The sequence below is a fragment of the Neobacillus muris genome, from assembly GCF_943193175.1.
GTDB classification, from domain to species: Bacteria; Bacillota; Bacilli; order Bacillales; family Cytobacillaceae; genus Neobacillus; species Neobacillus muris.
In genome coordinates this window covers 1-54,596 of the sequence record NZ_CALPDF010000030.1, presented here as the reverse complement: position 1 = coordinate 54,596, position 54,596 = coordinate 1, and the positions used below count along the sequence as shown (strand labels likewise).

51 protein-coding genes and 2 pseudogenes are annotated in these 54,596 nt (G+C 34.7%); 8 read left to right on the top strand and 45 right to left on the bottom strand.

Features of this window, described 5'->3' with window-relative positions:
• Positions 1-624 precede the first annotated feature (624 nt).
• The gene (locus NFS43_RS17360) at positions 625-1,617 is read right to left on the bottom strand and encodes a DUF5677 domain-containing protein (RefSeq protein ID WP_251554012.1); all 993 of its coding nucleotides are present in this window, start codon (positions 1,615-1,617) and stop codon (positions 625-627) included.
• Positions 1,618-1,717: 100 nt separating this feature from the next.
• Complete coding sequence (locus NFS43_RS17355) at positions 1,718-2,431, bottom strand: hypothetical protein (RefSeq protein ID WP_251554011.1); 714 nt, start codon at positions 2,429-2,431, stop codon at positions 1,718-1,720.
• Between the two features lie 239 nt (positions 2,432-2,670).
• Here NFS43_RS17355 and NFS43_RS17350 point away from each other — a divergent pair, with 239 nt between their 5' ends.
• The 3 genes from NFS43_RS17350 to NFS43_RS17340 are packed head-to-tail and all read left to right on the top strand — an operon-like array spanning position 2,671 to position 4,414.
• On the top strand, positions 2,671-3,141 hold the full coding sequence (locus tag NFS43_RS17350) for a hypothetical protein (protein WP_251554010.1): 471 nt from the start codon (positions 2,671-2,673) through the stop codon (positions 3,139-3,141).
• Between the two features lie 15 nt (positions 3,142-3,156).
• Positions 3,157-4,203, top strand: coding sequence for a serine/threonine-protein kinase (locus NFS43_RS17345; protein WP_251554009.1), 1,047 nt, complete (start codon positions 3,157-3,159; stop codon positions 4,201-4,203).
• Positions 4,204-4,225: 22 nt separating this feature from the next.
• Positions 4,226-4,414 (top strand): hypothetical protein, encoded by a 189-nt coding sequence (locus tag NFS43_RS17340; protein ID WP_251554008.1) that lies wholly within the window; start codon positions 4,226-4,228, stop codon positions 4,412-4,414.
• A gap of 142 nt (positions 4,415-4,556) precedes the next feature.
• Here NFS43_RS17340 and NFS43_RS17335 read toward each other — a convergent pair whose 3' ends face one another.
• The 4 genes from NFS43_RS17335 to NFS43_RS17320 all read right to left on the bottom strand — a co-directional run bounded on the left by NFS43_RS17335 (position 4,557) and on the right by NFS43_RS17320 (position 7,835).
• Positions 4,557-5,321, bottom strand: a complete 765-nt coding sequence (locus NFS43_RS17335) for a hypothetical protein (RefSeq protein ID WP_251554007.1) — start codon at positions 5,319-5,321, stop codon at positions 4,557-4,559.
• Between the two features lie 15 nt (positions 5,322-5,336).
• Positions 5,337-6,152, bottom strand: coding sequence for a hypothetical protein (locus NFS43_RS17330; protein ID WP_251554006.1), 816 nt, complete (start codon positions 6,150-6,152; stop codon positions 5,337-5,339).
• 307 nt (positions 6,153-6,459) lie between these two features.
• On the bottom strand, positions 6,460-7,059 hold the full coding sequence (locus tag NFS43_RS17325) for a hypothetical protein (RefSeq protein ID WP_251554005.1): 600 nt from the start codon (positions 7,057-7,059) through the stop codon (positions 6,460-6,462).
• A gap of 287 nt (positions 7,060-7,346) precedes the next feature.
• The gene (locus NFS43_RS17320) at positions 7,347-7,835 is read right to left on the bottom strand and encodes a hypothetical protein (RefSeq protein WP_420910340.1); all 489 of its coding nucleotides are present in this window, start codon (positions 7,833-7,835) and stop codon (positions 7,347-7,349) included.
• 261 nt (positions 7,836-8,096) lie between these two features.
• On the opposite strand from NFS43_RS17320, the gene NFS43_RS17315 reads away from it, so the two are divergent.
• Both NFS43_RS17315 and NFS43_RS17310 read left to right on the top strand, forming a co-directional pair.
• Entirely contained in the window at positions 8,097-8,609 is a 513-nt protein-coding gene (locus NFS43_RS17315; RefSeq protein ID WP_251554003.1) for a helix-turn-helix domain-containing protein, read from the top strand.
• A gap of 195 nt (positions 8,610-8,804) precedes the next feature.
• Positions 8,805-9,023, top strand: a complete 219-nt coding sequence (locus NFS43_RS17310; RefSeq protein WP_251554001.1) for a hypothetical protein — start codon at positions 8,805-8,807, stop codon at positions 9,021-9,023.
• A gap of 378 nt (positions 9,024-9,401) precedes the next feature.
• On the opposite strand, the gene NFS43_RS17305 is transcribed toward NFS43_RS17310, so the two are convergent.
• The 20 genes and pseudogenes from NFS43_RS17305 to NFS43_RS17210 form a co-directional block, all read right to left on the bottom strand.
• Positions 9,402-10,196 carry a hypothetical protein gene (locus NFS43_RS17305; protein WP_251554000.1) on the bottom strand — a complete coding sequence of 265 codons (795 nt, stop codon included), beginning with the start codon at positions 10,194-10,196 and terminating at the stop codon, positions 9,402-9,404.
• A gap of 13 nt (positions 10,197-10,209) precedes the next feature.
• On the bottom strand, positions 10,210-10,413 hold the full coding sequence (locus tag NFS43_RS17300; protein ID WP_251553999.1) for a hypothetical protein: 204 nt from the start codon (positions 10,411-10,413) through the stop codon (positions 10,210-10,212).
• A gap of 118 nt (positions 10,414-10,531) precedes the next feature.
• Positions 10,532-10,858 carry a DUF771 domain-containing protein gene (locus NFS43_RS17295; RefSeq protein WP_251553998.1) on the bottom strand — a complete coding sequence of 109 codons (327 nt, stop codon included), beginning with the start codon at positions 10,856-10,858 and terminating at the stop codon, positions 10,532-10,534.
• 46 nt (positions 10,859-10,904) lie between these two features.
• Positions 10,905-12,248 carry a TnsD family Tn7-like transposition protein gene (locus NFS43_RS17290; protein WP_251554015.1) on the bottom strand — a complete coding sequence of 448 codons (1,344 nt, stop codon included), beginning with the start codon at positions 12,246-12,248 and terminating at the stop codon, positions 10,905-10,907.
• Between the two features lie 30 nt (positions 12,249-12,278).
• Positions 12,279-12,740 (bottom strand): annotated as a pseudogene (locus tag NFS43_RS17285) (TniQ family protein); the annotation flags it as partial.
• Entirely contained in the window at positions 12,737-14,347 is a 1,611-nt protein-coding gene (locus NFS43_RS17280; RefSeq protein ID WP_251553997.1) for an ATP-binding protein, read from the bottom strand. The pseudogene NFS43_RS17285 and the gene NFS43_RS17280, both read right to left, overlap by 4 nt.
• Positions 14,334-16,463 (bottom strand): Mu transposase C-terminal domain-containing protein, encoded by a 2,130-nt coding sequence (locus NFS43_RS17275; protein WP_251553996.1) that lies wholly within the window; start codon positions 16,461-16,463, stop codon positions 14,334-14,336. Before NFS43_RS17275 ends, NFS43_RS17280 begins: the two co-directional genes overlap by 14 nt.
• Positions 16,447-17,292 (bottom strand): TnsA endonuclease C-terminal domain-containing protein, encoded by an 846-nt coding sequence (locus NFS43_RS17270; RefSeq protein WP_251553995.1) that lies wholly within the window; start codon positions 17,290-17,292, stop codon positions 16,447-16,449. Before NFS43_RS17270 ends, NFS43_RS17275 begins: the two co-directional genes overlap by 17 nt.
• A complete protein-coding gene (locus NFS43_RS17265; RefSeq protein WP_251553994.1) occupies positions 17,285-17,638 on the bottom strand; it encodes a hypothetical protein in 354 nt (117 codons plus the stop codon). Before NFS43_RS17265 ends, NFS43_RS17270 begins: the two co-directional genes overlap by 8 nt.
• A gap of 122 nt (positions 17,639-17,760) precedes the next feature.
• The gene (locus NFS43_RS17260; RefSeq protein WP_251553993.1) at positions 17,761-18,330 is read right to left on the bottom strand and encodes a tyrosine-type recombinase/integrase; all 570 of its coding nucleotides are present in this window, start codon (positions 18,328-18,330) and stop codon (positions 17,761-17,763) included.
• Positions 18,331-18,489: 159 nt separating this feature from the next.
• Positions 18,490-19,305, bottom strand: a complete 816-nt coding sequence (locus NFS43_RS17255; RefSeq protein WP_251553992.1) for an HNH endonuclease — start codon at positions 19,303-19,305, stop codon at positions 18,490-18,492.
• Positions 19,306-19,352: 47 nt separating this feature from the next.
• Positions 19,353-20,354, bottom strand: coding sequence for a hypothetical protein (locus NFS43_RS17250; RefSeq protein ID WP_251553991.1), 1,002 nt, complete (start codon positions 20,352-20,354; stop codon positions 19,353-19,355).
• Positions 20,355-20,696: 342 nt separating this feature from the next.
• A complete protein-coding gene (locus tag NFS43_RS17245) occupies positions 20,697-21,152 on the bottom strand; it encodes a hypothetical protein (protein WP_251553990.1) in 456 nt (151 codons plus the stop codon).
• 47 nt (positions 21,153-21,199) lie between these two features.
• On the bottom strand, positions 21,200-21,583 hold the full coding sequence (locus tag NFS43_RS17240) for a hypothetical protein (protein ID WP_251553989.1): 384 nt from the start codon (positions 21,581-21,583) through the stop codon (positions 21,200-21,202).
• Between the two features lie 234 nt (positions 21,584-21,817).
• Positions 21,818-22,768 carry a four helix bundle protein gene (locus tag NFS43_RS17235; protein ID WP_251553988.1) on the bottom strand — a complete coding sequence of 317 codons (951 nt, stop codon included), beginning with the start codon at positions 22,766-22,768 and terminating at the stop codon, positions 21,818-21,820.
• 262 nt (positions 22,769-23,030) lie between these two features.
• Positions 23,031-23,462 (bottom strand): hypothetical protein, encoded by a 432-nt coding sequence (locus NFS43_RS17230; RefSeq protein WP_251553987.1) that lies wholly within the window; start codon positions 23,460-23,462, stop codon positions 23,031-23,033.
• Between the two features lie 512 nt (positions 23,463-23,974).
• Positions 23,975-24,631, bottom strand: coding sequence for a hypothetical protein (locus tag NFS43_RS17225; protein ID WP_251553986.1), 657 nt, complete (start codon positions 24,629-24,631; stop codon positions 23,975-23,977).
• Positions 24,632-25,069: 438 nt separating this feature from the next.
• On the bottom strand, positions 25,070-25,222 hold the full coding sequence (locus tag NFS43_RS17220; protein WP_251553985.1) for a hypothetical protein: 153 nt from the start codon (positions 25,220-25,222) through the stop codon (positions 25,070-25,072).
• 220 nt (positions 25,223-25,442) lie between these two features.
• On the bottom strand, positions 25,443-26,057 hold the full coding sequence (locus NFS43_RS17215; protein WP_251553984.1) for a hypothetical protein: 615 nt from the start codon (positions 26,055-26,057) through the stop codon (positions 25,443-25,445).
• Between the two features lie 196 nt (positions 26,058-26,253).
• The gene (locus tag NFS43_RS17210) at positions 26,254-27,000 is read right to left on the bottom strand and encodes a helix-turn-helix domain-containing protein (protein ID WP_251553983.1); all 747 of its coding nucleotides are present in this window, start codon (positions 26,998-27,000) and stop codon (positions 26,254-26,256) included.
• A 442-nt stretch (positions 27,001-27,442) separates the two neighbouring features.
• Between NFS43_RS17210 and NFS43_RS24440 the strand changes: the two genes are divergently transcribed.
• A complete protein-coding gene (locus NFS43_RS24440) occupies positions 27,443-27,577 on the top strand; it encodes a hypothetical protein (protein WP_277613964.1) in 135 nt (44 codons plus the stop codon).
• A gap of 380 nt (positions 27,578-27,957) precedes the next feature.
• Here the strand turns inward: NFS43_RS24440 and NFS43_RS17205 are convergent, their stop codons facing one another.
• From NFS43_RS17205 to NFS43_RS17140, 13 genes are all read right to left on the bottom strand, one after another.
• On the bottom strand, positions 27,958-31,143 hold the full coding sequence (locus NFS43_RS17205) for a DEAD/DEAH box helicase family protein (protein ID WP_251553981.1): 3,186 nt from the start codon (positions 31,141-31,143) through the stop codon (positions 27,958-27,960).
• 12 nt (positions 31,144-31,155) lie between these two features.
• The gene (locus tag NFS43_RS17200) at positions 31,156-34,239 is read right to left on the bottom strand and encodes a site-specific DNA-methyltransferase (protein ID WP_251553980.1); all 3,084 of its coding nucleotides are present in this window, start codon (positions 34,237-34,239) and stop codon (positions 31,156-31,158) included.
• Positions 34,240-34,257: 18 nt separating this feature from the next.
• Entirely contained in the window at positions 34,258-37,128 is a 2,871-nt protein-coding gene (locus tag NFS43_RS17195; protein ID WP_251553979.1) for an SNF2-related protein, read from the bottom strand.
• A 102-nt stretch (positions 37,129-37,230) separates the two neighbouring features.
• Entirely contained in the window at positions 37,231-37,452 is a 222-nt protein-coding gene (locus NFS43_RS17190) for a UvrD-helicase domain-containing protein (protein WP_277613963.1), read from the bottom strand.
• A 300-nt stretch (positions 37,453-37,752) separates the two neighbouring features.
• Positions 37,753-40,224, bottom strand: coding sequence for a DEAD/DEAH box helicase family protein (locus NFS43_RS17185; protein ID WP_251553977.1), 2,472 nt, complete (start codon positions 40,222-40,224; stop codon positions 37,753-37,755).
• 1,275 nt (positions 40,225-41,499) lie between these two features.
• Complete coding sequence (locus tag NFS43_RS17180) at positions 41,500-41,778, bottom strand: helix-turn-helix domain-containing protein (protein ID WP_251553976.1); 279 nt, start codon at positions 41,776-41,778, stop codon at positions 41,500-41,502.
• A 279-nt stretch (positions 41,779-42,057) separates the two neighbouring features.
• Positions 42,058-42,765, bottom strand: a complete 708-nt coding sequence (locus NFS43_RS24550; RefSeq protein ID WP_338150618.1) for a cyclic-phosphate processing receiver domain-containing protein — start codon at positions 42,763-42,765, stop codon at positions 42,058-42,060.
• A gap of 16 nt (positions 42,766-42,781) precedes the next feature.
• Positions 42,782-43,153, bottom strand: coding sequence for a hypothetical protein (locus NFS43_RS17165; protein WP_251553975.1), 372 nt, complete (start codon positions 43,151-43,153; stop codon positions 42,782-42,784).
• Positions 43,154-43,660: 507 nt separating this feature from the next.
• Positions 43,661-43,981, bottom strand: coding sequence for a hypothetical protein (locus NFS43_RS17160; protein ID WP_251553974.1), 321 nt, complete (start codon positions 43,979-43,981; stop codon positions 43,661-43,663).
• Positions 43,982-44,027: 46 nt separating this feature from the next.
• Positions 44,028-44,327 (bottom strand): helix-turn-helix domain-containing protein, encoded by a 300-nt coding sequence (locus NFS43_RS17155; RefSeq protein WP_251553972.1) that lies wholly within the window; start codon positions 44,325-44,327, stop codon positions 44,028-44,030.
• Between the two features lie 576 nt (positions 44,328-44,903).
• Complete coding sequence (locus tag NFS43_RS17150) at positions 44,904-45,251, bottom strand: DUF6075 family protein (protein WP_251553970.1); 348 nt, start codon at positions 45,249-45,251, stop codon at positions 44,904-44,906.
• A gap of 437 nt (positions 45,252-45,688) precedes the next feature.
• The gene (locus NFS43_RS17145; RefSeq protein WP_251553968.1) at positions 45,689-45,856 is read right to left on the bottom strand and encodes a hypothetical protein; all 168 of its coding nucleotides are present in this window, start codon (positions 45,854-45,856) and stop codon (positions 45,689-45,691) included.
• 159 nt (positions 45,857-46,015) lie between these two features.
• Entirely contained in the window at positions 46,016-46,207 is a 192-nt protein-coding gene (locus NFS43_RS17140) for a hypothetical protein (RefSeq protein ID WP_251553966.1), read from the bottom strand.
• A gap of 718 nt (positions 46,208-46,925) precedes the next feature.
• Here NFS43_RS17140 and NFS43_RS17135 point away from each other — a divergent pair.
• Positions 46,926-47,450: a hypothetical protein gene (locus tag NFS43_RS17135; RefSeq protein ID WP_251553965.1), complete on the top strand. Its 525-nt coding sequence runs from the start codon at positions 46,926-46,928 to the stop codon at positions 47,448-47,450.
• Positions 47,451-47,753: 303 nt separating this feature from the next.
• Here NFS43_RS17135 and NFS43_RS17130 read toward each other — a convergent pair.
• The 5 genes and pseudogenes from NFS43_RS17130 to NFS43_RS17110 all read right to left on the bottom strand — a co-directional run.
• Positions 47,754-47,855 (bottom strand): annotated as a pseudogene (locus tag NFS43_RS17130) (DUF1835 domain-containing protein); the annotation flags it as partial.
• Between the two features lie 375 nt (positions 47,856-48,230).
• Complete coding sequence (locus NFS43_RS17125; RefSeq protein WP_251553964.1) at positions 48,231-48,479, bottom strand: hypothetical protein; 249 nt, start codon at positions 48,477-48,479, stop codon at positions 48,231-48,233.
• A 288-nt stretch (positions 48,480-48,767) separates the two neighbouring features.
• Positions 48,768-49,208, bottom strand: a complete 441-nt coding sequence (locus NFS43_RS17120; protein ID WP_251553963.1) for a hypothetical protein — start codon at positions 49,206-49,208, stop codon at positions 48,768-48,770.
• A gap of 550 nt (positions 49,209-49,758) precedes the next feature.
• The gene (locus NFS43_RS17115; protein ID WP_251553962.1) at positions 49,759-50,097 is read right to left on the bottom strand and encodes a YolD-like family protein; all 339 of its coding nucleotides are present in this window, start codon (positions 50,095-50,097) and stop codon (positions 49,759-49,761) included.
• Between the two features lie 907 nt (positions 50,098-51,004).
• The gene (locus tag NFS43_RS17110; RefSeq protein WP_251553961.1) at positions 51,005-51,415 is read right to left on the bottom strand and encodes a hypothetical protein; all 411 of its coding nucleotides are present in this window, start codon (positions 51,413-51,415) and stop codon (positions 51,005-51,007) included.
• Between the two features lie 1,389 nt (positions 51,416-52,804).
• Between NFS43_RS17110 and NFS43_RS17105 the strand changes: the two genes are divergently transcribed.
• Entirely contained in the window at positions 52,805-53,125 is a 321-nt protein-coding gene (locus NFS43_RS17105; RefSeq protein WP_251553960.1) for a hypothetical protein, read from the top strand.
• A gap of 196 nt (positions 53,126-53,321) precedes the next feature.
• Here the strand turns inward: NFS43_RS17105 and NFS43_RS17100 are convergent, their stop codons facing one another.
• Entirely contained in the window at positions 53,322-53,654 is a 333-nt protein-coding gene (locus NFS43_RS17100; protein WP_251553959.1) for a hypothetical protein, read from the bottom strand.
• Between the last annotated feature and the right edge of the window lie 942 nt (positions 53,655-54,596).

Genomic DNA, 54,596 nt, shown 5'->3' with positions numbered 1-54,596 from the left:
CTACCGGTCGGGTACCGACTATGTGGCAGTGGGGACCGACTTTGTAGCAGAGGGAAGAGGAAAGTTACAGCTATATATAATAGAAAAAAGAATAGAGAAATAAGAATGGCATCCTAATTCTAAGCTCTTATTCCATTAAGCCATCTTAGTACAATAATATTGTTCTATCTTGAGAATTGATTAATTCAATATTTTTTAGTTTAATAGAAATATGATGTATCCAAATGAGGATAGGGTCGGGCTTTTTGCAGGCGGGTGTTTGTGCCAAGGGATACATTTGTGCTTTATTTCTTTATCATTATTGTTGTTTCAGGAACGTCACTCTGCTTCTATGGGATGTCAAAAGGCGGTAATGTTGAATTGAAAGTAGGTAAGTGGTCATTCAAATATGAACCCTCTACTAGAAAGGATACTCCTGATACAACGGAAGACATCAAGAATTGACAACAGTAAAGAGCCTGAAAAGGCTCTTTCGGTTTTTCTAACGCAACAGACTATAAGGTTGATATAAGATGCGATGTTAGGAAAGCAACTAATACTCATTGATACACTAAATTGCTTAGTTATTTTTAATCATGAACCTGAACAAGTTTTTTATGATTATACATGTCTAAATATTATCATTTATCTATCTAAACCTTCTAGTTCCAATTCCTTTTCTCTAACATTCTTCTTTAAATCTGTCCATTCCCGTTTAAGAATATTTACATCATTCTCTACAAAAATGACCTCTTCTTTTAAATCCTCCTCCTCTTTGTTTATATCTTCTATACCAGTTAGGTTTTTCAAAATATTGTAAGCTATATCTACATTGGACCTAGATTGGCCTGTGACTAAATCAAACGAAGCAAACACAAAATAGTTCTTTTCAAATTCTTTTATTCTTTCCTTTCCAACATCAAGCTGGTGACAATATTTCTTTAGAATCAAGTAGTAACAATATATAGTATCGTTTAGAATAGATCTAATCATATCTATATGTAAATCTAACTCCTCTTCAGGTTTTATGTATTGCAATTTATCACCGATATTATATAAAAAGTAATTTTCAATGCTCATATTAATATGAACGAATTTAGAGTATGTTCCATAATGTTTTTTATATAAAGCAAGTAAATTTGATTTCTCTGCTATTTTCTCGACAGAAGGAGTTTCTTTGAATGTACCTTTTTTTTTATCTTCGTATAAACTTTCACAATCCTTAATGATTTCTTTACGCATTTTCCAAAGGGCAGTTTGTGATACATATTTAATAGAATGAGAATTAATAAGGGAATTTAAAATTTTCGCTTGCTCCTGACTCTTCTCCCGAAGATAATTTGAGAATGTATCAGTAATAATTAAATACTCTTGTCTTATGAGTATTTCAATAATCTTCCTTGAAAGTAAAATAGCATCAGGGTAATTCTTCTCGTTTGCTAACGTAATAAAGCTATTAAAGCTATTAAATGAACTTAGTAGGAATACCTTTAAAACCCTTTCTTTAGCCATGTCATTATAGTTAAGATCATTAATAATGCTTTCATATAATTCATTTAATTCTTTTATTATTTGTATTCGGTATTCAGCATTATTTAACAATTCACTAATAGTCTTTCCTATCGCTTTTTTATCCAAAAAACACACTTCCTTTTAGTGTTTGTCATTCCCTACTGGCTACAGCTTGCTCCATAGTTCCTAGAAATTGCATCCCTTAATAACTGGGATTTAAGCATAATCAAGGTTTTGATAGATGCTTAGAATTTCTATTTTTCTTTTCAAGCAAGGAAGCTAGGTTTTGAGCAGCCTGTTCCTTCAGGTATGGCCGATAAAACCATCTAGTCGGGTGTGACCATCTTCCGTTTTCAAGGGAGTAAACTATGTTAGTAAGTTTTTTATTAGAAATCCACTTTTGCAGTTCAGCAGTCTCCCTGGGGAAAGCTGTTTTTGCAAATCCTGCTATTATAAATGGGGAATCAAGGAACCATTCACTTCTGGCTTTTTCATCGTAAACATTAGAATCTAGTAATTTATTCTCTTCCTCAGATTTTTTAAGTTCTTTAAGGAGACGAATATGGACTCCTTCCGCTTTGTTGCTATCCGTTTCAACAAGGTTCGACTGGTTATAGATAGGAAGGTATCCATCCGGCATTGTTCCGTACACTCTATTGTAAGCTAATCGGACGACATCTATGATTATCTCCATTGTTTTATCCGGAACATCTTCCCCTTCCAAATAGTCATAATTCCCCCTTCCATTTTTAAAGTCTACCCAGTCTTTAAGGCTTTCCAATTCGTAACCGCCCGGATTAGTCATCATTGCAGATCCTATTTTTATATCTGAATTGCCAAAAATAATGACTGTTTTATCCCTGAATAAGTGAACCTCTTCTCCATCAAAATACCGACAGAACCTCGATTTTACGATTTCAGGGTACTTTTTTTTACCCATTGGCACACTCCTATGAGTTCAAAGGTTTTTACTGTATAATACCATCATTTTTGAAATCCAGCAGGCTTTAACAAACATGCAAATGAAATTTACCTAGATAAAGTCAATTGGTATTAATACAAAGGAGTCGGTAGGAGGAAATCTACCGTATTTTAAATTCTAGAAACATTTTTGAAGTTGAAGTTGGGAAATTTTATATTAATATATATGTATATACCTAAATTTGGGAGGATACTTCTTTGAGAACACTCGGAATACGTGTTGAGCCAAAATGCGTCCATTATAGCGTGGTTGAAAACAATGGCGATTCAATAACATTAAAAACAGTTGATTCTTTAACTGTTCCGTTAGCCCTAGATACACCTAGAAGCCTATCTTTTATAAGAACATCTTTAATTTCTTTGATAGAAGAATATGAAATAACAAAAGCTGGCATAAAAGTGCTAGAAGGAAATACTCGAAGTTTAAGCCAAAGTAAATTTCGTTTAAATGTTGAAGGTGTAATACAAGAGTTATTTGCGAATTCTACTGTAAATGATTATGTTTGTGCAACAAAAAACTCCTTAGCGTCTCTTTTGGATGCAGATGTAGAGGAGATAACTGAGTTAATTGAAGGGGAACGTAATGTTTTTGAACTTGAAAGTTGGGAAACGTACCAAAAAATCCAAAGGGAAGCAATCATTACGGCAATAGCTACCGTATACATTTAGATTAGGAGGTTCATAATGATTCTAACAAATACAACCCTTCAATTCCTCATAACTGAAGAAATCGGCTTGGAAGGGAGAAATTCTAAAGTCTATTTAGCTTTAGACCCACAACTAAACAGCACTGTGGTAATTAAAAGAATAGTAAAAGGTCAAATGAACTATGATGAATTTTTTAAAGAAGCACATATATTGTATAACTATCCCCATCCACATATCACAGAAATCAATTATGGAACTCAAGATAACGATTATGTTTACATATCTATGCCTTTTTATCAAAAAGGATCAATTAATTCTCTAATGAATCAAAGATTTTTGACAGTAAGGGAGATAATAAAATATTCTATAGACTTCTTAATGGGATTACATTATATTCATACCAAAAATCTAATCCATTTTGATGTAAAACCTACAAATATATTAATTAGTGATTCAGATCGGGCGATGTTGACTGACTTTGGGTTAGCCAAGTTTGTAGATGAAGATAGTATGGCAGCTGCAGATATGTTTTATACGCCAATAGAACCCCCAGAGCACTTTATCACCGATGATTTAACAGCCCACGCTGATATATATCAAGCTGGAGTAACAATGTACAGAATGTGTAATGGGAATAACTACTTCCACATGAAATATCATGAACTTGTTAGTCAAGGTTTAAAAAATCAGGCAATTATAAGTGGAAATTTTCCGAATAGGAATTTTTATTTACCTCACATTCCCGTACAGCTCCGCAGAGTTATTAATGATATGATGAAAGTGGATCCTGATGACCGACCAAACACTGCTTTAGAAGCAATAAATTCCCTGGCTAAAATTGACAAATGTTTGGATTGGCAATATACTTTAGATACAAATACAGGAACAGAGGTTTGGACTTTAGATAAAGAAAATTCAATCCTTAGCATTTCTTTATCACGTATTGATTGGTCAATAATCGGGAGAAAGTATACGAAGTCATCACGAAGAACCAATAACGTAAGTGCACTCACAGATAATAGTAGCAATTCAGAGAGAGAGGCATATACTAAAATTGCTACGATGATTAGAAATCATAATTAAAATTCTTTAGGAGGGATTGGGGTTGAGAAACATTAGGGTTATAACTGATGAATTAAATAGAAGTCAATTAGCCAATCCATTTCCTAAAGGAAGCATAAAAGATAGATTGGTTAAAAGGAAATCAGTAAATAAGATAAACAATTTTACCACCGTGGATTTCGGTAATCTATATGGTAAAACTGTATCTATAGATAAAAATAAAACGTTTTAACTCCATCAAATGATGGAGTTTTTATATTTCCCACTTATGGTGAGTCTGCGGAAAATCTTGTGTAAGTAAAATCTAACAATCTTCGCAAGGCAAGATATAATAGGTAAAAGCATCATTTGTCAAATTGCTAAAAAAAGGGCAATTAATGCTGATTTTTCTCCTTTTTCACTTCAATCCATAGTGGGTCAAAGTCATGATTGTCACGAGGATTGATTTCATGAGCCTCAAGATAATTTTTAACGTTGTGTAGGGCGTTATCAATCATTTTATTTAAAAATCCAACTGGGTGATACATTTCCCAACTTTCTGTTATTAAAGTTAAACCTGTTTTACTGTCTTTTCCCAACACGCTGTAATGAATATAGTGAGGTTCAACTTCCTCGTCAAATAATTGAGTAGCTCCTTTCGCTCTTGCTTCATGAACTAAACTATTTCGAAGTTTCCACAACAAGGAGACATGATTCAAACTTTTTAATTCAACTCTAAGAATATTTGTAACACCTCTTGGCATTAGTTCTTTTAATTGTTCATATGTTGGGTCATAACTGAAAGGAACTGGTTGACAGTCCGGATACTTATGTAATTCTGTTTTAGCAAAATCCTTGAGCCTTAAGAATGTCCCCTCCTCTGTTTTATCCAATAAATGTACCAATTGTTGCAGGCTTATTCTTTCAGCATTTTCCCACTCACAAAACTCCAAAATAAACTTCTCAAACATATCCGTTCGTTTATTTCCAAGCCTATTTCCGTACACTCCTTTTGCCAACAAGTCTATAACGCTAAACAACAGTGTCTTTTTATGATTTTCAATATATTTTTCACCTTGTATAACATTTATAGAGTTTCGTATGTCGTTTACGGCATACATATAATTTTCAATATTTTCTTGTAATTGTTCATCTGACATATTGTATCCCTCACATTAAAGAACTTTCTCCTCTGATTCCACAAGCAGAAAGTCCAACTCCAAAATTGAGTGGATTGCATGGAACAATCTCAAAGCGTCTGCTCGTTTCCAATTGCTCGGATTGTCCCGTCCGTGTAATACCCAGTCTCGATTGATAATTCGAAAACGTGTTGTGTTTTTATCAAAGTTACCTGCCTTGAATACTTCATGTAAAAATTTCATCACAGAAACGTAAATAATTAAATCTATCTTGTCTTGTTCAAATTCCTGTCTTACTGTTGTGTACTGGTCTCTTAATGGAGGTCTCCTCTTTCCTTTATTTGAAGCTATGTATTTTTGAAACCTTGGTGTAATGAGCATGTGAGCAAGATTTTCGATAACAATAAATAAATTTGGAATAATTATCAAGTGGTTTCCGTTTTCGTAATTATCAAAGCATTGTTCAAGTAGGCCCTTCCATTCTTCAATAAACTCGTGTTCAAGAATATCCTTCTTCATTAGCTCAAATTCATTTACAGTGGAGTAGTAATCTTCAAAGGCTTTGTCCAGATCTTCCTGACTTTCAAATTTGGATAATTCAATAGTTTCACCGGGGGTCATATTCATAGGAAGCGTCCAACCTTTACTAGCTAATATTTCACCAGCGTCTTTCCAATCTTTTTCTAATTTACCCCAATTGATTTCTGCTAATGGAGCAATTGTTTCTCTCCATGCTTCCTCCAAGCGATTATGAATCTGCTCCCCAAACTTAGCCAATTCAAGAGCAATCTTTTCCATTCCTTCAAGCCTTGGAAATACGGAATTTTGTTTTGCCTTATTCTTGTCCTCCAAGTCTGTTCACCTCTCCTCTAATTCAAGGGTAATCCAAATCTTTGTTATTCTTTTCTACCAGCAAGCCTTGAGATTTCAAGGTGTAACAACGTACATTATCAAACATTTTAATAGAAATAAATTAGAACGTAATAATGATTATCTTTCGTCTAAACTAATGCCCGCTTTAATTGAATAAAATAAACCGGAACGAATTGTATCCTGTTCGCTGATTGTTCTTTAGCATTTTTCCAATTTGCTTATTTTGAAATCAGGAAGGGAAAATCCTCCGGTACATGTATACGTTGTTTAAAAATAGTTGAATACATTATTGATTTTTCACACGTTCATAATTCCTAACTAGCTCAACGGTTTCGATAAGAATTATATCAATATCCTGGATCATTCTATCCAATTCGGACAACAAAGAGCTTTCCTTATATCTGAATGGAGAGAAATCTATTTCGTTACCATTTTGTTCTTCTGGATATCTAATATTAACATGGAAATTTGAACTATTAAGGCGTTTATTGAGTTTATTAAATTCAGTGAATAATTTATTCTTTGGACTGCTGCCACTATACTTGGACATCAAATCTATTAAACCATCATTAAATTTATGTTGTTTTCTCAAAACACCCAACATCTGGTCCATATTTTTATGGTTCCTGGGAATCTGTTCTCCGTACATCTTCATGAACCCTTTAAGTAATAGTTCTAATCCGTGTTGCATTAAAAAAATAGAAGGAACTAATGTATTAAAATCACTCCATTTAGTAGCCTCAAAATATTGATCCCATTCAATTGGATGATCTTCAATCATAAACCACTTGTTATTATTAGTTCTTATCTGTTCCATTATTAGCTTACTTGTTTTGAGATATTGTTCTGATAATGAAAACCAAATATTATGATTGTTACTTATCATATTCCCTCCCGTTTTCCTCCTCATTTTATTGAAATTTTGTAATATTTATAATCCTATTAAAATAATTCCGTAAAAGCGACTTTTTCCCTCCTTGTAATGATGACCAAAATATTTGCTTGTTACAATAACCGACATGATTATTAGAAGGACAACAAAAAGGCTGCCGCAGCATACTAATTATTCAACAAAAGCACCCGTTAGTTCAACAAGGTCTTTTTTGCTTTTTATCATCTTTTTCAAAAAGATACGCTACCCTTTATTTGAAAACCCCAAAAGATACGTATTCTTTATTGAAAGTCATTAGGTGCCCAGGTAGCAATATCGTCCCCAGGAGTAGCAACTATCAGCCATTGGTCGCCTCCATATCCAGCACCATCTCCGACTTGCCAACATTCATACATTTCGTGGTGACCGTTTACAAACATCGTTAAACCAGATTGAAAAACCATAATGAGGTGTGGGACGGTTTTACCTAATTTTACGTCTACAACTTTGTCCCTTCTTAATTTAAAGACTAAATTCAATTGCTCATCTTCAGTTAAATCATCCATTTCATCTTCTGAGTTTGGATAATCTATAATTTCTGTTGGAAAAAGAGTCCATTTTGACTCAATGTTAATCCACAAATCATCTGGTTGTTGGCTGGACTCATAATGCATAAATCGAATAAGAATCGCTCCTGGTCCAATACCGAATTTTAATCCATCTAATTGACTGCCAATAAATAAATGTTGAAGTGCCCTTTCGGCAAATTGCTTTTTTTCAACGTCCAACATTCTCACCTCTTCGTGAAAGCACATATTTCCCCCTATAATTCAACACACTTCAACTAATATCCTTCTTGAGCTAACCTGCCAGTTAGTCTAATAACAGCATAGCCTTCCTCGATGTAAGTTTCTATATCAAATCATACATCTAAAAAAATATAGAAAAAATAACATGACAATTTACACACATCGTGTGTGTGTGTGTGTTATATTATATACACACATTATATATTGATAGATTGCATTATATTTAAAAGGAAGGTGTAGGAATTGGAAACAAATTTGCGAACAACAAAAGAAATAAGCGAATTACTGAATGTTTCAGAGGAAACCGTCCGAAGATGGATACGTAATGGGGATTTAGATGCTCAACTAGATGGAAAGAGCTATTTAGTTGATGAAGAAACACTTAATAAATTTATACAAGAAAGAGCAAAGGTACCAGGAACAACTATTTCAAAAATGGCACCTTTATTGGGTGGAGGAGCTTTAGCAACAGCAGCGTTAACGGCTATAATTCCCCATCTTGGAGAGATTTTAACCAAAGCAGGGGCTGCTGGTTTGTTGAGTAAAGCAGCAAAATCTAAAGCGAATGGTGAAAATTTAAAGGAGGCAACGATTGAATTAACGGATATAGAGGCTTACATTGATGCTTTGCAGCGAAAGAAAAAGAAAATTGAACTGGAATATCAAATGAAGTTGCTTGAAATCGAAGATGAAATTGCAGGTTATATGGTACTAAAAGATAAGTTTAGAAATAACGAGGACAATTCGGGAAACTAGGGACCGAAAGTAGTTGTTATTCGGGGTGTTACAAAAATACTAATCAGCGTTCTAAAAAAATACTTCTATAAATTTGGTGTCAACGAGTCCGCTATCTCAAAAAGACTGTAAAAATACTTTAGCAAACTCCAGCCAAGATTTACATAAAGGGAACAGGAACGGATCTATGAAAAAACAAATAAGGGAGGAACAAGTATGATTATTAAAAATGGCGAAAAAGAATTTCAATTCGGCAGTTGGGGAGATGTATTTTTAGGTACCTTGGCAATTGGTGGAGTTATATTTTTAGGCAATAGGTTAGTTGGAAGAGACGATCTACCCGAAGTTCTTGATAAAGCATCAAAAATCTTTAATTTCGAAGACATTAAGAATAAAAGCATAGAAAAAAATATAAAAAGAGCATGGAATAAATAGTTTCGTAGTTCGTTTAAAACCTCTAACCATTCGGTAAGGGGTTTTTTATATTCTATTTTGGGCAAGACCCCCGATATTAAATGTCCCAATCATTCGTTAAAGTGCCGTCACAACCTTGTTTTATCTGTTTCATGAGACAGTTGCACACATTAATGGATCGCTGAGATACCGGTTCCTGTCACTCCCCGATACGGTGTCCTGTGTCGATTGCTCATTTTTTTAACAGCATGTTTGCTCGATGAATGGATGGACTGCCTAGACTTGCTTCTAGCAGGCTTTTTGAAGACGGAACCGGATCAAGATTGAATTCCTTCGATTTTTACATAAAAAAACCGAAGGTCTGCCGGACAAATGCCGAAAAACCTTCGGATTCTTTATTTAATGCTTTGGTTTCATTTCATTAATTATATTTTGAAATATTTCATCTTCTTCTTTTTCAATTCGTTCTCTTTCTTTTCTTATTTCTTCGTTGTCCTTTTCCACAATAGCTACAAGTTCATTATCTTCATGCCAATGTTCCATAAAATTCTTTACTAATTCCATATTTGATATGCCATTTAACATATCACTGTCTACATGAAGGTTTCGCATTAATTCTCCAATTTCATTTAAGTAGAGGGCAAATACTTTTCCTTCAATTGCAAAATCACCATTATCTCTTGAAAAATCTGTTCCGTTGGTATTGGAAATAAGGTTTTTAACTGCTTTTACGTGCAAATCTAACCCACCGAAATGTGCCAATTCCCTATCATCGACACCCTTTACAGAAATGAATAAGTCATTACCTCTCCGATCGACATCATGTGCTTCGAAAAAGCTATATTCTGCAATATCATCAGAATCGAAATTTTCATCTTCCTCATCAAAATCATCTAATGCAGCCATATGTGCCAAATTATCAAGAATAATTTCTTTCCCTTCTTCAATTAATGCGTTTACTTTAGGGTTATCCTTATATCGCTCCGCTTCTTTATCATTCCAAGTAATGACCATTTCAATCTTGTCATTTAGGTAGCCCCTGATGGTTACAATCGTTTTAATATCACAATCTCCATCAACCCATGTTACTTCATCCACTTCAATCTCCTCGAAGTTAGACTCAATTCCTCTGGGGGAAATTCCAATACCACCGCCAATATCACTTAGTTCAATTACAACCTCTAATTCTTCCATAGTTTCTCCCTCTTTACTGTTTGTTTTGCTCTTTTTCTAATATTGATTTGAAATGCTCTCTAGTTGTAAGTAATTGGTCGTATTCTTGATTGATTACATATCTTAGGGCTGATGCTTTTGAAATCTTTATATTTAGGCTAATTTCAAGATATTCTGCAATTTCTTCTAACTTTCCCATGGTTTCATTATCAATTCTTACAGTTGTGTAGTTAGCCATTGTATCACCCCTTTGTTACATTGAGTATACACTATGTAACATTTTGTAGTAAACAAAGATATTATTATTTTTAATAAAACGACCATAAAGGCCCCTACTTAAACATCTATTAGGATACTTATTTTCTTAACTGAAATATTCTTTGAAAATTCCCCTCCAGAAATTCTGCCATTTTGGTAGCCTGAAAAGCCCATGGTTGTCCCTTTGTTTCGGGATAATATACAAATCCTCCGTTATCAATATCAAGAATCTTTTTAAATCTTGAAGGGAAAAGAATATTTTCTTTTATCCAATCTGATTTCTTATTTATACGTTTCTCAAGGTCCTTCATATTCCAGTAGACCCCAGTCAACTCATTCTGTTTTAATTCCTCGTATTCAACTCTTGTAATTAGCACCATATCCTCTGGAATTGTTATTACTATTTCGGCTTTAAGTTTCTGCAAAATTCTCCCCCCATGGTTTTTCAAAAAGCATTCGAAAAACATGATTTTATAAATAAAAATGAATAATACCTTTTACTTCGTCATAAAATTCCGGTTTAATGGCAGCTTCCCTTAGAACCCTCCATTCCTTAATATCCTCTCCCCTCTCTCTCATTTCATGAATTACGAACTCTACCCTTCTGATACGAAAATCCCGCTCTGTTTCAGAAACTTCTTCTATGAACTTCTTCGTTTCCAGTAACTTCTCCAAATGCCTTTCCAATAAGGTTCTTTCTCCAATTCCATCGCCAAGTGACTTAACCGTAATTCTTATTGGCTTACCAGCATTTCTTTTAAATCCATCAGTAACCTCCCGAACCTTCTTTAATATCTCTTGATCCCGTTCCTGCCAATTTACACGATTATTTACAGTTTCCATCTTTTGTTTTTCCGGTGAATTCACGTTTAGCCAATTTCTATCGTTTCTATATAAGAAAGCATACACCGCAGGACTTTTACTTCTCAATTGGGTTTTTGAATGATCTGGGTAATCCCTTTGCAACTGCATCCATTCTCTACGACGCTCATTTATCAATCCCTGGGTATTCTGAATACCCTTCTTCAATTCAATTTTTGAGTTCATTTCCTCTTTATATTTAATTACGGTATTAGTATCCACACCTAACTGCCGAGCCGTTTCACGATAACTCAACCCTTTATCTAACAAAAATTGAAGGTCCTTTTTCCAAAGGAAACCAAAATCCATAATTCGAGTATACTTATAACAATCAGTTTTGTTTTGGTCCATTCCCTTTCTCGTGTAGGAAAAGCCACAGGTGGGACAAGTAAACCTCCCAATTGGCTTCTTCGTCTTTTCACACCTTCTAATCGTTACATCTTTAATGACTTTCTTCTTATGATCCGGACATACAGCATTTAGACAGGGCCAATTTGGATGTCCAAATGGATTGTTTTCAGAGGAAGTCGCCTTGAACACCTCATCTACATTTAACCCCAGAAAAATGAGCATTAACAAATGGTAATACGGGTGGAACGATTTTCGATGTTTTCGTGAAAAGTTGGAAATCCATTGTGTCTCTCCACTATCTATGTAAAGGCATCCTAATAATTCTTCGGAGTGAAAATCATAAAAGGCTTCATTCAACGCTTTCTGCTTTACTTGACCTTTAAAACTGGCAAATCCCCTTTTTATCAAATGATGATGATAAAACTCTGTAAAATGGGAAAAAGATCGGTTTTCATACCGCCCATTCAGCAAAAGCCCTGCCTGAAGAACAATATCCTTTAATTGATGCAAAATATCCCCGCTTGCTTGTCTTTCCTTAGCCAAATCACAGTTACTGGTAGTCGGCAATATAAGGGCGTGTTTGTTTGAGTGGGTAATTGGCACTGTGCTATCCTCCAGCCAAATTTCATGTTTTGGACAAATAAGACTTCCCGGCAACTGGTGAAGACGATGCCAGTATATTTCCCCATACTTAGAAAGGTCTTCCTTAAAACAAGAAGGGCAATATTTTAAATATTGATTTTGTGGAATTCCACTTGCCATTATCCCTGATTGCATGTAGATTTTCCTGCCATCATCACTTATCATAGCTTCATAAATAGATTGGGCCTTTTCTGTTGGTAAGAACACTGTAAAAAATGGATACATGGTGTGCTTTTCTATCAATTGCTGCACAGTCATAGTTGTGTTTTGAGGTAGACGTTGAACAAGCGATTGGATTCCCGATGGCAAAAAAACGGAGGCACTAATTGTCCTCCTTCCAAAAATGTCCTCCAATGTGTGTTTCCAAAAGATATTACCAGATCTGATATGATATCGGGCAATTACACAATATAAAAGTTCATCTGGATATGGTGTTGGAAATTGTAGAATCATAAGGCTTCACCAACTGGGTAATCTTGTTTTATAACGCCGGTATTTTGTAATGCTTGATAAGCAGATAGTTGTTGTTCTTTACCACGGTCTACAATAGTTCTTAGGTCATTTTCATTTCCTTCAGTCTTACTTTCGTTACCATTATTTAATAAAATAAAGGACTCTCTTACGATTTGAGGTAAATCTCTTAATTGACTGCTTTCCGTAGTAACCTTTTGCACCGCTTTTCCCGCAATCTCAGAATCAAACCCAAGCAAACTCAAACGATAAACAGCATCATCAATCAATTTTGTTTGTTCATTTTGCCTTTTAACCCCTTCTTTAAGGGAGTCCATTATCTGTTTTTGATCAACAATGATTCGTTCTTGTTCCATGAAATCTTCAATATTCGGCAGCATTAAGTCATCATATTTTGCTACTTTGCTAATATCCTTATTTCTTAATGATTGAAGCATAGGTTGAACCATTTTTAACTCTTCTTTTGCCACTTGATTGATTAAAGAAACTGTGACTTTTTCTTTTCCGTTGCTGATAGCACGCAACTGGGTCATCATAAAAAGTTTAATGGCAATGTCCGCAATTCCCTGGCTTTCTTCATATAAAATTGAGGACAATTCATTGGTAAATGGAGCTTCCTCTTTTGTCCATTGATATTTCCACATACCCTGAACAAATAAGTCCCAAATAGCATCCTTTTCAAAACGGTCCCACATGATATTACCCATATTTGTACTTCTTCGGGCTTGTCTAAACTGTGATTGTAATACATCCATTGCTTTTGGAGTTCCGACCATTACAAGTGGCAGGTTAATCGTGTTGATTAATGCTGTAAAAAAGTTGAGTACTTGGGTAGACTTGGAGCTTTTTACCCCTTTTAAATGTTGTAATTCATCTAAAATAAGCATACCTAGATTAATATTCTTTGCAATCTGAGCCATGATGGGCATTAGCTGACTCGTTGATAGCCGACCATACACATATCTGTTAAAATAATTTGAGCCAAGAAGATGATCTACTTGATACATAAAGTCATAGATTATTGTTTTTACGGAGCCATCAAAAGGCGTTTCGATTTTTAAATAGGTTACTTGATATAGGTTTAATGGTTTTCCATTGTAAGAAACGTGGGAAATTACCTGTGGAATGGTTTGCAATATTCTTTGTAAGGTTCGTGTCTTTCCAACGCCTGAAACCCCTATTATGCTTAGTGTTTGACCTGTTTGAATGATTGAATCATCAAAGGTCCTTTTTTGAATATTGTTCCAGTTATCCACAAAACCTTGTGCATAAGTTGAACTTACGGGATTTCGATAAGTATAACCCGTTCTAATTAACCGTGATATGGATGACTCAATCCTGAGATGAGTGGGAATGGCTTGAAAATAATGAAGCAGCCTAGAAATTAGATGAACCCTTTGATGGTCATTCAAAAATCTTTCTTCCTTATTATATGGAGGATACATGCACAGGCAATCAATGACTTCCTCTTGAGAATAAATAGGAGGCAAAGCCTCTATAAGAGGATTGCCTTGATACTCTGAAATTTCCTGTTCCCTATATTCGGCGACCTGGGCTATTGTCCCATTATCTAATTCAATCTTCGCCATCTTGAAACACTTCCTTCTGTTTTCTTCGGAAAATATCCAACACTTTCACCGAATCAGTATCTTGACTTACCGAACTCAATTCGTTTTCTGAGTTAAATTGATAAACATCAACTTCTTTTTCCTTCTTCATTATTTCCTTCTCACTCTGCCGGTTTTCCCTTATATTCTTTATATCTTTAGGAACCTCACCATTAAGGGATTGTTTTTTAGCTTCTTCTTTCGCCTGTTTAACGATTGATTCAATATCCTGGGCTAGTTGAATGGCTCCATTCGTATGGGATTCCTCAAATTCAGCCTCTTGCTGTCGCCTATTCTCCTTTAAGCTAACAAGTTCTTCCGCTTTTGCGTTTCGATACATTTCGTATTGCTCAATTAAAGAACAAACTTCATAGTTCTGCCGATCAATACGAATATAAATATTTGCTATACTTTGGGGATCATAAGACACACCCAATTTCCATGTCCCTTGAATACGAGCTTTGGAAAACCATCGTTCCTTTACAGCTTTAGAACATGTATAGTAAAGACCGCCAAAGTGAATTCCCTTCGGAGTCACTGTAGCTGCTTGAGATTTTGGATAAATATTACTTCTGATTGCATCCAGTGACATTGTCCTTAACTGGCCTATTCCTTTATGTAAGCCCCACTTGAAAATCTCGATTGGAATAGGTCGAATCTTTTCATCTATCATATTTTGTGTCAAAGGATAGTCCGAAAGAAAGTTATGGTTGTTGTAAAAGAGGATACAACGGACCAAAATTTGGGAATACTCATTAAGGTTTAATATCGCCTTTTTCCTATAATCCATCCCACCTCTTTTCATATAATCCTTTTGAACGGATCCAGGGAGGAACGCAGAAATATGCCCTTGTAAAATATGAAAGTACTTTTCACAGACGGCCTTTTGCTCAGGTCTGAAACTTCCAGTATTCTGGATTTTTATGTTTAAATTCTCAACTATTTGTGTTAGATCGTCAGATATTAACTCACTCCCACGATCTGCCAAGATGGTATGTGGCATATAGTGTACTGGCCAATCTCCGTCTCCAATCTCCATTTCAAGCGTTCTTTTGCAAAAGTCCTTTTTATTTTCAAATGTGTTTGCAAGTGCAACCCGCAAGGAGTCACCTGACATATTTTCAATTCCTACTCCTAAACCGACTATGGCACGAGAAAAAATATCGACACAAAGGTAAATTATCGGGCGGCCAATCACTGTATTTCTATCCAGTGAGGAAACCAAATATATATCACCAATGGTTGCATCAATGGCATATGTACCTATCCCCATTGAGTCTTCCGTTGCTGATCCGGTAATGGCCCGATAGTTTTGCAGAAATTCCCTCCTCCCTTCCCTTTTATGTATGGCATATTCGGGTTTATACCACTTCCGATACCAATAATAAAATTGGTCAAACGAAATGATCGGCTTATCTACGTCTAATGCTTTATAACCTGATTCTTTATCATCTTTGGAAAAATACTCCTTTAACATTTGCTGATAGGCGTATTTTAAGGAAGGTTTGGAACGAATAAAGTAATACTTTTCTAGGCTTATTCGAATAATTTCCTTCCACTCTTCGCTAATGGCTGCCCTTTTAATAGAAGATTGATAAACCGTAGGCCTGCCAGCCTTCTTGGTGTATTGGCGTTCCTTATTCTGTTGTTTTCCACAATTTATAAAGTCTGGAAGAAGGGCGTTCTTTACCATTCCTCTTGCCCAATACCGTTTTAGATAATGACGAACTGTTTTGGAGCTAATTCCAAACTCCTTACTCGCTGCTTTTATTAGTTCCGACCTGCGTTTTGGGATAAAAATGTCGGGAATAATGTAGATTTGACTCACTACCACCCACGCTTTATCACGTTTCTCCATCTCTGTCTTGGAAAGATCATCTTCACCCACATTGAAAACCCACGGGTCACTTTCAATCTTCACAAGCTCACCGCCTTCTACAGATGATTCTATATTGTGTATTTCCTCACTGTATGGGAATGATGGTTGACGAACATTTACCCAATAGCAAAGGTGATGCTCATTATCAATCCAAACTATCCGTTGAACAAGATTCGGATTTTGTCTGCTTTGGAATAAGTCGTTAATTGCTAACTGCATAATGTTCACCGCCTTGTACATCAGAAACTACTACCACTTGGTAATCTTCGAGTTTTTTAGACAGATTGATTTTCTTACTCAAATCCATTTTTACTTCTTTGGTGGCAATCAGATGTTTAAACAGAATCAATCCTAACCCTTCATTCAATTGATAATTCCTTTCCAATCGGGAAAAAATCCTTTGGAAGGTCTCAGATGGATCCGATATGTAGCTCAGCATGTCGGCTTTCAAAATAGCCATATTAGATGTTAAATGCGGGTAATCTTGAATATCATAAGAATTTAATGCCCACCCAATATTGCGTGCTAACTGCTTATTGATTTCTCTTTCTGTTACAATACCAAAGTCAATGCCTTTCTTTTCAAAATACCTTCTTTGTAGCTCCAACCTTTGCAAAGTTGCCTTTTTCTCTAACTCTTGTGATTGCTTGATTACTCTTGCCTGATAAAAGGACTCGCCGTCTTTCCCCTTACGAGTAACCAAAAAGGAAACAGTAAAAATATGAGGAACCTGTGTCTTGGAATCAAATAATTTCTTCGCAAGATCATCATCCATTGGTATATTCTGATCGTGGAAATCTAGCAAGGGGTATTGCTCTCTGATGTCAGTAACTTCTTCATCAAACTCTAATAAATAGAAGTAATTTAACTGCAAATCACTCAACAAATGATGCACCCTTGAAGTCGTTTGACCAAAAATGCGAGTCGAACGGCCTTTTGAGCTTATATCCTGTATTTGCAGCCAAGGCTTGTAGTCTTTTCCCGCCCCTTGTCCACGTTTTTCCTTTAGAAACCTATTGATAGTTGCTTCGTTCCATTCTCTAATCATTCGGTATCCCCCTGCTTCCTCTTTCTTGAAGAATAATGTGTTCATTATTAATTGCTGAATCAACAGTTGTTTTGAATTCGCATTTAAAAAGATTAGAAAATTCATCCCAACCATTAAAAGGAGAATAATTTTTATCCTTTGAAGCATCAGGACGACATAATTCTTCTTTTATTAGAGTTAATTGCCTACGGATCAAATAACGTAAGAACTGGAGCCCAGTCACTCTTTGGAATTCATCCGAAAAATCACTAAAAGTACAACCCGTCAATTCTTCTACATGTTTATTGCAAATCTCATGGTGATAATGCTCATCAATGTATTGAATGACGGCATTAATTTTGTCCATCGTATAGTAAGCCTCCTTAAATAGAAAAAAGACATTTGCTGCTTTGACTTTTGTCAAAAAGGATTGTTTTTTTTAATCCCAATAACAAAGTCAGCAACAAATGCCTTTACTTTTCTGTTTTTTTATAAGTTAACCTGTAAGTACAATTCATCAAGATCTTCTTGTAATATTCCAAGATACCTTTTAGTTTCCGCAACGGATCTATGGTTAAGGGCAATACATATGTAATCAAGTGATATTCCTTTCTTAAAAGCCCAATAGCCCCAAGTTTTTCTCATTCCGTGTGTTGAGAATTTCTCTATTATCCCTACCATATCACAGGCTTCATTCAACATTGATGCAGCATATTGCCTGGTGATAGGTTGATTGGTTCCCTTTCTACTGGTAAAAAGGAAGTCATCCTGTTTCTTTTCAGGAAACTCTCTGATAAACTCTTTAATACTTTTCGCCAAATTTGGCGTAATCGGAAACCGCTTATATTTGCCAGTCTTTTTTTCGTTCATTTCGATAAACTCTGTTGGCTTCCTACCATCCCATACTTGATTCACTTTCAACACCAAGATGTCAGAAATTCTTAGAGCTGATGAAATTCCGACCATAAAAAGCAAGAAGTCTCTTTTATTTTTCCCTCGAAGGTATCCTTTTACTGCTTCAAGTTGTTTTAAATCTCGAATCGGATGAACAACTTTCACTTTAGTTCACCTCCTGCATGAATCTTACATATTTATTATATATCTCCATTTGAGTAAGATTCAACAGCCCAGAGGCAAAATCCAAAAATAAAAATGCCGGTCTAATGGGATTTCCTTGTTTACACAACAAGGTTTTGTAAACTATAAGTTAGAATTAATTTAACCCATATCCCAATAACGATTAGATAAGCTATTAAATTCCATACTCCTATCCCCTTTTGACTTATTACAATGCTCACAAGTAAGTTGGAAATTAGTAGGATCATTATTACCGCCATTCTCTAATGGAATAATGTGGTCGTAGTTTTCAGAATTATCCAAGTTGAGTATCTTTGTTAAATCAGTTCCGCAAATTTGACATCTTCCTTTATCTCTCATAAATACTCCTCGTTTCAACCATTGAGGAATATATTTACATCTTTTGATTACTCCATCTTTCTTTAAATATTCCGGAGAATCATTTACCTTTAAATTTATAATTAACTCTCTTAACTGGGAATTGAACTCAAATAAGAAAAGTTTATTTGAAAATAACACAGTAAATATGTCATCTATAACCACTGGACTCAATACTTCTGTAAAAAAGTCAAATAGCTTCCTTGCATACTCCTCCGCTTCCTCAAACTCTACAGGGTTTAGTTCATCATCTGTCATACCCACAAAATCAAACTTACCCAAAATTGAATAATCTATTTTATAAAAGTCTAATAGATCAGTAAAAGTATTAATAACCTCCATTGGAAAGTGTTTATCCAATGTGTACTCGTACATTGTAAAATAAATAAAATCTATGTACTCATGTAGTAGAGTTTTTTTACGAGGGCTAGCACAGATTGATAAAAAGTCTAAATCTGTATAGTAAATCCATTTTTCAATTGTTAAATCATTCATTCCATACAGCTCTCCAATTACATGGGCAGCCATATTAATTGCTTCATTACCATGCCATTTATATTTAATGCCTTTCTTGTCCACAAGAAATCATGTCCTTTCTAACAATAATGCTTTCTAGCAAATGCCATCTACAACACTTCTTCTAAATCAATGCTCACATTACGCTTCTCTTTCAAAAATCGAACAATATTACTACCTAGTAGCTCCAAGGCCTGGTAGTACAACTCCATCATTTTTTTATCTAACTCATAATTAAGATTCGCCTCATGAATAAGTTTATGACGGCTATCAATCATTTCCTGAAGGACTGATATTAATTTCCTTTCTTCACCTTTAAGCGATAACTCACCAATTAAGATATCTTTAAAAAGATCTATATTTGCGTACTCCTTATACGCTCTATTGGCTGAATTGAAGTTTTGGAATGAATACTCGGCAATTTCTATATCTATAATATTTTTTTGCCCATCTATTATTTCTTTGACCACACTATAAGATATATTAGCTTTCTTTTTATAAATCTTATTTTGTGCTTCCTCATTTGTTTGGATATAACCATACAGAAATGATTTTAGAAAGTTTTCCAGAATCGAAACAAAAAAAGGTAGTAAAACATTATTTCTCAAAAAGTTTTTTTGAAAAAAAGGAGGAACCCCTAATTCACGCAATCCTTTGATTTTATCAAGGTCAACATCTTCTATTAATTCCTTAACCATAATTAAATTTGTTTGATAGGTTACATAGACGAAACCACATGCTATTTCAGTTCTTGAAAGCCTCGGCAAATCATTTTCGAAGTAACCTAATTCATCATCTGAGTAAACCACTCCGCCATATCTCTTTTCAATTTCTTTTATAGTATCCAATTGCTTCTGAAAATCATCATAGCTTCTTCCAGATTTTGTATTTGTGCAACATATAGTTTTGCAGTTTTTTGTTGTGCCATTAATTTGGACATCTTCATCAAAAGTATAAGAGAACCAGCAGCCTCTTGTGGAAATAAAACTTTTATCATACCAAAAAAAGGTGTTTTCATATTCTGTTCTTTGAAAACCGAGAGAATATATAATTTCTTCAATTTCCTTTTTATCTATGTAGTAATCCAACATTATCGTTACGTCTACGCTCATAACACACACACCTTAATAAGTTGTATTCAATCAATTCCTTATTTTTCCTTTATCCATAATTATACCATAAGACCTATTGAGGCTATGGGTACATCCAAAATTAGAAAAACTGACATTTTGAAACACATACTATGAGGCATCTCCAAAACTATAGTTCTGTGACACTTTTTTTAAGTAAAAAAAAAGATCCCCACAACTGTGAGGAAATTTCATCTTCAATATTTTCATTAAATAATTGGTACGATTCTCTTCATTTTACCCACCCTAATGGAGTCCAATAATAATTCGACTTCTTCCCAGTTCAAAAAAAGTCCCGAATTTCCATTCGAAGCCCTCCTAATTCTATTTTGGCAAAATAGCACTTATTGGTGAGAGAATCACAACCTTTTTGGCAACTAGGGGTGCATCATTAATGAATAAGACATCCAATTCAAAATCAGAATTTACCAAATCATACAAAGAACTAAATCCACAAGATTCCAAATCCTCCTTAGTAATTTTTCCATTTATAGAATCTCTGGCTGTAACCAATCTGAATTCAGAATTGGACACTATTTCGATCAAAGGATAATTGCTAGCAATTACTCCATAAGATTCATCTACCTTTCCCAGAAATTCCAAACCTTCAAACTCCATAGGTGTTAAAAATTTGGGAGCAAAGATATTATTAGTTACTGATTTAAGATTTCCACTATCGGTCTGGAATTCAAAAATAAAATGGATATTTTCCTCACATTCCTCCTCGTACTCTTCCGTAATTATTGATTTCATAAACTTGCATTTGTAGTTGTTTTCCATTTTCAAGGTCTCCTTTTGCTAATAATTCTATGGGGATTTTCGACACTTTATTTTTTTGAGTAATTCCATTTTTTAGTAAGATAATCAATATCACTATCCAAAAGGTCAACACAAACTGGCAATATGTTTGATAGGGGATTATTATGGAAAGTGATTTTTCTGAAAAATAACAACCTGCTGTCCTTTACCTCCTTATTATCATTTGCTTTGTAAAAGGCTAATTCTGAAGAATTGTCACCAAAAAAGAATTTAGTCTCTTTAACACAAAATAATCGGGGCATTTCTTCTTCATCTTTTTCTTTAAGTTCAAACACTTTTTCTATCACATTTATAAAGGCGAGCCCCTGAATTCCCATATTTAGGGAATACGGTACATCTTTTATTTTATATGTACCATTTTCATATCGAATAAAAGTTCTTATTGGTTTCACAAGTATCCTTCTTTCTTTTTAGAATAAAAAAATACCATTGAATGTAGTCACTGGGAACACCAAGTTTTTTTTTACTTAGCACTCCAGCCTATAATCAATGGTATTTCAGAGCTCTTTTTTATAAAAACAATACTATTATAGAAAGAAATTTTCATTATGGCAAGAACCTTACTGAAGGTTTCAAAAAATTGAAAGGGATAAAGGATAATCTATCAATCCTTCATCCCTCTCATGTTAAGCAATCTTACTTTTGCTTATGTTTCCCATCCGTTTTGAAATAATATCCCGGATGGACGCCCTCAAACGAATAATTTCCTCAAGCGAAGACTTTGAAATAATCCCCTTTGTTATGGCAGTTTCCAACAAACCATCAAGCCCATTCAATGCTTTTAGTGCATCATTAAAGAACTTAAATTTTTTAGGAACATATAACTGATGTGCCTCGGCTGTGTTGGCGACACAACTGGTGGCAAATCGTCTCAAACCATATAAAAGGTCTTTGTCTTGCCAAAATTCTTGCCGTCCCGTAATTTCATAAATCCTTTCTACTAGCAATAGGGCATTCTGGTAACCTCCAAAATGCTTCACGTTAGGGGTATAAGGATTAGGCAAATCCATTCCCTTTCCCTCATTTTCTTTTAAATGACATAAGGTCTTGGTTAAGATGGACACTACTTGGTTTGCCAAATTATCCAAATCTTCATATTGGCCTTGTGTTATGTATTTTTGAGCCAATGATATTTGCAACCAAGCGGAAGTTTCTTTCGCTGATCCGATACTGATACTATATTGGTTAAACTTTTCTCCAATATAGATCTGTTCACCCATGGCAATTCTGTCTTTTATTGATGTAGCACTCCTACCGATTTGGTCGACAATATGTTTTTTTTCATAAGTGGGGAAATTTTTCAACAGATCGATTATCTTTTTTTCCAATTCCTTTGCCTTCTGATAACCCATAAATTGCTTCACATCTTTTACTTCTAGGTAATGCTGCTTCTTTTGGGCTTTATATTCTTGTTCAGGTTTGTTTGTGTGAAAATTTTGGAGAGGAGTATCGGTAGATAGTTCATTTGAGGGTTGATTGTTGAAGTTTTCCTCGAGGTTGTCATAAATTTGATTGGCACTGTATTGATTCAAATAGAACTCAATCCCAATTTTCTCAAGTTCAGATATATCTTTCATTTCGCTCAGGACCCATATAATCCCATTTTCCGCAAAATTCTTTAGATACACTCCAATGTCGAAAACACCGAATGAAACCCGTTCTCTTTCCTTTCTATATGAATCCTGTATCTGTTCTACTATTTTATTCAATTTTGCACCAACTCCATTTCTAAATGATAGAAAAGAAAGGATAAGAAGTCATGAATGATTTCAATTATAGGTCCTTCTTACCCCTATACAATAGCTACCCATTTTCTATTGGGGAAACAACTGATTTTCATTAGCTTTTATAATACATATAAAACAGCTCGTTGATTACATCCCATTTTTCTTCATCTGCTAAAGACTGATCAGTTGGACAGAAACGAAACATTTTACACTTTTCATCTTCATTGTTGCGGTCATATGTAGTATAAAAGATTAAACACTCCCCAGACCTTGTGATGAAAGTTTCCCTGTAAACATTTGTTTCGCCATTAAATGCCTCACATTCTTTATAACTGGTTAAAATTTTTCCACAAAGAACCTGTCCGCTCTCTTCCAAAAAGAATTCCTCATCATGGAGCTCCCCATCTTTATCTACCCATCCACTTTTGCAAATAGATTTATCTAAATCGGGATCGTTATCAAATATAACCTCTAGCAAATCTTCAAAACTGTAGTCATACACATTGTAGTTGTTCTGAACAAATCGAATTACATTGTTTTTCATAGAACTTCTCTCCCTGTTCTTGTTATTTTTTTTACATTTCTCATATTTCCCATTTCATCTTGCAAAACACTCTTTATTGCTCTACACTGTTTTATTCCTACTTACCACTTACCTACCCAGAAAGGAAGGTGTGATCAACTGAACAAGATAGTTAAGATAAAACAAAGAGCTGGAATTTGGCTTTCGAATCCAGTGAACGTAAATTCGGGTGAATGGCGAAGATAAAAATGAAATGATTCACACTTGATACTTTCATTTTATTCTAACCCTTTGTTGCATATCGAAATTTTCAAGTTCAAGCCTGTTTGAGCTAGCACCAGATGTGGAAATGAATTTCATATGAATTGGCAGGCGTATAATGTGCATTCAGAGCAATAATAGCAACACCATAACGTCTACATTCATATTAATTTCGATAATTTTACTGAACTTCTGGAAAACAAAATGGTTGTGTTCGAATGAAAATTTCGAGGGCTTATTGAGGTTATTCAAAAAAACAAAGAGCTGTTACTTTATTTTTTAAATTCACTCGCCCAATTTTGACCTTTGAAGTCATATCCATAAGGATTCAAATATCCCATTACTCCATCTGTTGAACGATAGTAGTGGATGAAAACATATTTATCCTTATATTTACTAGACCATTCTCTTGCCAACTTAATTGCATTTTTTTCATCGTCAACTTCACGTTGTTTAGTTGGATAGACCGTATCAGGTGTGTTCCCAACCATAACCCTAAAAAGCTCTGTCTTTCTCGTTGCTTCTACGGTAGGAATAGGTTGACTCATATCAATTGCCCATCCTCTAGGATCAGGAAAAATCTTCTTTGCGGTAATTAAGCCTCTTTGACATAAGTGAATTACATGATTAAGCTGCAATCCCCACAACTCACTTGCTTCTTGAATACCAATTACATTATCCAAAACATTCTGCTCCATTTCTTCGTCCCCTGTAGCAATAAATAGATTTTTTACAATCGCCCAACCCCAGGGATGATAAGTAGGTAGTTTCTTAGAGGAAATCTCACCAGTTTCACATAAATTAACGACTTTATTTTCTCGCATTCCCCATAATCTACCAGCCTCCTGAACACCCATGATAGAATCCAGTACATTGTTGCTCATTACTTCATCATTCTTAGAGATAACATCCGATTTTGTTTGTGTCATTTTTCATTTCTCCTTTTACTTTAGATTTAATTTGCAACAGGAGATAGACTACTGATCCAATAGCTAACATCAAATAGCAGCTTTCCACAGTAGTCCGCTCCTCCTGATTAACTCGAAACTTCCAATTGTTGGATAGAATTCAAAATAGATATGATTAATCCGAGGGAATCTTTGAGGGTTAGCTAGCGTTTTCCAAATCGACTGAGATGTTGTTCAATACTGCATCGAGTTCATCATCATCTAATTCTTGATCCTTTGCGACCATTCGATGGAGACGAGTGTGAGTTTGCTTGCACTCTTGACAGAAGCGTGACTCTCTGATGGTATAAAATTTCATTAGATTACCTTCTTCCGTCAAAAATACTTCCATGCTAAAATCTAATCGCCATCTGTGGTTAAATCATAAAATTCACCGGAATAAAACATCATTCTCCCACACTAGGGATTTTTTCCTTGTTTCTGGAAAAAGGTAACTTCATCATAACACCCAGCATCTTCTCCATAAGCATCCTCGTAAATTGGAGGAAACGACAGTGACCTTTTGGCCTCATTGACAGTTTTCCTTAGTTTCATTGACAGTTGTTTATTCATATTATCAGTCTCCCTTTTGTGTAAATTCCCTTAAATCATGTATGCTACATGATCATATTTCGTTATCATTTGTTGATTGGAATTATGATAACAAAACATCTACTTTTGGTTTGGCCCGAATTGCGTGCATCTTTATCTCTCCTTTAATCTACAACTATATTGTATTGCTAAAAGTTTTCCTTCTCCTGTTTTTAATGTTCGACTACGTTCTACCACCCAATTAACTGATTGTGATTAAATCCCGGCTGCCTATCACCATAAATTCTCCATTATATGGAATAGCGATGGGATTTGTAAACTCATTTTGTAGCACTAGCATTTTAGTGGGGTTGCCATTCGAATCATAAGTTATGTACTCCCCGTCCAGGCTGAAATTTGCACTCTTTTCATATTGAACGGAGAACTCACCTATTTTGATTTGAGTTCTTTCTGAGAAGGTAACTGTTTTCCTTTCTACAACTTTATCTACCTTCCCGATGCACTCAAATTCCTCCTTATCATCTGCCCAACGATAGACCCCTTCCCTACAAACAATGGCCCCCATTTCGAACAAATAAAATGTTGTCAGCACCAAATAGGTATCGGGATCATATTCATTGCCATTCGTATCGTAACCTCTCACGGAGTCTCTTTGAATTTCTGCAAGCTCCTGTTTCACTGTCTGGATACTGGCTAATTCCTTTCCGGGTATCAAAGATTTTGAGGAGAATAAACTGACAACATCAGCTCCATATATATAGCTGATCTCCATCAATGAATCATTTTTTTTGACCAAAGAAAAAATTTTGCCACCAGTTCTTTTCCCACTTTTGTCAATTACATTATAAAATATCATCTTTTTTACCTCCCACATAAATGAAATAGAAGAGTCAAGCAATTACTCAATACAGTCAAGTTCCCCACTGTATAAAAGGGTTCAATCTGCTTTTTCACTTCATATTTGAAGTATATATTTCTCAGCCACAACTAAAGTATTGATTATAGTCAATTATGTTGCAAAATTTTTTTGCGAGTGCATCCCCGCAAAAAAATTACTTCTTCCTATAGGCATTTCTTAATTCCGAAATCTTGTCCCTTACTACAATTGTATTTCCTTCTCTTTCACAAATCCAATCCTCATTTAGCAAAAACAAAGGAATGGATGAATCAGCATGATATAGAGCTTTAAGATCTACTTGTTGTAAATCCTCAAGTACGTCTTCTTTCTTTATTCCGTACTTTTCAACCATAACCTCTATATTTACTTCTAATTGGATTTCTGCATCTTCCAGTTCTATGACATATTTTTCTTGGCTGATTAAAAAACGCAGGTTTTCTGCATAGCCAACAGCCTTCATGCTAAAATTTTCAAAGCTACCATCATCCTGTGCTACTTTACAGAAGTCATCCACAAGATCTCCAATTAATTTCTTTTGCCTTTTTGATGGTTGAAGTACACCTGAATCTGTTTTGATAATGATGTTGGCTTGTACTAATAGTTCTTTCAAATCAGTCGGTTGATTAAATCTCTCGTCATAAAGATGTTTGAGAGATTGCTCCATACCCAGAGACTTTAACACATCTGTTATTTCCAAATTCAGAGTATCCATAAGAATTTTTACCGTTTTAGTGGTTGGGTCATACTTCTTCGATCCGTTCTGTTTACCCTTTACTAAACGGAAAATATAAGAAGCACTTAACCCGTCCCCAAACTTTTCGGTTTCTGAAGCAAGTCTATCGTAGGACCAACCTCTTGCTTTCCGCTCTCTTTCAACCAAGTTTCCAAAATTATTTTCCATGTTTCCACCTCCAATCCCTTCCTTTCTTTATCTTATGCTTTAATTATAGCATTCCATTTCTTATAGTCAATGGTCAAATTTAAATGTATTACATTTTATCAATGTAACAAGAAGACTTCTTCGATTATCTCAATGAACGATACGGACTTTCTGTTTCCGCCGACGATCTGGAACAAGTGTAGTGGATACTTTTCTAGTCGAGGGGAGATTTACGAGGACAGCAAGGTATTTATAGAAGGGCTAAAATACGAACACCTCCAACAAATCATTCAGTTTGCCAAAAGCCGTGGATATACTTTTAAGATGAGCGACATCCATTTTGTTGGCGGTGGTTCCATCACTCTCCGAAGGTACATCAAGCAGGAATTTACCCACAGTGTCATATTAGACAGTCATCAGAACAGCAACTACCTCTCTTTCCTCAAAATCTTGGAGATCAAATATGGACAATACTAGATACACAATTAGCATCTCCTCAAGAGATTCCGAATTGATTGAATTCATTGAAGAAAAAAGAAAGAACGGCAGCCTAAGTGCTTTTATCCGGGAATTGAATTGGAAGGACATGGAACACTGAGAAAACCAATATCTTGAGCAAATCTATCTATACTCCAAAAAAAGACTCCGTGAAAATGGATCCACTCTTAAAAAGGCTGGAAATGGCGAAGTGGTGAAAATTTTAGATCAAATGGATAAAGAGATTATTCTAAAGCTCTTCTGAACAAGAAAAAGGACCAACATGGGTCCTCTTTTTTATCTGTTTATATTAAATATTGGTCAATCGTTGAAAATATTCAATTTGAAATTGATGAAAATACAGATATACTCTGTTCTCTGAAGTGGTAAAACAACATCAAAGGGATGTTACCAAAATGGAGAACGCTGAAAACGATAAGATGACTCGAGTAAGAATACAGCTAATAGCTTCTTCCTATCATAAAAGGGAATAATCTATAATTAACCTTCCATGATTTTGTCAAATATCTTCCCAATATAACCTTTGTCTTCGTTTTGGAAGAACACGTTATACTGCTCAAATTCGTCTTTATCTCCCCAATGAGAAACATCATTAAATGGAGTTCCTGCAATGATAAATGAGTTTAGAACGATGCTATCATTTTGTCCACTAAGGTTATATTCAATATCTTTTATCGATTGAGAAAGCTGAATTTTCGGGTCAAAAAGTCCTTTTAGATTTCGGATACCTTTAGGGTCAATAAACGTAATGTATTGTTTATCTCCATGTATCAGCCACATGATAAAGTCAGGAAAGAAATTGTTCGCTTCAAAGAAGCCAATTCCTGCCTTACTTTTATTACGTAATAGATAAAGCTCTTTATCGCTAAAAAATGACTCATTGTTATTGAAGTATCCTTTTAAATCATAGACAAAGTTACGTTCCCCTTCATTTAAATGAACAGGAGAAACTTCTATTTCTGTAGCGTTCTTCTTAATGAAAATCAATGGGTTATACAGATGTTCCCCAAAATCAAATGGCTCAAAATTAGCATGTGCAAAGTTTTGGAAAGCTATATCTTGTACTTTTCCACTTTCGAGCAATTCCTTTAATTGATTCAATTTACTTATCAGAGAATCATTCTCTTCTGGCTTGTTAATAGTGAATACATATTTGTCTTCCTTGATAAAGTTCGCATCGTCTTCTGTTAATACGTAATAATTCAAATGTGGGAATTCCCATTCAGCCTTCTTATGCTTATAAAAGAAATCACAGTATTTCTTTAATAATACGATTGCAATGTCTTGCCATTTTTTAAAGTTGCTAAAATCCGTAAATTCAAGCTCCTCTTTTGGGATTAACAGGGTGTACCAATTGGGATTCTTAAGCAGTTCCAGAATACCCTGTTTCGTAATGTTTAAATTGTGCCACGCTTTTAAATTTTTATAGCGTTGAAGTTCAAAGAAAATTTCGTTAGCATTTATAAACGCAAGATGTTCCTCTTTTAATTTTCCTTGGTACATCGAACCAAAATTATTTGAAGTTCCCGAAGATGACTGTACCTGAATTTTTGGATACCAGTCCACGATTATTCTGTTGCTTATCTCTTCAAGAGTTGATAAATTCGGTTTCGGTCCTTGCTTCTTAAAATCCAATCCATCTTTTATCTTTAAGGTACGGAGCTTACTTATATCCACATCTTTATTGCGGATAACAGGAAGTTCAATGAATTCCTGCTCTTCATCAATTTCAAGGTCTTCTTCTTTTAGGTACTCCTCAAACTGCTTCATATAGTCCGCTCTTATACCAAAAATATTAAGGGTTTCAAGAATATCAATATATTTTGGTATTGCTATCTTTGGCTTGTCTATTTTTATGAACTTGCTTCTCTTTAGGCTAAACTCATAGCCCTTTAATCGTACCCCTCTTCCAAATAACTGAATAATCTCTGCACCTTCCGATTGTCCAACATTTAAAAGTCCCATCGTGCTGACACGCCAACTACTCCAGCCCTCTGTAAATTTCTTAGAACCAATTAGCACATTTATGGTTGAATTAGGGGAATTGATACTCTGAAATAATGATTGAGAAAATTCTCTTTCGGCAGTGATTAACCCATTTTCATTGCATAACTTTACAAGTTTTTTATCATCTCCGACATTAATAACACCAAAATGCGAATTTTCTCCAACTCGAACACCTATCTCACCAGTTACACCTTTTAAGTTCTCTACATGTAGTTCAGCTCCAGGTGTGTTGGAATTGAACACTATTTTTAACACATCTTTGAATACTTCTTCAATACTGCTCGGTTGATTATTAATCAAATATTTAAAAGAATCCTTAAAAACTTCCCTTCCCTTATTATCAAGTAATCCAGGGCTTCCACCAAGTAATCGTTCAATTCGTTGGATGCTTCTTCGTTCATTTTTCACAAAGTCAGAGAGAAATTTCAGCACATCAACAACATCTGATGCCTCTGTATTTTTTTTCCCTTTAAGAACACTTGCTCCAACAAATATGAATAATGGATTATCCAATAGGAATGCAGAGAAATCTTTCTTTCGGTCTTCAAATAACTTCTTTTGTTGATAAAAGGTTAGCAGACATGCAGTTAAATAAAGTTGTCGAACATCTTCGTTACTATCATCTTGGAGATTTAAGATATTGTAATCTTTTCCGTAGCCATCTCCATGAAAGTAACGGTAAGAATAGTCAAATAGGATACACTTGACATATTCTTGTATAAGCTCATTCTTACCTGATGCTTTCATAGCCTGTCCAAAAGTCGCTGAGTATTCAAAAGAGAAACCTGTTTCACTTAATTTATCCCTTTTTTCTTTCCAGACCAGCCCTGATGCCCCTTTGTGACCCTCATCTACGAGAACAAGATTATTTCCTTCAAACGAATCTATAGCAACCGTTTTGTTTCCTTCTTGGTCTTCAATCTTGTGAATATCTATTATTTCAATTGTTGTTTCAGCTAATCTTAATAGACCACCTACGTTTTTATCAAATAGTTCTGCTTTTAAACCAGATATTTTAAACTCTTCAAGATGTTGATTAGATAATCTCTCGTTAGGCGTTAGGAGAATAATCTTATTAAGTTCATGCTTCTTACCCGATACTCTCATATAATGAAGAAATTGAAGAATATTTACGTGCATAATAAGAGTTTTCCCTGACCCAGTGGCATTCCAAAATGCCAACTTTTTTAGGTCAGACTCCTTATATAAATCAACCTTATCAGCGTCTAACTTATCCTCGTTGAATAGTTCAACATATTCATTAAGAGATTGAAGTAACTTCTCTCGTTCGTTAAAGTATTTATCCAGATATAACTCAGTAAAAAGGAGAGAAAGGTACTGGAAATACTTCCATGTAAATCCCAAATCCCTTTTTTCAGATATATGTTTTGTGTGTACTACGATGTTATTATCATAATTTAGCAGTTTATCTTGACTTATTTTCGTCTTATCCTTCCATTCATCGATAAGAAAGTGATAAAAGTAGGTATTGTTTTCCTCCGACAAACCTTCGTATTTTGGTTTCTTCATTTCCTTCCCGATTTCCTCAAACCTTTCTATGCCTAATAATGAAAGGAAATACTGATTCAAGACCAGTCGCTTATTAAATTTCAGTTGAGGTGCTTTAGCCTTTTTTCCTTTTTTTGTTTTTGTTGCCATTTCAACACCCCCTTACACATCTTGAACATCAAACATTAGCTTCTTAAATTCCTCTTCGATTAAAACAACCTTCCATCTTTCTTCAGCCAATTTAAGATTTTGAAGGTTATTATTCCCGTTCACATAAATCCGATTGAATTCAAAATCTTGGGTACTATACTTTTTCTTTAAGAAATAATCATCAAGGGCCGCATTATCCCGAACAATGTCATCCGATAAAGTACGCCAAATAACAAGAAGTTTATCACCGTCTAAAGTTCTTCCCTCAATTTCTTTAAATGTGTACTCTCCATCCTTTGAGGAACTTAGCTTAACCGCTCCTGGAACTTCACTACTATCATCTTCTATAGCATTGTAGCGTTCTTTTCTTTCATTCCTAATTACTTCAATTCCTAATAGATAATTAAACGTCTCAACCAAATCGATTGTAGTCACTTGAGTTTCCAACCCATTTGCAATTTTTAGTTTATATTCAAATGGATTTTTAAACATATCTATATTTAGAAGAGACATGCTATTCTCTGTTTCATTATTGAGCATATAAGAAAGCATATACTGTTCTCTCAATTCTGGATTCTTTTCAAGTATTGTCAATTGCTCTTCTGTTAAATTGATTTCAAGGTTATTTAGCGTATCTTCATAGGACTCAAGGGAAATGTATTTAAAGATATGACTTGAGCCTTTTCTTGATACTGGTTTACCATAGTCCCACTTATCAGAGTAAATACTTCTTAAAACTCTCAATTTTGTAATCGAATCAAAATAATGACCCATTTCAACTAAAATATACTTTCTATTACCATCAACTGTTTCACGATTCAAGTCTATAACTGCCTGAGCAGTTGTTCCCGAACCAGCAAAGTAGTCTAAAATAATTTCATTTTTTGTACTTTCGGTTGACAACTCAAGGATTCTCTTTATTAAGCTACTTGGTTTAGGCGTTTCAAATGGCTCTGGTCCCAAAATACTGGTGTATTCGGCTTTTCCCTGTCTGTTTTTATCAATGTCATCAAAAATACTTGGATAAGGAGAAACAGGATTAGCAGGGGCCCATTCATAATAATATGGGACCCAACCATAATCTCTTTTTATCCATTCAATTTCACCCTTATCTTGTATATCTTTATAGGTATCTGGTTTACATACCCATCTACCATCCCAACCTTCTGGTGCAACTGGATAAACAATTGTCCCATCTGGTGCTTCTAAAGGATAATACAAATTTGGTCTATCTTCTCTACGTGCGGCCTTACCATTCTTTCTTAATTGCCTTAGACGATATTTTACTCCATCCTCCGTCTGGTGAGGATAATCTTCTAAAATCTTTGGATTGAACTTCTGGTGCAATTTGACATTATCCTCCCCATCTGGAGAAGCAACTACTATATATTCGTGATATGTGGCAATTGCCCTATCCTTTTCATTTGGACTATCAGCCTTTTTCCAAATGCAATTCGCAACAATACTGGACTCCCCAAAAATTAAAGATAAAAGATTTTCTAAATTTAAAAATTCATCATCATCAATACTTATAAAAATGGCTTTATTCTGACTAAGTAAATTTTTATTTAGTATTAGCCTATCTACTAACAAAGATATCCATGATGAATGTTTAAAATTATCTTTATATATAAATTCATCACTTTCTTTATTATATGGGGGGTCGATATAACACGTTGAAATTTTCCCTTTATATCTTTCTTGAATTAAATTTAATGCCTGAAAGTTTTCACCTTTAATAAGTAACCCGTTTATTTTTTCATCCAAATTGTAAATTGACCCTAATATTTTTTCCTTAAAATCATCATCAAAGAAAAGTGTATCTAATACGAGATATGGGTTTTGTTTTAAAAAATCAACCGTAAGTGGCTCTGAATATCCTAATTCCATTAAATCCCCTTTTATTTCATCAATAGCAAATACCCTTTTCCACTCTTCTATTTGTGCACTATTTTTAACAATATCGCTGTATAGATCTTCTGGTACGTTATCTAAGGTAATACAGTAATTGGTTTGGGTTACAAATTTTTTCTTCAACCATAGTTTCTTTTGGAAATTTTCTATTTGTTCAAGAAATGAAATTATTTTACTACCGATTCTTTTGATAACTTTAATTTTTGTTAGATATTGTTCAAATTTTAGGTTTTCCTCAACATCAATATCATCTAAAAACATAACTTCATTTTTGATATAGAAATCCAATTCCCTTTTTAAAAATCCTCCAAGGTCTTTATGGATAAAATAATCAAATGTATTACGAGATGTATAGTCATTTAAATGCTTCTCAATTAATTTCCTTTTTGGGTTTTTTTCTGTCGGTTCAAGTGATAATAAACTTTGATATTGCTTAAACTCTGAAACATTATTTATAGACTCAGAAATTACCTCTACTGCATAACTGTTTAAATCCTTTTGTTTTTGTTCATTAATTAAATATTCAAACCGAATAATCAAATCACCATTACTAATTAGTAAAGGTTCATCGTGAACAATAACAAATCGTCTTTCCTTTCCTTTTATGGATTTATTATTATCTCTTTCAGTTTCTGCATCAATTAATTTGAAATGGACCTTTTTTCCATCAGTAATAAAACTATAGTCCCGAAAATATTCAGCTGTTTTTATATAATATTGGTCAGCATTTGCCCAATGTAGCTTTACCTCTTCTCCGTTATAAGGCAAGGCATATACATCCTTCCTATAACGTCTTAGTGATATAAAATCACCATTATTATAATAACGCCTAAAAAAGTTTGCCAAATGAGAATATACTTCATTTTCAGCAGAAGTCACATTTAATCCATTATCAAGTTTTGATTTTAGAGCAACATATTTAGAACTACTTTCCAATGCCACACCAGCATCTTCTAACTTTTCCGTAAGCTCTTTAAGTTCTTTCTCAATCCCTTTTTGCTCAACAGAAATATACTTTTCCAATTCAGTTTTTACTTGTGGAAGTAAATCTTCGTTTAGGAACTTTTCAATTTCATCCCTTTTATAATTCATAATTCTATATATACCGAAATCTAAATCGGATTGGTCTAATTGAAACATTTCCTTCAATATGGCTATCAATTTTTGATAACTCTCAGTCACATTAATCCCTCCTAAAAACTACACAACTTCCCATTCTATCATAAAAAGGTCTTCCCTTTCAGTATTCTGATGTAATCTCGATTCAAGTTCCTCGATTAGCTCGTCTCGTTTTTCAAGCACTTCATCTTCCACTTGGAAAATCTTCTTACGCATAGTTCTCTTCTTCTTTTCAAGTTCGCTGATTTTTACCTGTATCTGATGCTGTTCCTCCGTATTTGTCGCCAGTCTTGCTTTCCTTGTCAATTCTCGAATATTTCGCTTTATATCATTAAGCTCTTGTTCAGAAGAAAGAATTAAATCGTCTGCCCATTTTTGTAATCTATCCTGCTCTTCTCTAAAATATCTATTATTTTCTTCCATCACCCTGCTAACAGTTGCCTCCGAATATCTTCCCACTTCTTTTAACAACTTTTGTTTATGGTTTGCTTCAATAGTATCCAATGGTATTATATTAGCCTGACACTGAAATAACTTTTCACATACTTCTTGATCCAACATCTCTCCATCAAGCGTATATCCACTAAATAACAAGTATTCACTTTTTTCAAATGAATCAATCGTTAATTTTGAAAGAATAATGTAGCCACTTTTCCCTTTTAATGATTCCACTAAAGAAATTTTAACTGGATGATTTGTTATATCAAATTTTAGCTTTGCAGGGGATGTTGATATGGAGATAGCCTTATCAATTACGTATTCCCCCAGTGGATGTGATAACCGATATAGGTTTGCCCCCTCCGTATTTTTCCGTTCTTTTGAAATCATTTCATATTTCCCGACAGCTATATGGTCATTAATTTCATTATTTAGATAGAAACACAAATGGTCATTATCAAACTGTGCTTCATTTTTTAAAATAAATCTTGTTACATTCCAAAACATATTTTCATATTTATTTAAGTGGTCTTTGGTATGCTGTAGATTAAATTTCAATCGGTCATGAACATCTAAATCAAAATTTTCCAGCAACTTTTCTCTTGTCTTATCCATTTTTTGTTTTATTTTATCTTCCATCTCTTGTTGGAGTTGTTGGAAGGCATCTTCAATCTCTTCAGGACTCCTACAAGTTTGATAGATATTTAGAATTCTTCTTTCAAAATCTACTCCTGATTCAACTGACCCTAACACTTCGTCTGAAGAACCTAATACTCCGTCAAACAAGCTAAATTTCTCATTCAATAGTTCGTAAACCCTTATATCAGCTTGATTGCGTTGATTAATAAAGTTTATAACAACTACATCGAACTTCTGTCCATATCGATGGCAACGCCCGATACGTTGCTCTATCCGTTGTGGATTCCAAGGCAAGTCATAATTAATAAGAAGGGAGCAGAACTGCAAATTAACCCCTTCCGATGCTGATTCTGTGGCTATCATAATTTCAGCTTCATCCCGAAAGTATTCAATTAGAGCATTTCTCTTATCGGCAATTTTTGACCCACTGATTCTGCCAGTATTCTGGTTCTTCTCTACCCATTGTTTATAAATCTCAGTTGACTCTTTATCAGAATTTGTTCCATTAAATAAAACTATTTTTCCCTTATATCCGTTAGCTTCTAAGAACTCCTTTAGATACTCTTGTGTCCTCTTTGATTCGGTGAATATCAGTGCCTTTTTATTTGCATCCAGTTCTCTCATTCTATCGAAACCAATTGTTAATGCCTTTAATAAAGCCTCTGATTTTGTATCAACTTGAATTCCACTTGCCATATGTATAAATCTATCAATCTCTGAAATTTCTTGATTAATTTTTTCAATATTAACTTTGTACTCTTCATTTTCTATTACTTCATGGTCATCTTTATCCTCTTCAAGTTCATCTTCTGTCTGCTGTATAATTTCCAATTCATCTTCATCAACCATTTCTTCAAATAAAAGATTATCTGCTGTTAATCCTTCTTTTATATCTATTAATCTCCTTTTTATCGTTTGTAATGTTTGAAGGACAGCACTTGTAGATGATGCAAGTAATTTTCTTAGAATAAGTGTGGTTAAGACTCTTTGGCTCTTTGGAATTGCATACGTACCTTCCCTTTGTAGAAAATCAGAAATTTCCTTATATAGTGCTTGTTCTTTATCGCTTGATGTAAAAGGTTGAGTTATCGCATGTCTTTCAGTGTACTTGATATATTTAAGCACATCTTTTCTAAGTGTTCTTTTTACAAATCCCTTTAACCTCTCCTTCAATTCTTCTAAATTTCCATCATTCACGTAATTAGTCCTAAATGCTTTTAAGTCGCCAAAAATGCGGTCATCGATTATTGTTGATAAACCATATAGTTCTAACAAAGAATTTTGAAGTGGTGTTGCCGTTAATAAGAGTTTTTTTCTATCCTCAACTGCCCATTTTATTCCTTGTCCAATTCGATTGCTTTTTCGATAAGCATTTCTTAGCTTATGAGCTTCATCGATTACAGCCAAATCCCAATTAACCGCTCTAATTTCATTCTTTCTACGATTGGCAAAGTTAAAAGATGTGATGATAACGCAAGACTGGTTAAAAGGATTACTATTGCCTTTTCTCAGTTCTTCGTTATAGTTTTTTGTTTCCAATATAATGCTCGGCAGATTGAACTTCTCTTGTAACTCCAAACTCCACTGTTTCCGTAATGAAGAAGGACATATAACCATAAGTCTTCTTTTTCTTTCAGCCCAATATTGGCATAGCACCAATCCAGCCTCAATGGTTTTACCGAGTCCGACTTCATCCGCCAAAATAACACCTTTAGATAAAGGAGATTTAAACGCAAACAAGGCAGCATCTACTTGGTGAGGGTTTATATCCACAGAGGCGTTAAATAACGACATTGATAGCTTTTCTATATCATTTGAAGCGGAGTGATTAGTCAACTTATTTGCAAAATATTTTGCATGATATGCTGTATTCACAGAACTCCCTCGCTTTACATTTTGTCCCGTAAACTATAATACAAACGGATTATTTGTAAACCTTTTTTAAATATATAGTATCATACATTCATCCTAACAAATTCAATTTAAATTACAGAAAAAGAGGACTGCTGTAGACAAGACTCGTTCTTTTTCAAGTACAAATGGTTTTTCAGCCTTTTCTGTAAATATTGATAAAAAGATTCTCTCTGGTAAGACATTTTGTAAAACAATTGCATTTACTGTTCTCCATAGAAGAACCCTAGTTTTTCCAGAACCAGGACCAGTCATTAAAAACATTGGACTACCTAATGACAAAATCACTTCCCGCTAACAATCATTTGGTTTAAATTCATGTATTTCAAATAACTGTCTAATGTCAATTCATTTCCCACGGCCTCCTAATAAAAAAGGTCCTACCCTTATTTTATCTTTTTAACTTATTATTTAAATTATTAATTAGTGCCCATTTGGGCAGAAAAAAGCAAGTTAATAATATATTGTACATATACCAAATTTCTTGCCCTTTATTTTCCTTCTAATTTGTTTTACTTGGGTTGGAATGAACTCTGTCTATCAAAAAAAAAGGAAGCTGCTATAAACAACTCCCCTTTCTTAGGTCTATTAGATGATCTTGTCGATACCATATTTCTCTTTGACATAATTTTCATCAATAAACCCTACCACTGTATATGTTCTCACATTACCTGACTTGCCCTTTTTGATTTTCAAGAGATCTTCAAAGGAACCCACTTTCTCATATTGAAAACTAAAACCACTATCTTCCAAAAGATTACTGGCCACTGCTTTCAAATAGGTTTTCAGGTCCTTCTTTGTATTGAACTGGAGTGGTTGTTTTGTTATCGCCGTAAGTTCAAGATATTTCGAAAGTTCTCGATGTAATCTGACTGACAGAGAGTTTTCCTTAGATTGTAAAATCTTTTTCAACCAATCTAGTGCTCCTCTATCCTTCATATAGGAAACAGTCTCATCCTTTTTCATCGCAATATGAGCCTCCAGAATTTTTCTTGCAAAGAAAAAATCGCAGCTACTATCAAAGAGATATTCAAGGTCTTTAACAGTAGAAAGTTTCATTTTCTTCTTCATTGTTGACCTAAATTGACTTTTGCCAATAATATAGAAATCGTTCTTTAGCTGATTGTACACTGACTCATCATCAATGATACATTTCAATGGCTCCTTCGATGCTACAGGTTGTTTTGTTTTCCTAGTTTCGTTACCATCAACCATCTCTATTGCTTCATTTACGTTCATTTCAAGAAATCTACACTGGAACTTTTTCTCCAATTCATTCAACAATACATCTGGATTATTGTAGTTATAGTAGAGTTTGTGTTGAACGATTTCGCTTTGGATTAAAGGGGTGCAAACCTGTAACTTTCCCTCTTCATCTGCAAAGAGACCATTTTGCATCTCCAGATCATCGAGTGTAATCCGCCCCTCCAACTGTTTTTCCCTCATAATTTCAATAGCCACCTTAAAGGCTTCCGCTTTCTTAATCTCTTCATCCAAAAATGTATGATAAAGAAATACTTTCTTCTTCTCTTGATTTTTTGGCTTTTGAAAAAAGAGTTTCAGAGCGTGATATTGCTTACGGAACCGATGGGACATTTGGACAATCCTTGTCATTTCATGATTTAATGATTCAGCCGAGCAAAGTACCCATGTTTCATCTACTTGCCTATTGTTTTCAATTGAAACACCTGCCGAAAGTGCCGTAGTAGCTAGTATCACCTGTATCTTTTCCGGGATGATTCCCTCGCAAACTATAGACTTTTCTTCTCCTGACTTCACCTCTTCCTTTTTCGATACGACACCCATTGCTAGGATATTTTCATTCTTCAGTTCTTTGATAAAATCAGCGATAGTTTCTTTTTTTTCAATAAAGAGAAGTATCCTTCTTTCTGGATTTTTCCTTGCAGCAATTTTGATGATTTGAAGCAATTTATCCTTTACTTGTTTTGACGAGCCATTTAGCATTAAATATCCGGCTTGTTCAAATGGATTTTCTCGGTCTAATTGATTAATTTTAATGATTAAATCATAGTCTTCAGAACGGAGGTTCTCGGGAGTCGCAGTGATATGAAGGGATATGCCGCAATCATCCAACAAGGCTTTTTCGGCTATACTATATTCCCTAATGGCCTCGGGCTTAAATGTCGAATCAGTGGAAAGCATGTGGCATTCATCTAATACCATTAGCATTGGAATAGTTGAAGTTACTTCGTGTTGTACTTGAGGAAATTCTATCAGATTTTGTTTTTCCCTTTTCATCTGTAAAACGACTGGGCTGTGATCCAAAGTTGTTAAAATGTTGGTGGAATTTTGAATGACTTTTTCACGTTCTCCTGAAATATATTTTGTACTCCCTGTAACAGTGTTGGATTTCGGGATGAGTTCAAATCTTCCCTTTAGATTGTTGATAAGATTTAATCGTGGAATACTGAGAATGGAGAAACCTTGTGGGGATTGATATTGGGTTTGAAAATTTGTCATATTTTTGAGGACTTCTAAAATTGCTGTACTTTTCCCTGTTCCGGTATCACTTATAAGGAGAATCCGTTTGCCACTATTCTCTTTTGCGAGGAGAATTTCTTGAAATCTATGGAAAACTTCTGGGTTTTCGGTGATTTTCCCTTGCATGTCCATGGAAACATCGACTCTGAGTTCATACCGTTCAGAAAAGTTAAAAATATGATTGGTAGAAATTCCATTTTGCTGCAATCGGTAGATTAAAGACCCAATTGTTACTTCATCATATCCTTTTAGCTTCTCAAATTCTTTCTCATAAGTGCGATTTCCATCATCTATTGCTTCTGCCAAATGATTCTTCTGCTCATTTGTGATAAGCCCTTCTCTTTCCATATCGTTGAATGCCATTAAATAACGGATCCACTCCTTATAATCAGAAATAATAGGCATTTTTTCTGATTGAAGAGCTGCTAGGAGTTCCTTAAAGTTAACACCGGATGTAGAAAAACCTTTATTGAATTGCTCGTCGACGATGTCATTAACAGCATCATAGTCCTTAACATCACGGCCTTCCTTTTCACTTAATCTATTTTTCTTTGCCAAATAAGCATCCAAATAGGGCTTTAAATCAAAAGGCTTTAATATTCGATTTACTTTAACCCTTTTTCCTGAAGCAAAGACATTTTTCAAAGGATACATGCTCTCATCAAAGTAGATTCCAATCTTCGCACTAAGGTTATCTCTTACCTGCTTGTAAATGTATGCAAGAGCCTCATACGCCACTGGTAAGGTGTTGACTAACAAATAACAGTGAAATCGTTTTTGGGATAATTTTGGGCCACTTGAAAAACTTTCTTGAACATAATGAAAATGTTGATGCAATAGAGCAATGACTTTACGGATTGCCTTCTCAGGTAATTGCTCCAAATGATCTACATCCATACAAAAAATATTTGTTCGATAATCCTGTACATCTCTTGGCGACATTTTAGATCCAAGACATGAACCTACACGATGAGGTGTACCGCCTTCTAGCATTTGAATGAACTCCTTTTCAGTCAAGAAATTCAACCTAGATGTATTCCAGGCGTTCACTGTATCCAAGTAAGATGAAATCTTTTTTATTTGTTCCAATGCTTCTTCCTTTGTTTTAAATCCCCTTGTGTATGGTTGGACCAATATAGCCGTTTCTTTGCTGTTGAATTGTTTTCCTTGGCTCACTATAAAAGCACCCTTTCTAAAATTGGTGCTATATAGTAGACCTAACAATCACTTAATATATCGGAGTAGATGTTTGACCCCTGTTCTACCATTTGGAAGTAAATGAATATTAGTCACTCCTCGTTACATGGGCAGAAAAAGCAATCTTATATATATATAAAACATACAATTTTTCTTGCCCTTTTTGTCTTTTTCTTCCCCATCAAAAAGTTTTACTTGGTTTGCATAGTTAATCTCTTCTTTAGTTTCACTTTATCGGTTTACCGTAGTAAAGATGATTCCCAAATGTACCACTTCTCTTTTTGTGCATTAATCCAGTCTTTAGACTATTATTGTTTTATTTTCCATTTATAAACGGGTTCCTAACTGTGGGAAAGCTCCTCCTCAACTTTTCCACCTCATCGGAAATGGCTTTTTGGATGACCATGAGCATTAGGTTGGTATATTATTATAGGGTTATGTTTCGACGATTTCATTATAAAGAATAAAACGTTCCTTTTGTAGTTTTGTATATCTTTCTCTCTGATTAGAATTACGCACTTATCACCTAAGCAGCATGGTTAAATTGGCATTTTTTTGTTTAGAAAATAGCTTCACAAAAAATGCTACTGAATTAGGGAATATCAACAAAATCCCTTTCAGTAGCATATTTCCGCTTTATTCCCTTTTATTCGTTTTTCCTCGGGAGATAACCTCATCTAAAAATAGATAAATGTCCTCCGTTGACCAGTCCATTGCCATTAAGAGCTTAATACGAAAATCAAAATCAGGATTTCGTTTTCCATGCTCGATCCTGAATAAATACGAGGCAGAACCCCCACATAAACTTGCCATGTCCCCATAAGTAAGGAAATGACTCGTTCGAAAATCTCGAATTAACCCACCGATGTCTTCAATCGCCCGTTTAATCATTTCTTCCCTGTTTCCGTCACACATAATTTACTCTCCTCCTAAATCATTGAAATGCTCCAATTCCTGGTTCTTTTTTACCTTGTATTCTATAATTTAAGAACCTTGCCTATAACACCAAACAGACATTATTTAGGCTTTTTTATGGACTTTTTGTTTCACATCAACCCACTATAAATCCAGGCAAAATTCAAATGAAAAAGGAGAGGTTACTTGTGAACTTCCATTCTTTCAACTTCTTCTGATACCAGTTGCAAAGTATCATGCAGACAATTTTTCTGCTTGTAATCTTAGGACGTATTTCTACTACTTCCATGTATATCTGTTTGCTGTAAACGGATAAGGGTAAATCTCAATATCCTGTTCAATAAACTCTCTTTTTCGTGCGGCCAAAAGGGTTTGGTACATATTTTCCCTTCCCACCACATTGTCCGTATGCAAAAATATTCTATTTGCGGCCCTTATTCCATTTTCGCAGATGTACTTGACCAGGTCATAACCTGTTTTACGTAAATTACCTTCTTTGTCCATCCCCAGGTCATGATCCAATGAAAGGATATGCACAGTGGAACATTGAATGATTGAGATGGCTTCTTCAACTGTGCGAGCCTCTTGGAATCCTCTGGGAGTATCTCGGAGGTCGTCAAGGTACAAATTGGTGTAGCTATGATCCCTAAGTAATTTCAGCGTTTCAAGCTGTAAATAATTGTCCCAACCCCTATATGCCCGATCCATGCAACTTGCATCAATTTTGGCACCATTTTCTAGCAAGAGCCTTAAAATTACCGTAAAGTCATAATAGCAGGCTGTCGATAACGGCGTTCTCCCCATGCTGTCCTTTTGATTCACCTCTGCCCCCCGCTCAATTAGCAACTTACAAAACTTTTGGTTGTTCATGAATACGGCCCAATACAAGAGACTCTGTCCCTGAATTTCCTCATTGACAGCATGTGTTTCCAAATATTTTTCGAATCCTTTTACGTCATTGGTTCGCAATAATTGCAAGTAATCCATTAAACCACCTCCTAATCTACTTCATTCTTTCCATTCTGTATTCTGCAAGAGAAACAACTTTGGTAGAAAGTGATTTCACACACTGTTTTAACCGAACTTCTGGTTTTCCTTTTTTGAGATATTCACAGGGGATGTATGAATCAAATCCGATCATTTCTTGCCCGTTGTCATCAATGATTAGGAATTCACCAGATTTTTTTATTTTTGTAATTGTATATACAAGATATTCAGTAAAGCTCCTTCCAACTTTCCCAGCTAGCTTCAAGTCTATTTCCGAAAAGACCACGTGGGTCGCTTCATCCATCGAACACACAACGTACCCTTTTGTTTCTGGTGCAACTTTATGCCAAGTTTCTGTACGGGTTTTATCATAATTATCATATTTCATTATGTTATTTCCTCCGCTCAGGATCATATAATAATCCGTTTATTTTTGTGTTTCTTGCTATTTTCTTAATTATTATAATCGTATCCATTTACTTCAAATCTCAAAAAATTTTTATCTCGTTACTGTGTAAAGGTTGGGTTCCTAACTGATTAGGATTCCTAGCTAAAGCCCATTCCTCCTCATATTCCCCTCATCAGGAATAGCTTTTTTATGAATGACCTATGCCAATAAGTAGAGATATTTTAATGTATTGGGGATATGTTTCGAACATCCCGTTTTATTTAATAATTCAATTAACTGATTGTCATAGATGTTTTCCTTCTGGGTAAGGACTATTTTTTAAACCATTTATCAAGTAGATAGCGAAATGTAACATTATAAAAAATAATCGTATACCAAAGAAGAGCACCACAAACAACCGTCATCATTCTTATGTTTCCATCTATCCAAATTTGAATGGGTATGACACATATCAAAAGTACAATTCCCGCTGCTATTGATATTACCTCAATGTAGTAACGTAGTTTTAAGAAATTCATCAAATGGCACCTGCCCTTGTAACAATCTGACAAATTTGTCTAAAAGGTAGTCATTTTTTATTTTATAGCAAAAGTAGAAATAACCATTAATATGATCATATTTATTAACTAATGTAGTGAAATAAATCAAAATATTTAATAAATAATCAAAAAGAACATATTCCCTGTTTCTTTTTAATAATTCCATATACATCCTCTGTTGATCGGTATCAATTCGTAGTTCATTCAAATACTCTTCAGGTGAATTACTTTCAAAATATTGAATCAATTCACCATCATGTGCATACATCAGATTACCCCCCTTAACAATTGAAAAAAATTTTATCCTTTCTCCATTATCCTTCGTCTAATTCAATCTCCCATATACCAGCGTAAGCATCCCCAAGTAACTCTCTCATATCCTCTTCCACGGTATTATTTTTTCTTTGTTTCTTTAGATACTCGAATTCTTCTGCTGGAACAAACCATTTACCACCATGGCCAGACAATTGTTTCCCTGAAATCTTTCCATCTTTTATCCAATGTAGAACTGTTTCCTTCGATACATCATAAAAGTCCCCAACCACTTTTGTATCAACAAACCTAATACCGTTTTCATCTGTATATCCATTTTCCGTATTATCCCTTTTATCCATTTCAATTACCGCCTCCCCATTGACTATAATTAATGGTAAATAAAAAGACTCGCCACCTAATAAGTGCGAGCCGAATTTTATTGATCTATATGTTTGGACGGAATTTTTTACCATATTAATCCCAACTTTTTTCTAATCATTATGTACTTCAGTATAAAATCCTCTGCACACGATTGTCAAATAATTGTAAAATTCCTTTTAATAGAGTAAATGTTTGGTTTATTCTCTTTGTTTAGATTTGAACCAACTGTGCATTACAATTAACATGTCCACTCATTTAGGGCAAAACAATCATTTTTGTACTTAACCCCAAAACAAAATGTTCCACTTTTTGATAAAAGGGGTTGATAAGCTGCCATGTTCCCAAAAAGATAAACATTCCAAAGCAAAATAAAAAGTAGAAAATAACTCCGCCTTCCAAAAGTAGACATATCGCCCCAATTAACAAGACATATGACCCCAAATAAGTGGACATTTTCCTCTTACATAAGAAAAAAACAACGAATGAGAGATAAGAACCCCATCACTATCCAATATTAGGATAAAGATGGGGTTCAATTTAATTAATCCCTTTTTCTACTCTAGCCCCAGCCTAATTCTAATCCCATTCAAAGCCAATTCGCAATTCTGCTCATCTAAACTACGAAATAGATCCATGACAGTTCCACAAGGAAAATTGTTAAAGAGGTTAAAACCGAGAAGGACCAATGATCTTGCCCCGCTTGAAAGATAGGCAATATTATCTGTAATCTCAGTTTGTATCACCCTTTCCTCAAAATCATAAAACATTTCGATACGCTTCAATATTTCCTCATTCCCTGCAAAAATGAAAAACATAGCCTTTCTTTCGAGGTCACTAACATTGGTTCCATCCCATTGCAATAATTTTCGAAAATTTCCTTCATGATTTGGAGACAAGAACATAGACATTTCCTCCTGTTGTTTACTTTGACTCTATGTTCTATGCAATAGAATACGAGATGACAACCATAATAGAAAGGATTACGGGAAACTCTTTAGTCAACACATTTTAGGATGGATTACTCTGTTAACACTCAATAAAGAAAATATTAAATTAATAGGGTTTTTCGGATAAAAAGTGTTAACAAACTGCATTAACAATATGTCTAAATTACCTTCAGAATGTTAACACTCATTAAACACAAAACTTTACTACTTTACCGTAATAAAATCGGGTTCCTAACTATGTCAAACCCCTAGATAACTTTTCTCCCTCAACGGAAATAGTTTTTTTGTATGGATAACCACAACCAATAGCTGAGAAATTTTCTTTTTTATATAGGGTTATGTTTCGGTCATCCTGATTTTTTTGTAATATTCACATAGTGATACCTCCTTTATCATTTCACCAGATCATTATCCAATGAAGGAAAAGGTAAATTGAATTGACTTTTGGCAAAACGTTGACTGCTTTCTCCGCTCCATCTTGCAGTTCTTCCTCTATTGTTGATTAATCCTTTTTGTTCAAATTGACAAAAGTCAAAACTGGGTCTATTCTTCCGCTCCATCTTGCAGTTTTATTTAAAAGTATTTAATAGCCCGCCCTTCGACTTTTACCCCCAAAGTAGGTAAGCAGGGGTTCGACATTCAAACTATTATAAATAATTGTCATTAAACGTAATATGATTTTGATGCTGTTATCTAATTAAAAAGCTGTGGATACGCACTTATATTGTTGCTTCTTGCTGCAAATTAGGATAATGGCAATATTTTTGTTCAAGAAGGATAAAGAAGAATCGGAAGTAATTCCAATAATGATAATGTGTGAGGGGAAGTCTGCAAAATACGCAGACTTTTCCCATTTTGGCTACATCTTCATCAGCAACATCCTCGTCAGGAATTACACCCCACCATTTCAATCGGCATTCCACTTTATCTGCTTTTAAATGCTTAGCTAAAATATCGCTTTAAAACTGTAATAAGCTAAAGTCAGGTTCCTAACTATGAAAACCCCCTCATCAACATTTCCACTTCATTGGAATAGGTTTTTCGTGGGATAACCGTCAACAAAAGTAAAAAATATATCTTTATAGGGTTATGTTTCGGTCATCCTGATTTACTAATAATAACTAATGAATAACCCCTTTCAATTTGTCAGCATATCCTCCCTTGGTTAAGCATCAGAATACAAGTTGCGAATAAAAGACAGATTAAATTGACTTTGGGCAAAACGGTGATTACTTTTTCCGCTCTTTCCAGCAACTTTCCCTTCACTTTTTCTGATTTTTAATATCCTTTTTGACAATGGTCAAAACAGGGGCAATTCTTCCGCTCCATGTTGCAGTTATTATCTATTATAGAAAGCTAGTTTGTTGATTTCGGTGTATTCAAAAGACACTGAACACTCTGTGGGCATCTTGAAATAGGGTCCAAAAACCTTTCTGAATTTGTAGTTGAAGGAAAAATCAATTTTATGAGATTTAATCAGCCCCCTATACCCTCAATCACTTAGACTTCTCAGCTCTTCTATTTACTTTACTCGAACAACATTTTTAAATGAATTTGTTATTTTTTACTATTGAACAGTCTAGTATAAAAGGCAAGTAAAAATAATAGAAAAATAGGAGTGATGTTTGAATGGATACTCAAGACTTTTTGAAATTATCAAGCCTCGAAAGAGTAGAGCTAGTGAATAAAATGTTAGAGAACGAACAAGAAAAACACTTGGAAAATGTCGCTGCCAAGCTCGGATTAAAGCTATCGACTTTTTCAAAAATCATGCGTGATAATGCAAGCTACCAATACAATCAGACAAGTAAACGCTACGATCGTATTCTGACAATAGAGGAGTATAAGCGGCACCTCAATTCTGGAATAAACGAAAATAGATCTGAGGAGTCGTTGCAATTCGTTACGGATCATTTGGATGAATTAAAAACATTGTTGAATGCACATAAGAAGGAATTGATATTGGAGCCAGAAATCTACGACCCTAACAGTAAGACCATAACTAAGACCTTACAGATGAATGCAGCCATCAGTGAACGATTCTCCAAACTTTGTTCATCGCAGTTTCCCCTTTACCGTACCAGAGACTTGTTTAGCAAGTGCATGTTGGATTTTATCAATAAATATGAATCAAAAAAGACCCCTGATGAATGATTCTCGGGGGTCATTTCAACCAGATCGTCTTCTCACTTCCTTTAATTGCGTAAAAAGCCAATCACTAAAAAAATTAATCAGGTTTGCAGTGAGGAAATAAACTGATTCGAACTATATTGAATCCTAACAGGGCAAGGGATTGAAAGATTATTAAACAAAAGAAAAAGACTGAACCCGAATTTGTATTCATTTTTAAAAGAAAGAGCAGCTCGGGCTGGATCAAATACATAATACTTCTATCACCGCTCGTCCACTGATTCTTTACGGTTTGAAAGCAACAGTTTACACTTTGCCCCCATGCCATTAGCCTTTTGGCTTCACACTATAAAATCGTATCGCTTCAAGATTGCCTTCATATTCAAATACTCCAGCAGCAATCAGCTTTTTAACTCGATATTCTATTAATGTATCCCCAACATATTAATCTTCTAAATGCCCCAGAACCTCACCAATTAATCTTGCTGATTTCATAAATCCCCTTCGTTTACTATGCACCTTTTTTGCCCTGCTTGCAGCCAGAGCCCTTATAGGGCTAGGATTGAAGAAAGATGGAATAGAAAAAAGCAAGTGAATTCAACTTGAATTTTGATTAAAAAATTGGACCGGATTATGATTGGATTCATACCGATTTTTGCATAAAAAAACCGAAGGTCTGCCGGAAAAGTACTGGAAAAACCTTCGGATGGAAGGGGATTGATTAATGTGATTCATCCCCTTGGTATTGGTGAATGATGAATTAAGTTCTTTTTCGAAGACTTTCCGCTTTCTAGCTTCTTCTAGCTAAATTTTAAAATACTTCTTTGGAATCCTCCAATTTCCATTTCTTGTCTTTTTCGCCCCTGGATATTTACCATTTTCGCACCACACAAGAATCATTTGCACTGAAACACAAACAATCTCGGCAGCTTCGGTAGACCAATAATATTCTTCTGTATCATATTCTTTAGGCACAGACACTTCTGCTCCTTCCTCAGCAATTTGTCCTTTTTTCCATTTCCTATTGTCAAAGGCAAATAAAAAAGCCCGCATTCCCCCTTAATTAGGATGCGAGCTTTTGAAATATTGTTGATTTATACAGAGATTTATTTATCAGAACCATTTTTATTCCTACTTTTCCAGATGTAATATAAATCTTATTATAAATATTAGTTTTAAAGTAATCAAACGTTCCATTTGATTAACACATCTATTATCCTAATATACGAATGATAGATGAGAACTCTTTTTCACAAAAAAACTGAACCCAGTATGGATTCAGCATAAATTCATAATCTATGATTCATCTGTAGCAGGTGTTAATTTTAATACGGGTAACACCTACACTCCTTTTCTATCTTCAAATACAAAAAGCGAAAACTCATCAGCCATTCTCCTTGACCATTCACTGGCCTCTGTGAGAATCCTCTCTTTGACACTTGTGCCAACTTCATCTTGTCTAAATGGGGCATAGAATTCCTGCCAATACAGCTCCAACCATTCTCCAAATTGGTTAATGAAAAGCTGTTCAATCCATTTGGCATTATCTTCAACTTTCATCAATGAAACAAAATAATCAAGAAATTCGTCCAAAGACCCAAACCTTTTGCCTGCATAGTACAAATTTGTCATGGTAAGTGGTACAAGACATTGGTAAAAGTAAATCCCTGATTCAACTCTGTCAAAGATTTTAGCCTTCTTTTCCTCCATTTTCATGACATTGTCACTGTCTGTTTTGGTAGTCAATTCATCCTTTTTTTCAATTGCTGTGTTCTTTTCCATTCTGGGGACATCTCCTTTGGGGAATTAGTTTTGAAAGCAATAGACGGAAGTGTGTAAAGTATTTCCAAGGCACTTCCTTGGGGAAATTTAATCTATCACTTATATATACATTTTAGATTGAATAGAGAAAACTATAAATTTTTTAATGCCGTACCATGTTCTACCCCATGATCTGCAAGCAAGAATTGGATAGGCTTTGAATGACTAAAATGGTTTTGGATTGTGCCGGTTTCTAATTGAATTTCGGCTGTCTGCAAATTGAAGCTGTACAGAAAATCCGATTGGGATTTTTCCGAATTACACATGAAAAAATCGGAGATCTACTAGAGAAATTTTCAGAGTAATTTTCGGATTGTGGAACTTTACTTTTTCTAAGAACGTAAAACCAGAAACCTAGAAGGAACAATCTGTATAGGCTTTATAAATTTGAAGATGGTTTATCCAAGCCCTGTCTATTGGCATGCCATGTAAAGCTCTGTAGTAGCCCGAAATTGCCCTCTAATAAATTCCAAGGGCTTATTACGTATTGAACTCTACGATACTACCCTGACTAATCTATAACCTCCACTTCAACTATATCCTCAAAAGGAATCCCCTCAAACTGTCCAGACCTTACTTCAATACGGATCTGTCTAGTTATCGAATCCACGTAATGAATGCGGCCAATAACGTCCGTCATGAAACCATCAGACCATAATTTTACCTTTACAATGTAGTTCCATTCCATCGCATAAGCTATCCGAAGATCGAACTCCTCCCATTGATATTCGTCTATGATTGGCCTTTCTATACGTTCAGTATCCTGCCATAAATTACGCTGAGCTTTTACTAATTCAGGTAGTTGAAAAGCTGCATGCCATTTAACCATTCCTCGATCTCGTATCGCCATAATAAACACCTCATTACAATTATATACGAACATACATTCTAAGTAAAAAGTGTAAGAGGTGCTCAAAAGATTTGGGAAAGGTATAGAAATCCTGTGAGTTTATACAGTCAGGATGGCAACAGAATAGAATAGGGAGAACGGAGGAAAGATGATTGAACCCTTATTGGGCAAAGGGTTGGCCAGATATTGGATACATGTTTGACTAGGCATGCCGAAAAAATCTTTGAATTATGGAAACTTATTTTCTTCTTAGGGATGTAAATTCCCACTATAGAACGTAATTTTTGTGTTAATACAGTTAGAATTCGAAGAAGAAGAATAGAAAGGAGATTAGTAGGGGGGCAGCACTCTACATTCCCCCTATTTCTTCTGATGCTTCCGTTTTTCATTATTCACTCACATACACAGACATCCAATTGTCATCACCGAAGGAAAATCGGATATTTTCCTTTTCAAATCCCGCTCCTTCAAGGACACCTATTTTATCTGCATAAGAGATTTAAAAGGTTGCCTGCCAAGTCACATATGAATTTTTTCACGCATTATTAAATTTCTTCTATCTCCCCATGTTGGAACAGGTCAGAAGAAAAAATAAGAAAATTACCAATTGGGGACATTTATGCAGTTGGGACCCTAAACGGAGTTTTCATTAAGAACCAGTTTTACCGAGACAAGAGGAAAAAAGGAGTTTGGTACATTCCCTATTCTTATTATTTTCACGTAAAGACAAGGTACCTAACTGTCATTCGTTACGCTTCTTTATATAACGATGTACAGATTGTAAAGAGGACTATTTAGGAAAAAATGTACTACTGAAGTTTCCCTCTCGCTATCTTGAATTTCCAACATTTTTTTGCAAAAAATAAAGCCTCTTTCATAAGAAAAAGGCTGGCTATAAATCTTAATCTTATTCATCAACAAAATCAAAATCTCCATACTTAAATTGCCCTTTCACATTTTCATATGCCTCAGCCCAATTTCCATCAAGCCCATCTGTGCAAAACCCATCAGAACTAAGACTAAAGTCATCCCCGTAATGATATTTAAGAACCAGAAGAACTTCGCAAACAGGTAGATCATAGGGTTTTCTAGCTGTCTTACAGAATTCCCAAACACCCTTCTCTATCAAAAATGTCTCGTGTCCGTCTCCATCTCGCCCATTGAATCGAATTTCTTTCTCATTTACGGAGGGCTTCCTTCCCGTTTCATCATCTTCATATGCAAGAATCTCTTCATTATGATCTATAATTTCCGAAACGTCCCTAAGCACCTCACTCTTTAAATCCGCTTTCAACTCAAAATAATGAGTGTATCCCATTCATATCTCCTCCTTATTTTTTACATCTACGAATGCTTTTCCAAACTTTCTCCATTTAATTTTTTGTGACATAAAGGATTGCCTGACACTTAAACATACTACTTCAGTAAACCAAAAATAATATCTACTTTGATGTCGTACCCCGTTTTACCCCCTTGTTTAATAATTTTGTCAAAAGAAATCCTAGCTTCATTTAGGTCTCAGCAGTTGCTGTCCCTACGTTTATTTCACCTTCTTCCTTTCTGTTTTGGTATGACTTGTTTTATAATTCTATTTTACATAGCCAATAGGATCTAATGGTTGCCTGGCAAGTCACATATTAAAACTCTTAAAAAATTTTCGATGGAATATAAAAGGGATAAAAAGGAGGAGAGAATTTCTTAATACGCCCAGCATGTTGCCAGGATCTATGATTTCCACCTTGCCTCTTAAAGCCGAATCCAATGTTGAAATAAACAAAAAAGAACCAATCTATTTAGATTAGTTCTAATTTCTAAATGACAAAACGGCAGATTCATACTATTTCTCTTTTGCCACAGTTTTGTTAACTTTGTATACAAAAAACATTAACATTGGATCAAACCCGGAAAGCATTGAATCAGGACCAAAAATTAGAAATGTTTAATTTTGGGATACAGCAGGGACCATCTTTTTAGCATTGGAGAAGAAGTTAATAACAGCAAAGTACCTTCTTTTTTCCACCTGATACCAACTTCTTATCATCCGGTACCAACAAATTAACTGTGAAGAAGAACAAAATATCAGCTACACTCCAATGGATACCAACTTTTTAGTAGAAGGAACAACTAATTTCCAATTGATACTCGTAATAGAAAGAAGAAAAAAGGAGAGGAATGATGGAAACATCCTGCGGATTAATTAAGTGGGGAAAAATACTGAATAACGATTGGATGCCGCTCAAATCCTTATTGGACAAGGGCTTGGATATATATTGGGAAAAGAAAAAGGACTGAACCGCTATTGGATCCAGCCTGACTGTTACATTGAGTTTTAATTTAAACGAACGTTTGATTAAGGATCAAATAATATTGATCACATCTTTAACTTTGTTGCTGCCTGTTATCATCTGTTCGCTTCGGACCGACTATATAGCAGAGGTAAGAGGAAAGAAACAGGGAGATAGATCCAACTTGAACCAGTTCTGCTATTGATTTGGAATTGATTATGGTCCGGATTAGAATCTGCTAATGCTTTTTGTACTGTTACTCGACTTGATTACAGAAATGAAATGCACCATCCTCGACATAGTTTTGACCACTGAATGACAAAAAGTAAACCAATGAATGACAGACAGTTTACCACTTCATACCTGGATATTTATGTTGAAGTATAGAGTGGAAATTGTGAAGATTTTCACCTAAACTAAAGATGCAGTTTAGTAAAAGAACGGGGGTGACCTGGTTGATTATTAGATTTGATTTTGGTGAAGACAATATCCAATACATTTCTTGTGCAACTAAAGTAGGAAGAAAGATTAACAGGATCAGATATGACTTTGAGAATTGGGTCTTTGACGAAAACAGAAATACGAAGTATTGGTTGTATGAAAACGGAGAAAGGTATTGTCCGAGTTATGATACAGATGCAATTATAGATTGGCTAAATAATGTAAAATTCAAAAAAGGCACTGCTAAGGCGAAGTTAATTACAGTGCCAAAATCAAAAGTGAAAAAGACATTATATTTTTAATAAGATTTTTTTACCATTTCTTTAACTAACGAAGAAGGTTTGTTGAACAAGAGTGGGTTCAATACTGTTGGATATTAACTTTTCTGAAATTGGTTCTTAACTTAATGTAAGAATCAAATCAGGGTGTCATTATTTCCCTTATAAATGCCTTAAATAAGGCACAAGTAAATCAATGCTTTGTGCCTTATCTCTCTATTTACTGTGCATTCGTATCTTTTTCTTTTTTCTTCTTCGCATCATGTTTAGACTTTAAATTCAAGCCTAGCTTTACAGCACCATATCCACTAAGGCCAAGAATGCCAACAGCACCTAACCCTTTTGCACCATTACGCAAAACGAATGCCACGAATTTTTTATGATCAGGGTTTCCATACCTTGCATCATCGTACCCATTTACAAGCCTCAATGGCACATTTTTTCCATACCGTAACACGGTCTTTTCAGGGTCATAGTCAGGTCCATAATGCCAATCTATACTATTGAATTCATCTCTTAATTTAGAATAAATTTTATCCTTTATTTTCACCATCATTCCTCACTCCTTTAAGTATTTTTTCAAAACCGACATACCGTATCTATATTTAAAATTATACTACATAAAAAATAAGGAACATAGGGAAGTAATTATTGAACTAAAGGGGGCGTTAGTGGAACATCATTAGCCTAATTTCTCGCTAAAAATACGGAGGAATTAGGCTTTTTTTCTATCTAAATCCTAAACGTTGTTAATGCAGTTTCTTGAAATTACCCCATTTGTAAACACATTGGCAACAGGGGGTAAATACCTTGGAAATCCCTAGTAAAAACACGACAGAAATGGTACATTCTTATGGCTGTAATCACTCTACTGGCCTGATACCGGCAATTTAGTCGCAGGTATTGACCTTTCAGCATGGAAACCGACTTTAACAGAGAGATCCAGTGCAGCAAATAAAAAGAACCATCTTTTTAGCATTGGGGAAGAAGTTAATAATAGCAAAGTACCCTCTTTTTTTCCATTTGATACCAGCCTTATACCACCTAGTACCAACTAATTAACAGTAAAGAAGAACAAAATATCAGCTACACTCCAATGGATACCAACTTTTTAGTAGAAGGAACAACTAATTTCCAATTGATACTTACTTTTTTATATGGGGGCCAACTTAATAGCAGAGCCGAAGCAGAATTATTTTGCAGTAAAAGGCAAGCTGTAGACCCATGAAGAATACAACATCATAGAATTGATAATTGGATGAATAAAACTGGTTGTATTCATATTGAATTAAACGGATTGAGCATTTACTGAATCTTTGATCAAACTATCATTGGCCTATAAAAAAGGAAAATCTGAAAAGAAATGAAACAATGCCTGTTTGTTTATTCTTTATTCTTATCTTTTCTTCCCTCTACTATATTAAGCTGTATTATAAATGGTTCCCAAACTCCTTTCTCTATTATCCCCCTCAAACCCTTTCGGCTCTAAGCTCCA

Bases quoted from the DNA above. Each gene is read 5' to 3' on its own strand.
- NFS43_RS17120 (WP_251553963.1), bottom strand. From the start codon at position 49,208: ATGGAAAAGAACACAGCAATTGAAAAAAAGGATGAATTGACTACCAAA.
- NFS43_RS17355 (WP_251554011.1), bottom strand. From the start codon at position 2,431: ATGGGTAAAAAAAAGTACCCTGAAATCGTAAAATCGAGGTTCTGTCGG.
- NFS43_RS24550 (WP_338150618.1), bottom strand. From the start codon at position 42,765: ATGGATTACTTGCAATTATTGCGAACCAATGACGTAAAAGGATTCGAA.
- NFS43_RS17150 (WP_251553970.1), bottom strand. From the start codon at position 45,251: ATGTTCTTGTCTCCAAATCATGAAGGAAATTTTCGAAAATTATTGCAA.
- NFS43_RS17345 (WP_251554009.1), top strand. From the start codon at position 3,157: ATGATTCTAACAAATACAACCCTTCAATTCCTCATAACTGAAGAAATC.
- NFS43_RS17180 (WP_251553976.1), bottom strand. From the start codon at position 41,778: ATGTGTGACGGAAACAGGGAAGAAATGATTAAACGGGCGATTGAAGAC.
- NFS43_RS17205 (WP_251553981.1), bottom strand. From the start codon at position 31,143: ATGGCAACAAAAACAAAAAAAGGAAAAAAGGCTAAAGCACCTCAACTG.
- NFS43_RS17275 (WP_251553996.1), bottom strand. From the start codon at position 16,463: ATGCAGTTAGCAATTAACGACTTATTCCAAAGCAGACAAAATCCGAAT.
- NFS43_RS17210 (WP_251553983.1), bottom strand. From the start codon at position 27,000: ATGGAAAATAATTTTGGAAACTTGGTTGAAAGAGAGCGGAAAGCAAGA.
- NFS43_RS17115 (WP_251553962.1), bottom strand. From the start codon at position 50,097: ATGGCGATACGAGATCGAGGAATGGTTAAATGGCATGCAGCTTTTCAA.
- NFS43_RS17280 (WP_251553997.1), bottom strand. From the start codon at position 14,347: ATGGCGAAGATTGAATTAGATAATGGGACAATAGCCCAGGTCGCCGAA.
- NFS43_RS17225 (WP_251553986.1), bottom strand. From the start codon at position 24,631: ATGACACAAACAAAATCGGATGTTATCTCTAAGAATGATGAAGTAATG.
- NFS43_RS17125 (WP_251553964.1), bottom strand. From the start codon at position 48,479: ATGCGGGCTTTTTTATTTGCCTTTGACAATAGGAAATGGAAAAAAGGA.
- NFS43_RS17230 (WP_251553987.1), bottom strand. From the start codon at position 23,462: ATGAAAAACAATGTAATTCGATTTGTTCAGAACAACTACAATGTGTAT.
- NFS43_RS17310 (WP_251554001.1), top strand. From the start codon at position 8,805: ATGATTATTAAAAATGGCGAAAAAGAATTTCAATTCGGCAGTTGGGGA.
- NFS43_RS24440 (WP_277613964.1), top strand. From the start codon at position 27,443: ATGGACAATACTAGATACACAATTAGCATCTCCTCAAGAGATTCCGAA.
- NFS43_RS17250 (WP_251553991.1), bottom strand. From the start codon at position 20,354: ATGAGCGTAGACGTAACGATAATGTTGGATTACTACATAGATAAAAAG.
- NFS43_RS17305 (WP_251554000.1), bottom strand. From the start codon at position 10,196: ATGGAAGAATTAGAGGTTGTAATTGAACTAAGTGATATTGGCGGTGGT.
- NFS43_RS17325 (WP_251554005.1), bottom strand. From the start codon at position 7,059: ATGATAAGTAACAATCATAATATTTGGTTTTCATTATCAGAACAATAT.
- NFS43_RS17145 (WP_251553968.1), bottom strand. From the start codon at position 45,856: ATGGAGCGGAAGAATAGACCCAGTTTTGACTTTTGTCAATTTGAACAA.
- NFS43_RS17245 (WP_251553990.1), bottom strand. From the start codon at position 21,152: ATGGAAAACAACTACAAATGCAAGTTTATGAAATCAATAATTACGGAA.
- NFS43_RS17300 (WP_251553999.1), bottom strand. From the start codon at position 10,413: ATGGCTAACTACACAACTGTAAGAATTGATAATGAAACCATGGGAAAG.
- NFS43_RS17270 (WP_251553995.1), bottom strand. From the start codon at position 17,292: ATGATTAGAGAATGGAACGAAGCAACTATCAATAGGTTTCTAAAGGAA.
- NFS43_RS17155 (WP_251553972.1), bottom strand. From the start codon at position 44,327: ATGGATAAAAGGGATAATACGGAAAATGGATATACAGATGAAAACGGT.
- NFS43_RS17105 (WP_251553960.1), top strand. From the start codon at position 52,805: ATGCAGTTTAGTAAAAGAACGGGGGTGACCTGGTTGATTATTAGATTT.
- NFS43_RS17320 (WP_420910340.1), bottom strand. From the start codon at position 7,835: ATGTTGGACGTTGAAAAAAAGCAATTTGCCGAAAGGGCACTTCAACAT.
- NFS43_RS17335 (WP_251554007.1), bottom strand. From the start codon at position 5,321: ATGTCAGATGAACAATTACAAGAAAATATTGAAAATTATATGTATGCC.
- NFS43_RS17160 (WP_251553974.1), bottom strand. From the start codon at position 43,981: ATGTATGCACATGATGGTGAATTGATTCAATATTTTGAAAGTAATTCA.
- NFS43_RS17265 (WP_251553994.1), bottom strand. From the start codon at position 17,638: ATGGACAAAATTAATGCCGTCATTCAATACATTGATGAGCATTATCAC.
- NFS43_RS17235 (WP_251553988.1), bottom strand. From the start codon at position 22,768: ATGAAAGATATATCTGAACTTGAGAAAATTGGGATTGAGTTCTATTTG.
- NFS43_RS17220 (WP_251553985.1), bottom strand. From the start codon at position 25,222: ATGAATAAACAACTGTCAATGAAACTAAGGAAAACTGTCAATGAGGCC.
- NFS43_RS17165 (WP_251553975.1), bottom strand. From the start codon at position 43,153: ATGAAATATGATAATTATGATAAAACCCGTACAGAAACTTGGCATAAA.
- NFS43_RS17110 (WP_251553961.1), bottom strand. From the start codon at position 51,415: ATGGGATACACTCATTATTTTGAGTTGAAAGCGGATTTAAAGAGTGAG.
- NFS43_RS17215 (WP_251553984.1), bottom strand. From the start codon at position 26,057: ATGATATTTTATAATGTAATTGACAAAAGTGGGAAAAGAACTGGTGGC.
- NFS43_RS17135 (WP_251553965.1), top strand. From the start codon at position 46,926: ATGGATACTCAAGACTTTTTGAAATTATCAAGCCTCGAAAGAGTAGAG.
- NFS43_RS17100 (WP_251553959.1), bottom strand. From the start codon at position 53,654: ATGGTGAAAATAAAGGATAAAATTTATTCTAAATTAAGAGATGAATTC.